Here is a 57,671-nt window from a genome sequence, read left to right on the forward strand (position 1 = left end):
AGTGACTCTGCCCCGGAAGGCCTTGTCTCTCAAGCAAGGCGCGAATATTAAATAGGTTTAGGACCTAGGTCAACTCTTTTTTAAGAAATATTAAAAAAGATGATCTAAAACGCCTTTTGTTGGTTACAGACACTACGCATCATCTGACAACCATGACAGATTTATGGCTATGCCTAACCACGTGTGATGAGTTAGGGCCTAGAACATAGTCTACCAAATTTCGCTTATTGTGAGCTGCCATCACAATCAAGTCAGCATCAACATCTTTACTGATCCTAATAATTGTCTCCCAAGGTGAGCCATCAGCAACGATTCTCTGGACATGAATACCTTCTGGGACATGTTCAGCAACAAATTTTTTCAACTGTTCCTTTAAGGCTTGATGCGCTTTTGTACTGAAGTCTTTCGGAAAGAAAGATCCAACCATTGGCATACTGACCTCGGGCAACACCGTTAATATATGCAAAGAGGCTCCATAGGTGCGGCACAGATCAATGGCGACAGGCAACGCCTTGCGCCATGAACATTCTTCATTCAATACCACTGGCAATAATATTTTTGTATACATCGAAAACACCTCTTATTAAGCCTTCGTGAATTGAACATCAGATGAGCGTCGACGATGCTGCAAGAGATATATCATTAAAAACAAAGCAAAGCCCGGTATCCATATCCATTCCTTAGCCCAACGATCTACTGGCGCACTGATTTCGAGAATTTCTTGGTCAAAGTCAAAACCAATGTCAGCGGCAAGACTACCAAAATCAACCAAATCAACAATCGCCCTTTCTCCTTCGATCATCAATTGCAGCCCTAGATTATTCATTCTCTCCTCAGATGTTGCTCCAGAAGGAACTGGCACTAAGTAATAGGTAATTAATGGGTCTCCAAACTCATTTTCACCTTCAACTTGAACGCGCAAATTACTTCCTGATTCGACACTCATCAGCGCTTGTGCAAACTCAGCTGGGGGCACTTGCTGGTATGGATCATGTATCTTATCCATCCAATAACCAGGCCTGAACAGAGTGAATGCAACCAGCAATAAAAGAACTGTCTCATACCAACGATTGCGCGTTAACATATAACCCTGCGTTGCTGCAGCAAAAATCAGCATTGCAATAGTCGAGACAATAAAAATAAAAATCCCTTGCATGAATGTCACATCAATCAACAATAGATCGGTGTTAAATATAAACAGGAAGGGTAAAGCGGCTGTTCGCATACTATAGTAAAAGGCTTGAAAACCTGTTCTTAATGGATCTCCTCCGGAGACGGCTGCCGCTGCGAACGAAGCAAGTCCTACAGGTGGTGTGACATCAGCCATAATCCCAAAGTAAAACACAAAAAGATGCACAGCAATTAAGGGGACTATTAAGCCATTTTGCTGCCCAAGTAGCACAACAACAGGCGCCATTAATGCAGAAACGACAATATAGTTAGCCGTTGTAGGCAATCCCATACCCAAAATTAAGCTCAACAAGGCTGTCAATAAGAGGATCAACATCAAATTACCCATTGCCAGCAGCTCAACCACATCGGCTAAAACCAATCCTACACCAGTCTGTGATACCGCCCCCACAATGATTCCAGCGGCCGCTGTCGCAATCCCGATACCAATCATGTTTCTGGCACCTGCGACAAGGCCAATCCAAAGATCATTCACACCTTCTTTTAAATCGGCAGAAAGCTGACTGCGTTGTCTGAAAATAGCAATTAAAGGGCGTTGCGTTAGCATGATAAAAATCATAAACACAGTAGCCCAAAATGCTGATAAACCTGGGGATAGGCGTTCAACCATTAAACACCAAACGAGAACAACCACAGGAAGTATATAGTGCAATCCCACCATCACAGTTGGGCGTGTTTGCGGTAGCTTAACCACATCAGAGTTCGGGTCATCTAGCTCTAACTCAGGGTATCCCGCCCCGATTTTTAACAGTAGGACATAGACAACAGCTAAGACAACAGAAACGACCCAAGGAGTTTTATCTCCAAGTATCGGCTTTAGCCAGCCAAGCCCATAATAAACGCCAAAGGACAGAATCATTAGCAAGATCAATCCCGTCATGAACCCTAATATTTTATTCAACAAAGGTCGAACTGGGTTACTTGAAGGTAACCCCTTCATATTGGCCTTCAAAGCCTCTAAATGCACAATGTAAATCAAGGCAATATACGATATTAACGCTGGTAAAAAAGCATGTTTAATCACTTCAACATAAGAAATGCCTACATACTCAACCATTAAAAATGCTGCAGCCCCCATCACAGGAGGCATAATCTGCCCATTGACAGAAGATGAAACCTCAACAGCTCCAGCCTTTTCAGAACTAAACCCTACCCGTTTCATCATTGGGATGGTAAATGTTCCGGTCGTCACCGTGTTGGCAATAGAGGATCCCGATATTAATCCTGTCATGCCCGAAGCCACAACCGCCGCCTTTGCTGGCCCCCCGCGATAGTGCCCTAATAAAGAGAAAGCAACTTTAATAAAATAATTACCTGCACCAGCTTTATCTAGTAACGCTCCAAACAGCACAAACAGAAACACAAAGCTTGTCGATACGCCTAAAGCAATACCAAAAACCCCTTGTGCGGTTAACCATTGATGATTGATCAATCCGTTTAGACTTACTCCCCGATGAGCAAGGATACCCGGCATATGAGGCCCAAAGAGGCTATATAAAATAAAGCAGGATGCCACAATCACAAGTGGTGGCCCTAAGGCTCGACGGGTCGCTTCGAGCAACAGGCATAATCCTATTACACCTATAATGACATCTTGTGAAATAGGTGCACCTGGACGCCCAGACAACTCGTTGTAAAATAAAAATATATAGCCAGCACCAAAGGCCGCTATGCCACCTACGATCCAATCCAAGGCTGGAATACGGTTACGTGGTGAGTTTTTGAAAGCAGGATAGGCCATAAAGGCAAGCAACAGTGCAAAGGCCAAGTGTATAGAACGAGCCTCTGTCGCATTAAAAACACCAAACCCAACCATAAATGGCAAGGGTGATGCAATCCAAAGCTGAAATAGTGACCATGCCGCCGCTAAACTAACTAGCAATTTACCCGGAAGACCATCAGGTGACCTAGAGCCTGTGTCAGTTGAGGCAACGAGTTCATCTAGATCAACCGTTTCAGCCGATGAAGGTTTTTTATCATGTGTCATAGACGTATCCTGATGTCATTATGCTGAACACTGAATGTGCCGTGTAAGCACTCTTTAAACTTACTGATCATGCGCCCGCCTTTAGAACAGCAATACTTCTTTAGACTAGCGGCTTACGCCATAAATACAAATAACCGCCACATCTAACTGCAACTACACTCACGAAAGAGTATTGCTTATCTGAGGAGCAAGATTTCTTAGGTTCTCGCTAAACAAAAAATGCGCGACATCAGCGCGCATTTTTAGTAACTACAAGTTTAACTAAGCTTAATTACTCTTGGATCCAACCACGCTCCATGTAGTAACGCTTAGCACCTTCATGCAGTGGTGCAGTTAAGCCATCGGATACCATGCTTTCCTCGTCCAAATTAGCAAATGCTGGGTGCAAGCGCTTGAAACGGTCGAAATTCTCAAACACTGCTTTAACTGTGTGATAGACAACTTCATCGTCTACTCCCGCATGGCTAACGAACGTCGCAGCCACACCAAAGGTTTCTACATCGTTATCATTGCCACGATACAACCCACCTGGAATCACAGAACGCGTATAGTACGGGAACTCTTCAATCAGGCCGTCGATCTCAGCACCAGTCACTGGAATTAAACGAGAATCAACAGTTGTCGTTGCTTCTTGTATTGATCCGTTTGGATGCCCCACCACATAGATCATTGCATCGATGTTATTATCAGACAAAGCTGAAGCCTGCTCTGCTGCATCCAACTGTGATGCCAGAGCAAAGTCATTCACTGTCCATCCCATACGCGCCATCACTAAGTCCATGGTGTTGCGCTGTCCTGAACCCGGGTTACCAATATTAACTCGCTTGCCTTTGAGATCAGCAAACTCACTAATACCTGAATCAGCGCGTGCAATCACAGTCAGTGGTTCACCATGCATGGTGAACACAGAGCGCATCTCACCCCATGCACCGCCTTCTTCAAAGTTTGCTTCGCCATTATAGGCTCTATAGTGAACATCAGACTGGACAACACCCATGTCTAGTTCACCACTTTTCATGCCATTTACGTTAGCAACTGAACCACCAGTAGAAGGTGCATTACAACGCACGCCATGCTCATCACTATTACGGTTAACCATTCGACATACCGACTGACCAACGACGTAATAAACGCCAGTCTGTCCGCCTGTGCCAATGGTAATGAACTTCTGATCAGCAACCACTTGTGTTGAGAAAGTCGTTGCAGCCAGAACTGCCCCTGTCAACGCAGCTGCTGAAAATGTAAGACGCTTCATAAATACACCCCTTAAGGATTATAATTTTATTACTAACCTAAGACATTTAGTTGTTAATAAACAACTCTATAAATTTTAAAACAGAGCAACAAAAACAACCAAATGTACTTAATTTTTACACTAAAGTTTAACCTTAACCGATTCGGCGTTAGATGAGAAGCTTGATGATCAATGGTCAGCCTACTCAATCAACCCCACTTCTTTATAATAGCGCTCCGCTCCTGAGTGGAAGGGGGCGCTTAAAGCTTCATTTACCATAGCCTCTTTTGTCAAAATCGCAAATGCCGGATGCAAACGACGAAAAACTGTAAGGCTCTCAAATACTGATTTAACCATCGAGTAAATCACCTCGTCACTCACGTTTGTCGTGGTCACTAGGGTCGCTGCTACACCAAAGCTGAGCACATCCAGGTCATTGCCACGATAGAGCCCACCAGGAATATAGGCCTGCCTGTAATATGAATGACGTCTCACCAGATCATCGACATCAGCATCCTGAACATCAACCAGCTTTGCATCACAGATTGTTGTCGCCTCTTGTACCGAACCACTAGGGTGCCCCACTACATAGACCATTGCATCAATTTTCCCATCACATAGCGCACTCGCTTGTTCAGCAGCACCAAGCTCAAACATCTCTGCAAAACTATTCTCATCCCAGCCCTTAAGTAACATCAGCCTTTCCATCGTCGCTCGTTGACCCGACCCCTTATTACCAATATTGACTCGCTTACCCACTAAATCATTTAAAGAGTGGATTTGAGCATCTTCACGGACGAGAAGTGTAAAGAGTTCAGGGTGCAGGGAAAAAACAGATCTGAGCTCATAATGCGGACCTGCTGCTGAAAATACATCCGTTCCTTCGAACGCATGGTATTGCCAATCAGACTGCACAATCGCTAAATCAAACTCACCCGTTCTAAGACCTGAAAGGTTATAGACCGAACCGCCCGTTGTTCGAACGGCGCAACGAACCCCATGTTCCACACGATCCCGATTAACTAAACGGCAAATAGCACCGCCTGCAGGATAATAAACCCCCGTTACTCCACCCGTACCGATGGTGACAAATGATTCTGCGGATACGGTTAGTGAAAGAGCACAACACAGCATTAGCACGCCTATAAATCTAGACAAAACACGATACATCATTCACTTCACCTCAATCATTTTAAAATCAAAGCCTTCACCTGCGGATTCACTCTGTATCTGCTAGACTTCAGGTTAGTTATAGTCGTAACTTGATGATAAATACAGGTGCTTTATGTATGATTTGCCCTCTCTTGAGCCTATCCGCAGTTATAAATCCATTGCGGTTCTAACCAGCGGTGGCGATTCTCCAGGCATGAACCCGGCCATTCGAGGTGTTGTAAGAACAGCTTTACATCATGGCATTAAGGTCTACGGAGTGCAGCGCGGCTACAGCGGTCTGATCAACGGTGATATTCACCTCCTTTCTAGCAAAGGCGTCTCCAACATTGTTCAAAAAGGCGGTACTTTTTTAAAAAGTGCTCGTTGTTCAGAGTTTCATCAAGCCAATATCCGCGCAATTGCAGCAAACCATCTTCGCAAGCTGGGCATTGAGGCACTAATTGTTATTGGCGGCGATGGTTCTCTGACAGGGGCACACTTGTTTGAAGAGGAAACGGGATTACCCGTGATTGGAATACCTGGGACAATTGATAACGATATTTTTGGAACCGATGACACCATCGGCTTTGATACTGCCGTTAACACCGCACTGGGTGCCATCGACAAAATACGGGATACCGCTGACTCTCATGAGCGTTATTTTTTAGTTGAAGTCATGGGACGAAGCTCAGGATTTCTGGCGATACATGTTGGTATCGCTGCAGGTGCAGAAATGATAGTTGTACCTGAGTTTGCCGTCGATATAGAAGCTATCTCATTGCAATTAGCAACATCTAAACGTAAGGGTTTGGGATCAAGTGGCATCATTGTAGTTGCCGAAGGTAACTCTCCAGGGCTAACAAATCGTCTAGCTGAGCAATTAACTCATCATGGACATACGCCTTATGTTTCTATCCTAGGTCATATACAAAGAGGCGGGCATCCAAGTGGCCATGACCGAGTACTTGCCTCATGTCTAGGCGCCAAAGCCCTAGAATATCTACTCGCCGGTTATAGCGATATGATGGTTGGCATTAATCAAGGCCAAGTCGTTAATGTTCCTCTCGATAACTTGACCCGATATCGCAAAGGCCTGGATCCGGAACTCTTGAAAATAGCCTTACAGTTACACAAATAACCCCCCTTAACCGCGATGATCGGCCACAAAGGGGTTATGCTGCCTTTCTGCACCCAGCGTTGACATTGGACCATGACCTGGAATAAATCTTACATCATCTCCAAGCGCAAATAGTTTTTCTTTAATTGAGCGAATCAGATCTTGATGATTACCTCGAGGGAAGTCTGTTCGTCCAATCGAGCCTTGAAAAATAACATCACCGACTTGCGCCAATTTTTCGTCTGCATTGTAAAAAACAACATGGCCCGGCGTATGGCCTGGACAATGCAACACATCAAGTACAACTCCGCCAAAAGTTACTTGATCTCCGTCATTTAGCCATCGATTAGGCGTGAAGCTGTTCACTTTTGGAAAGCCAAACATAGCCGACTGTTGATCCAATCCCTCAATCCAAAACTGATCGTCTTTATGGGGTCCTTCAATTGGCACATTTTTGAGACTGGCCAATTCAGCAGTCCCACCCGCATGATCAATATGCGCATGGGTTAAGAGTATTTTTTCAAGAATCAGCTTTTCACTATCAAGCAGGTTTACGATTTTATGTACATCACCGCCTGGATCTACTACTACAGCTTTGAGCGTTTTTTCACACCACATAACAGTACAATTTTGCTGAAAGGGAGTAACCGGAACTATTTTATATTTCATCACCGCTAACCATTCTCGCGCTCTGCTCTAAAGGTTAGATTATTGCCGATCGAGACATTGATTAAAACAGGGCTACAGCAAACTGGACAGTCTTCTGTGTATTCTTGTTCATTTTCAGAGCAATCCACAATAAAACTAATCGACTCACTGCAGTAAGGACATAAAAGATCAATCGTTTCTAAAGGATTCATAGGGTACCTCGCTCATAATCATCGCAATCCTACTAACAGCCTAGCTTATTTTTATGCTTTTGCTCCCTTTTACAGCTGAAGTTTAGCTATTGCATTCAGACTGAAAATAAGCGTAGACTAAAAATGATCATCTTGGTCGGGGTGCCCTTTGTGGGCTGAGATTACACCCGTTGAACCTGATCCGGCTTATACCGGCGTAGGAATATCGAGACATGCTTATTACAGCACCTATAGTCTTCACGGCACCCCTGTCAGGTCTTTATCCTACAGGAGAGCTACATTGACAACTCAAACGTTTCCCATTGCACTCACGATTGCGGGTTCAGATAGCGGTGGTGGTGCGGGCATTCAAGCCGACCTTAAAACCTTTTCGGCCCTCAGTGTCTATGGTGCCTCTGTCATTACAGCCATTACTGCACAGAACACCTGTGAAGTGCGTTCGATTCACTCGGTGCCCATTGAAATCATTAAAGATCAAATTCGGTGCGTACTTGAGGACTTATCCGTCAATGCCATCAAAGTAGGCATGATTGGTGATGAAGCCACCATAACAGCTGTTGCACAATGCTTGTCGGAAGCGACACATATTCCTATAGTTCTTGATCCTGTCATGGTCTCGAAAACCGGGAAAATGCTGCTAGTCTCTGACGCAACTCAAGCACTCATCAGTCAACTCATTCCTAAAGCAACATTGATCACTCCCAATCTACCTGAAGCTGCCGTTCTCTGTAGAGAAGATGAAGCCCAGTCTCTTGATGCCATGTATAAAACACTGGATCAGCTCATGAATCTGGGCTCCAAAGCCGTATTACTTAAAGGCGGGCACCTCGCATCTTCTGATCGCTGTTATGACCTTCTGGCGACGCCATCATGCATACATCGTTTTGAATCTACACGCATTAAAACACAAAACACTCACGGAACTGGCTGCTCAATGGCATCCGCCATTACTGCAAATATTGCTAAGGGGTACTCGCTTGAGCAGGCCGTAGAGGAAGCTAAAAATTGGTTAACTCAGGCAATCGAGCACTCAGACCGATTAAACGTTGGACGAGGTTTTGGGCCAATTCATCATTTTCATGATTTCTGGCTGTAAAGAGTCGCTTCAACCCAGTCATTCACCCACATACTAACAAGGATAAGGACTTTTTCTATGCTCAATCCCAATGCACGCCTTAATCAAACAGCGCAAGTTGATACGCACTCTGTTCAACCTTTTCCAAACTCACGTAAGGTCTATATCAAAGGGGGCCGACCCGATATTTTGGTCCCTATGCGCGAGATTACTCTGGCTGATACACCAACAGAGCAAGGGGTCGAAAAAAATCCGCCCTTGTATGTTTATGACACTTCAGGACCTTATACAGACCCTGAGGCAAACATCGATGTGCGCAAGGGATTAGTACCACTGCGCGATGCTTGGATTCAAGAACGAGAGGATACAGAGCAACTTTCTCAACTCAGCTCTGAATATGGCCGCACACGTGAAGCCGACTTGCGTTTGGATGAGCTCAGATTCGAACTGAAAAGAAAACCTAGGCGCGCAAAAGCTGGCAAAAATGTGACCCAGTTGCACTATGCTCGCAAAGGCATCATCACTCCTGAAATGGAATTTATTGCCATACGCGAAAATATGCGCGTTGCTAAAGCACATGCCGAAGAACCCTTACTGTCCTTACAGCACCCCGGCCACAGCTTTGGTGCCAAACTACCCGAAAACATCACACCAGAATTTGTCAGGCAAGAAGTTGCTGCAGGAAGAGCCATTATCCCTTGCAACATCAATCACCCTGAGTTAGAGCCCATGATCATTGGTCGAAACTTTCTGGTGAAGATCAATGGCAATATAGGCAACTCCGCTCTTAGCTCCTCAATTGAAGAGGAAGTTGAAAAGATGACATGGGGAACACGTTGGGGGGCCGATACGATTATGGACTTATCAACAGGCAAAAACATCCACGAGACACGTGAATGGATCATTCGTAACTCACCCGTTCCAATCGGAACTGTTCCCATTTATCAAGCCTTGGAAAAAGTAAATGGTGTGGCGGAAGATTTAAACTGGGAAGTATTCAAAGACACGCTCATTGAACAGGCCGAGCAAGGTGTCGATTACTTTACCATTCATGCGGGTGTGTTACTAAGATATGTCCCTCTCACGGCTAAGCGCATGACAGGCATCGTGTCTAGAGGTGGCTCCATCATGGCTAAATGGTGTCTTGCTCATCACGAAGAAAACTTCTTATACACACATTTCGAAGAGATATGTGAAATCTGTAAAGCCTATGATGTTGCCTTTTCTCTGGGTGATGGGCTCCGACCTGGCTCAGTGTATGATGCCAATGATGCCGCGCAATTTGCAGAGTTGGAAACCTTAGGAGAGCTCACCAAGATTGCGTGGAAGCATGATGTTCAAGTCATGATCGAAGGGCCTGGACATGTCCCCATGCACATGATTAAAGAAAATATGGATAAGCAACTAGAAAGCTGCCATGAGGCTCCCTTTTACACCTTAGGGCCCTTAACAACCGATATTGCACCTGGATATGATCATATTACCTCAGGCATAGGTGCTGCTATGATTGGCTGGTATGGCTGTGCAATGCTCTGCTATGTCACCCCGAAAGAGCACTTAGGCCTTCCTAACAAAGATGACGTTAAAACAGGCATTATTACCTATAAGATTGCCGCTCATGCAGCTGATTTAGCGAAAGGTCATCCTGGTGCCCAGATCAGAGATAACGCCATGTCAAAGGCACGCTTTGAGTTCCGCTGGGAGGATCAATTTAATATAGGGTTAGATCCCGATACCGCCCGAGCCTTTCATGATGAAACGCTACCCAAGGAGTCTGCGAAGGTTGCTCATTTTTGTTCGATGTGTGGGCCAAAGTTCTGTTCGATGAAGATATCACAAGAGATTCGAGCCTTGGACGATAAGCAAGTCGCCATGATGCAAGATTCTGTCAAACAGGGTATGCAAGAGAAATCAGAGGAATTCAAAGGAACGGGTTCACAGTTGTATCACAAGGCCTAATATGAACATAAGGTTAGAGGCTCAAGCATGAGCCTCTAACCTTCACGAACGCAATTGCGTCCGGAAGCTTTTGCTTGATACAGTGCTTGGTCTGCTTTTTTCAATAATGCTTCAGCGTCATCTGTGACATCAACAACCTGATGCACAAAGCCAATACTGACAGTCATTTGAATTGAAATGCTAAAATCATTTTCTAAATAAATCGCCGTTTGGCTACATTCTTCCCGTATCGACTCAGCTATTCTCCAAACGTCAGGATGAGCGATCTCGGGTAAGATCAAGGTAAACTCCTCTCCGCCGAATCTCGCCGCCAACTCACCTGTACGCTGCGTATAGCCTTTAATAATCTGAGCGATGACTTTTAAGCAGTGATCCCCGACTTGGTGTCCGTATTGATCGTTCAGTCCTTTAAAATGATCAATGTCTATCATCAACAAAGCAAGGGCATGCTGGTGTCGCATCGCTCTATTCATTTCTTCATGCAATATTTCATCCAAATATCGACGATTGGCTAAGCCCGTCAACCCATCTATACGAGATAGATTTTCCAATTCTTGATTGGCTTTTTGCATACGGAAGACCAGTCCCGAATAATCCTCAATAGACTCTCGAATCGTATCCAACTCTTTAAAAAAGAGTGGTTTTAACATAATGGTTTTGTTGCCCTGTTGCTCAATTGCTTTCAAGCCAGCAACTAATGACTGTATCGGTCTTAGTAAGGTGTTTTTGAAGACGAAAAATAGGAATAAGAACAGAAGAACAACGACACTCATGAAAAAAACCGAATACTGTGTAATGCGCTCTATGTCTGTACCAATATCCGTCGCTAAGGTTTGAGCTTTTAAAGCGGCATCTGAATTCAAATAGGTAGAAACACGCTCTAATCTGGCCTTTGTATCAATCAACATCCAGTCCAACTGCCGATTCAAATCGGAGATAAATAGAATACGTTGCTCAATCTCTGCAAATGACGAAAGAGCTGTTAATTGGCCAAATGTGCTTGGCAACTGACCTTCACGTATCTCACGCTGAGGCAGTGCTGATAGCAAGCCACGAACTTTAATGACGTTTGGATCCGTAAATTCGTTAAGTGCTTGAATAGCTTCACGCTGTAAAGTGCGTTGTAATTGACGAATACTCGCGATTTCACGAATATCATGTAGGATATTACTGGCCTCTGAAGCCAAAAAGGGATCATTTTCAAACAAAAAGCTATGAATTAATACTTGAGACTCTAATCGATAGTTCCGCTCTAAATTTCCATTTTGTACCCAATAAATCAAATCGATGTAGGAGCGTATCTGTTCAATCTTTAGTAGATTATTTTGAGTATGAACAAGCTCTGGTAAAAGCTCTTGGCTGGTTTCTTGAGTTTTTGCCGTAATGCCTCGTAATAACCCTAACGAAAAGCCAACGCTCACTAAAAACATAACCACAAAAACCAGTGAGACAACTAATACTGTCACAGAGAGTTTGGGTCGAATAATCGGCCGTTTTGATGGCATATCAGTAAATACTGAAAGGGATATACTTGCGGTTTATTTGATCATATTGACCATTGAATCGTATTTTTTTTAGCCCCTCGTTCACCGCCAATAGCAGCTCAGGATGCCCTTTTCGTATGGCTATGTGCGCATAGTCCACCAGTAGATCATTGACTAAAGGCTCTGAAATGAAATCAAAATTTTCGCCTTCAGGTGACTGTAAAAAGTGGAGCTGACTAATACTATTCGATAATACAAGATCAACATCTCCCTTAATTAAGGCATCCATTGCCTCATCATGACTATTTAAGAGGTAAACATTTTCTTCAGGGTAGTTCGCCAATAAATACTGAGACTGCAGGGTATCCTTACCCGTAGCTATACGCAGCTGCTTTAAATCATCATAGTGCTTCTTCGAATGTTGTTTTGGATCGCCAACAAAAACTGAATGAGCTCTGTAATAGTAGTCTGAAAAGTCCGCTAATTTCTCGCGCTCGGGGGTCTTTCCCATACTGGCAATGATTAATTGATAGTCACCCGCCACTAAGCCTTCGAGTATTTCGGACCACTCGACCAAAATCATTTCACACTCAACATTCATAGCAGCACATAATGCATGAGTGATATCTATATCAAAACCAACCACTTGGCCTGAATCATCCACATAACTAAAGGGTGGGTAATTTCCTTCAATTGCCACTCTTAAAGGGGCTGCAACAAGCGACACAGATACAAACAATAGCATTAACAAAAAAAAGACTTTTCCTTTTATTTTTCTCATGTATGTCGCACCTCTATGCGCGCTATTGTGTCAGTCGAAGATTATCATAAACGCATTTCAATGCCACGCGCTTGCATGTACCGCTTGGCCTCAGGAATCGTATACTCATTAAAATGAAAAATCGAGGCCGCCAGCACAGCATCCGCTTTTCCGAGTAGAACACCATCAACTAAATGATCTAAATTCCCTACGCCACCTGAGGCAATTACAGGAACATGAACAGCTTCACTGATCGCACGAGTGACGCCTAGGTCGAACCCTGACTTCATGCCATCTTGATCCATGGATGTCAGTAATATTTCACCTGCACCTAAGTTAACCATATTTTGTGCCCAAGCCACCGCATCCAATCCTGTCGGCTTGCGTCCACCATGAGTAAAAATCTCCCAACGATCGTCTTCACCCGGCAAAGAGACTTTTTTGGCATCAATCGCGACTACAATGCACTGAGAACCAAATCGTGATGCAGCCTCAGCAACAAACTCAGGGTTAAACACAGCCGCTGTATTAATCGATACCTTGTCTGCACCTGCGTTGAGCATTCGACGGATATCTTCACAGGTGCGAATGCCGCCGCCCACGGTTAGAGGGATAAACACCTCTGATGCCATACGCTCAACCGTGTGGACGGTTGTTTCACGGCCCTCATGACTCGCTGTGATATCAAGGAAGGTGATCTCATCAGCACCTTGCTGCTCATAGCGTCGTGCAATTTCTACCGGATCGCCAGCATCACGGATGTCTAAAAACTTAACGCCCTTAACAACACGCCCATTTTCAACATCTAAACAAGGGATAATTCGCTTTGCCAGACCCATACCTGCTCCTTAAGCACCACAGAGTTGATCGCTAAGCGCTTGTGCCTGCGCCACGTCCAACGTACCTTCATATATAGCACGCCCTGTAATAGCGCCAAGAATGCCTTGATCCGCCACCGCTGCTAAACGACGTATGTCTTCAATATCTGTGACACCACCCGATGCTATGACAGGAATCCCAGCATACTGCGCCAGGGCAACTGTTGCCTCGACATTAACGCCTTGCATCATGCCATCACGACTAATATCGGTATACACTATTGAGGAAACACCGTCATCCTTAAACTGTTTAGCCAGATCGGTGGCTTTAACCGTCGAGATTTCGGCCCAACCATCGGTCGCGACAAACCCGTCTTGGGCATCTAATCCAACAATGATGTGGCCAGGAAAGGCTTTACACATTTCAGTGACAAAGCTAGGCTCTTTGACGGCTTTCGTTCCAATGATGACATAGCTGACACCGGCCTTCAGATACGACTCGATAATCTCAGCATTGCGAATACCCCCACCAATCTGAATAGGTAAATCAGGAAAGGCGCGCGCGATTTCATTGACGATCTCACCATTAATCGGCTCTCCGGCAAACGCGCCATTCAGATCAACCAGATGAAGACGGCGACACCCTGCTTCAACCCATTTTGCGGCCATTTCCACTGGGTTGTCAGAAAATACTGTCGAATCATCCATGCGCCCTTGACGTAAGCGCACACATTTTCCGTCTTTTAGATCAATCGCAGGTATTATTAACATGTCGTTATCCAATAAAAGCTAAGAGTAAGGGTCTGACAGCTCACTAGGCTATCAAGGTTGCCCTTGCCAATTCAAAAAATTCTTCAGTAGCTGTAAGCCTGCTTGCTGGCTTTTTTCAGGATGGAACTGCACTGCAAAGACATTTTTGTGCGCCAAAGCCACATCAAACGGAACACCGTATTCGCAGGTTGCCGCCACTCGCTCAGGTTGTGCTAACTTCACATAATAACTGTGCACAAAGTAAAAGCGGCTGCGATCGTCAATTCCCTGCCAAAGGGGGTGGTCTATTGTTTGAGCCACTTGATTCCAGCCCATGTGAGGCACTTTAAGAGGCGTGTTATCTTGGTCTAACAAATTGTCACCAAAGAAATTCACACGCCCCGGAAACTCACCTAAGCAATCAACCCCACCGTTCTCTTCAGAAAAGTCCATCAATGCCTGAAAACCAACACAAATCCCTAAAAAGGGTTTGCCAGATCTGATCGCTTCCGCCACTTCGGCATCGACGCCCAAGCGACGAATTTCAGCCATACAGTCACGAATAGCGCCGACACCTGGAAGTAACACACGATCGGCATCCCTGACCTGCTGAGGATCAGCGGTTACTCGGACTTCAACACCCGGCTGAACATGCTCAAGCGCTTTAGCAACCGAATGCAAATTGCCCATGCCATAATCTATGACCGCGATACTGCTCATGCTTACAGACACCCTTTGGTTGATGGCATCATGCCGATCGCCCTGGGATCTTCTTCCAGCGCCATTCTGAGTGCTCGGCCAAACGCTTTGAAGATGGTTTCTGCCTGATGGTGGCTATTTTTACCTTTCAGGTTATCAATATGCAGTGTTACTTGGGCATGATTGACAAAACCATGGAAAAACTCACTGAATAGATCGACATCCAAGCTACCGATACGTCCTCGCGTAAATTCAACGTTCATGTCCAATCCAGGGCGTCCAGAAAAGTCGATGACAACACGGGATAAAGCTTCATCAAGGGGGACATAGGCATGACCGTAACGACGAATACCGGTTTTATCACCAACGGCCTGCTTGAACGCTTGCCCCAGTGTAATGCCGATATCTTCGACAGTATGGTGATCATCAATATGCAAATCGCCTACTGCATGAATATTCAGGTCGATCAATCCATGACGCGCGATTTGATCCATCATATGATCTAGAAATGGAACGCCTGTATCCGATTCGAATTTACCGGTACCGTCCAGGTTGATACTGACCGTAATCTGGGTTTCCAGTGTATTACGTGTGACACTGGCTGTACGCTGCGCCATGAGTTTCTCCGCAAACTATTTAACATTTCCTGCTATTATACAGGCATCTTAGTAACAACGGCAGATCATCTGGTCATTAGTCGTTGAGTAATCGTCTATAGAACTTCAAGAAACTCTAAACAAACGGGCAGGGAACTCCAATGAGACTCATTTCTAAAATTGTTCTTGGTGTATTAGCGCTCATCATCACATTGATCGCTCTTGCACTTTTTTACGTGACGTCTGTTTTTAACCCGAACGATTTTAAGCCTGATATCAAGCAATTAGCGTTTGATAAAGCAGGGATTGAACTCACTATAGAGAGTGATATTGAATGGTCATTGTACCCTTGGCTTGGAATACAGCTGAATGAGTTGACTGTAAAGTATCCCGACAAGCCAACCTTAGCCTCAATCGATAAAGCACAGGCTTCACTCGACTTGATCGCATTACTGTCCAAACGTATTGAAGTGGATGCAATTTTACTTGATGGACTTCGTATCTCTTTGCACACAGATAGCGATGGTATCTCGAATTGGCACGCTGTTACTCCTGAATCCGAGGCGCCTAGTACCGTCGATGCACCCGCATCGGGCCGATCAGATGTTAAACTTGAGCATTTGTTAATTCGAAGCTTCACGTTAAAAAACGCTGGTGTACGCTATGAAAATGAACTCGACAACACCCTGACTGAGCTCACTCACATTCAATTCAAAACCGATGTTATTTCATACAATACACCCACTAGTATTGATTTCGAAACTGGCATTCAATTCTTTAAAGAACGGGAACGACTCTTTAATGGCCAGAGTCAATTCAAAGGGCAGGTGACCTTATCTCCAAATCTAAATGAGATTGAGATTTCGCCTTTTTCAGTCACACTAGACTCGCGCGACCAGCCAAATCTATCGACACCACTTCGTTTGGTCCTAACAGGGCAATTAAAGCTCAATCGAGCTTTGGAGCAACTACAGCTTTCAAACTTAATCGCTAATCTGGAAAATTTGACACTACGTGGACAGTTCGATGTTAACAACTTTAGTGAGTTTGAGGTTTTAGGAAAAATTAACTCAGACCCCTTTGACCTTAAACGCTTTCTAAGTGCGATAGGTATCAATGAACCTCAAACCGCCGACCCTCAAGCGTTACGTTCTGTTCGCCTTGATAGCCAATTAAAAGGAACGCCGGCTAGCTGGCATCTATCACCACTGAATATCGATATCGACAGTAGTGCGTGGACCGGACTGGCGTCCTTTGATACAGCAACTGCACAACCTCACGTGGAGCTATCGACACTTAAGCTGAATCTGAATGACTACCTGCCAGCTCAAACGGATCAGAGCACTCAACCGAGCACAATGAGTGTCGAAACAAACGAGCCATCTAGGGTCTTTAACCCAGATGATCTAAGAGCGCTTAACCTGAGCGCCATTATTGGGGTTACAGAGTTGAAGTACGATCAATTTCTACTCCACAACCTCCATTTTAATATGCAAGCACAAGACGGTAACATTGACGTTAAACAGCTTGATGTAGATGTGTTTGAAGGACGTATCCGCAATCAGGTGAGCATCAATGTTAACCAAACGCCAGCAACCATCGCGCTCAAAAATAGCGTTTCGGAGCTTAACTTAGAAAAAGTGCTTTTGACTCTGGCAAATTCTAACACCTTGACTGGAGCTTTAAGTGCTTCTGCAAATCTCACTGCTCGCGGCCATACGACACAACAATGGCTGAACAGCTTATCTGGGACAGCGGATGTTCGCTTAGTCGACGGTGTCATTCAAGGCATTGATATGGCGCAAACCCTGTGCCAGGGCATTCAATCAGCACTTGCCCTTGGCATTAATCCAGTTCAGGTTGATCGGTCTACTCCGTTTGCGAACATGGGTGGGACATTTGATCTAAACCAAGGTGTTGTATCGAATAACGATTTACGCGCGTCTATGGACGCGATGCAACTCACTGGAGCAGGTACCGTTAATTTACCCCAGCAATTATTGGATTATCGACTGGGCTTTAAGGTAACGGACAACTTGTTTAAACAAACCTGCTCCGTCAATAATCGTTTAGAAGGCCTTGAGTTGCCTATTCTGTGTTCAGGTCGCTTCGACACTCCACCAACAGAAATGTGCAAGCCCGACACTCGTGTTTTCACGCAACTCTTAAGACAGGAACTGCAACGTAAAGTTGAAGAAAAGCTGGGAGGCCAAGTCGAAGAGAAGCTGATCGAGCGCCTTGGAGGGGATGAAGGGACACGTAATTTAATACGAGGATTAATCCGTTAAATGTTATCGTCTGAAGCTTTTAGCCAAACCGTGCTCAACTGGTTCGATGAACACGGCCGCCATGACTTGCCTTGGCAAACGAACAAGTCACCCTATTTTACCTGGGTGTCTGAAATTATGTTGCAGCAAACGCAAGTCAGTACTGTCATTCCTTATTTTCTTCACTTCACGGATACTTTTCCTGACGTACATGCACTGGCCAGCGCACCTCTGGATCAGGTTTTACATCTGTGGACAGGGTTGGGCTATTATGCACGGGCCCGTAATCTGCACAAAACAGCACAAATCATTAGTCATGAACTCGGTGGTGCCTTCCCAAATACACTTGAAGAGATGGAAGCGTTACCGGGTATCGGACGCTCAACTGCCGGAGCGATCCTTTCCATATCAATGGGCGTACGCGCCTCTATTTTAGATGGAAATGTAAAACGCGTATTGGCGCGTTTTTATGCCATCGACGAATGGCCTGGCGCTCCCAAAGTGCAAGCAGCTCTGTGGACTTACGCCGAACATAACACACCAACGCATCGAGTCGGTGACTACACTCAAGCCATGATGGATCTGGGTGCAACTCTATGCCGACGGACAAAGCCCGCCTGTCTTTTGTGCCCAATCCAATCCCATTGCCAAGCCTATGCTTTAGGTCTAACTCATGTGTTACCTAAAGCCCGCCCTAAAAAGCATAAGCCGCTGAAAACCACCATTATGCTAATACATTTTAATGAACCGCGTGAAGTATGGTTGGAAAAACGTCCAGCTAAGGGTATTTGGGGTGGACTCTGGAGCTTGCCAGAAACAGAAGAACTACCCGACACTGTACTTAAATGTTTGCCCGTCATTAAGCATAGCTTTAGCCATTATGATTTAGAAATCACCCCAGCGCTTGTCAAAAAACCGGAATGTTTTCAAGTGGAAGAAGCCAAGGGTCTTTGGTACAACCTAGATCAGCCCCAACAGTCTCTTGGTTTGGCTGCTCCCGTGAAAAAGCTACTCGCTAGCCTTAAGTAGCAGGCTCCGTACTTTAACCAAGAGAATGCTTTAAACTGGAAAAAATTTAAAACCTGTATACTCAGCTTTTGCTTCTGTAATATAAACCAATCATTCGAGTTGGAGAACACCATGAGTCGCCATGTTTTTTGTTGTAAGTATCAAAAGGAAATGGAAGGGTTGGATCGCGCACCTTTCCCAGGCCCGGTAGGTCAGCGTATCTTTGACAGTGTATCAAAGCAGGCTTGGCAAGAATGGACAGCCCATCAAACCATGCTAATTAATGAAAAACACTTAAACATGATGGATGCGCAAAACCGTAAATACCTGCAAGAGCAGATGGACAAGTTCTTAACTGGAGATGATTACGAGAAAGCAGAAGGCTACGTCCCGCCTAGCGAAGCATCGTCTGACAAAGACTAGCAGAGACATGTGATCGCTAGGGTTAGATTCGCGCTGTCATTCATTACCTCAACAGCGCGAACCAAAACCGACTATTCTTGAACGGGCTGACGACGTTTTTCTTCCGCCCGACGCATCCAGAACCACGCTAAGAACGCCACGATTGAAACGGCCAAAATAATCAAGGTCGCTAAGGCATTGATCTTAGGTGAAACCCCTAAGCGAACAGATGAAAATACAACCATCGGCAGTGTTGTCGCACCAGGTCCTGATACAAAGCTCGCAATTACCAAATCATCCAATGACAAAGTAAACGCCAACAGCCAACCAGAGATCAGGGCAGGGGCAATCATCGGCAAGGTAATCAGGAAGAAGGTTTTGAAAGGCGTTGCACCTAAATCCATCGCCGCTTCTTCGATTGACAAATCTAACTCCCGCAAACGTGATGACACGACAACGGCTACATACGCACTACAGAAGGTTGTATGTGCAATCCAAATCGTCGCCATGCCTCGGTCTGCAGGCCATCCGACTAATTGGGCCATATGCACGAAAAGCAACAAGAGCGATAGCCCCGTGATCACTTCGGGCATAACCAAAGGAGCCGTAATCATGCTCGACAGCATCGTACGGCCACGAAAGCGACTAAAGCGTGTCATTACAAAGGCCGCGAGCGTACCCAAACACACCGCCATAGACGCCGAATAAAACGCGATGCGTAAACTCATCCATACGGCTGAAAGGAGTTGTTGGTCACGAAATAACTCAGCATACCAATGGGTCGAAAATCCAGCCCAAACCGTTACCAATCGTGATGAGTTAAATGAATAAATCACCAAAATGATCATCGGCACATATAAAAACAACAAGCCAAGGATCAGCATTAGCGTCGAAAAACGAATTTTTAGGAGCTTAGCCATTCTTTTCCAACTCCTTTGACTGATATCGGTGGAACAGCGTAATTGGGACGATCAACAAAAGTAACATCACGATCGCTAAAGCTGATGCCACAGGCCAGTCGCGGTTATTGAAAAATTCTTCCCACAAAACCTTACCAATCATAAGTGTATCCGGGCCACCCAACAGCTCAGGAATCACGAACTCACCAACCGCTGGAATAAACACCAGCATAGAACCTGCGATAATGCCGCCTTTAGAAAGAGGCAAGGTAATTCTCCAGAAGGTATTCAATGTTCGCGAGCCTAAATCGGACGCGGCTTCGAGCAGACTGGTATCGAGCTTTACCAAGTTCGCATACAAAGGCAAAATCATGAAAGGCAGGTAGGCATAGACAATACCGAGCACTACCGCGAAATTGGTATTCATCATTCGCAGGGGCTCTTTAATCACACCTAACCAAAGTAAAAAATTATTCAGAAGCCCCTGATTACCCAGAATGCCCATCCAAGCATACACACGAATTAAAAAAGAGGTCCAAGACGGCAACATAATGAGCAAAAGCAGCACAAGTTGCAGCTGAAGTGGCGCCCTAGCAATGGCATACGCCATTGGATAGCCAATCAATAAACAAACCAAAGTTGAAATGAACGCAATTTTCACCGAGCCCCAATAGGCAGCAACGTACAAGCTATCAGACGCCAAAAAAAGGTAATTGCCAAAATTTAATACAACATTCAGGGTTTCATTTACATAGCTGAACACGGGTTGATAGGGCGGTACTGCAATGAGCGCAGATGAAAAACTAATCTTTAGCACCAGCGCAAAAGGCAATAAGAAGAAAAGTAGGAGCCAAATAAATGGAATACCAAAGACCACTGTTCTTCCGCTGGGAAGCCTAGACCGCAGCTTACTTAATAATTCAGGCATACATCCTCCGCGGAATCATCACTGCCATAGCACCATAGGGCTATCTGCTTCCCAATACACATAGACCGGATCATCCCAAGTTGGCCGCTCACCTCGTCTTTCGGTATTCGCCATAGAGGCCTGCACCAACTTACCTGAAGGCAGTTTGACGTAATAAACCGATATTCCACCCAAGTAGGCAATATCATGAACAATGCCCTGAGCACAATTCTTAGTTGTATCCTCCGGCGCATCTGCACTGACAAGTGTTTTTTCAGGGCGTAAAGCCACCAGTGCTTGCATGGTTTCAGCAGGCGTCGTAACACCTCGATCAATAAACACAGGGGCTGGGAAGTCATCGCAAGAAAGGGTTAAACTGTCGGATTCATCCTCAAGGATAGACCCTTCAAAAATATTCACACTGCCAATAAACTCCGCAATCATACGGCTGTTGGGACTCTCGTAAATATCCACAGGCGAACCGACCTGCGCAATCCAACCCTCAGACATAATCGCAATACGATTGGCCATGGTCATAGCTTCTTCTTGGTCATGAGTAACGAGAACACAAGTCACTCCAACCTTCTCAAGAATATCAACAACTTCTAACTGCATTTCTGTACGCAGCTTTTTATCCAGAGCTCCCATGGGCTCATCTAGCAATAATAACTTTGGACGCTTTGCGAGGGATCTCGCTAAAGCCACTCGCTGACGTTGACCACCCGATAACTGAGCAGGTTTACGTCGAGCATACTTTTCCATTTTCACAAGCTTCAGCATTTCATGGACACGCTGCTGAATCTCGCTTTTTGGCATTTTGTCTTGTTTCAAACCAAAGGCTATGTTTTGTTCCACTGTCATATGCGGAAACAAGGCATAGGACTGAAACATCATATTGATTGGACGCTCATAGGGAGGTAGATGCGTGATATCACGACCGTCCAGTATCAATTTGCCGTCACTTGGTTTTTCAAAACCCGCTAACATCCGCAACAAAGTTGACTTACCTGATCCTGACCCACCCAACAGTGCAAAAATTTCGCCTTTTTTAATGTCAATGCTGACATTGTCTACGGCCAATACATCATCAAAATACTTACTGATGCCTTGAATCTGTAGCAATACTTCAGACTCAGTATTTTCCGCCATGGCTTTTTTTAAGGCTCCCACTGCTCCAAGCATTGGACGCTACTCCCTAATCAGAGAAAAACAGAAAACGTCCGCTGGCGGGTATCCACCAGCGGACGTCAGTTGATTAACGGCCAGATTTAACTCGATTCCAGCTGCGTGTAATCACACGCTGCGTATCCAGTGGACGTTCCTTGGCAACAAATAACTTTTTCATGACTTCATCAGATGGATAAATGGCATCATCCCCAAGAACCTCTGGATCAACAAACTCATCAGCAGCTTTGTTAGGGTTGGCGTACATCACATAGTTTGTAATGTCAGCAACAATTTCGGGCTCAAGAATGAAGTTAATGAACGCATGAGCATTGTCATAGTTTGGTGCACCTTTTGGAATCACCATCATGTCAAACCACAAAGCTGCACCTTCTTTGGGGATAGTGTATTTGATAGATACACCGTTATCAGCTTCATCAGCACGATCTGCTGCCTGTAAAAGGTCCCCTGAATACCCCGCTGCGACACAAATATCGCCGTTAGCAAGATCAGAAATGTATCGTGAAGAGTGGAAGTAGGTAATATGTGGCTGTACAGCACTGATTACATCCGCGCCTTTATTGATATCAGCCGCATCATTGCTGGTTGGGTCAAGACCTAAATAAGCCATTGCCGCCGAAATCATCTCATCGCCAGAGTCCAACATAGTGATGCCACAACCACCCGCTGCCAACTTAGCTGTCACCTCTGGATCAAACATCAATGCCCAAGAATCTGTGGGGGCATCCTCACCTAAAATAGCTTCGATACGGTCAACGTTATAACCAAAGCCATTGGTGCCCCACATATAGGGAATCGAGTAAGTGCTGCCAGGATCAACTGCTTCGAGCTGTGCCATCAGATCTGGATTCAGATTGTCTTTGTTTGTTAGTTTCGAATGATCAATCGCCTGAATCGCTTCCGCTTTTATATACTTAGTGACGTAATGGTTAGACGGCATCGCCAAATCGTAACCTGACCGACCGGATAACAACTTACTTTCTAAGACCTCGTTGCTATCATAGACATCATAAATAACTTTAATGCCAGTAGCGGCTTCAAACTTTTGAATAGTGTCTTCGGCAATATAATCTGACCAGTTATACACACGGACTTCTTTGGCCTGAACCGCTGTTGCACCCATGGCAAGGGCTACGGATGCTGCTAACACACTGAGTTTGTATTGTTTAATCATGTCTTAACCTCAAATTCGAAAGTGGCGGCAAAAATGGCGGGGCATTTTCATCACTTTTATGTGTTTTTAAAATAGTTTTTTACATCTTTTTCAAAAAAACTCCGTTACTCACCTATTAAACACTTAACAACAAAAATTCACGCTCCCAAGAGCTAATGACTTGTTTGAAATTTTCATGTTCAACACGTTTCACCGCGATATATCCCTGCACAAAATGACTGCCTAAATACTCTTCAACAATTTTGCAGTTTTCCATGCGCTCAAGCGCGGCTTCAATGGTAATGGGTAGGCGTAAGTTTCTGCGCTCGTAAGCTCTTCCTTGTACGGGTGCCGATGGGTTGGTTTTCTTAATCATACCCAAATACCCGCAGAGCAAGCTGGCAGCAATCGCCAAATAGGCATTGGCATCCGCGCCCGGCAAACGATTTTCAACTCGACGGTTTTGAGCATCAGAATCAGGAACACGAAGCCCACAAGTACGATTTTCTAAACCCCATTCAACATTCACAGGTGCCGAAGTATCCGGTAAAAATCGACGGAAAGAGTTTACATTCGGTGCTAAGAGGGGCAACACTTCCGGTATGTACTTCTGCAAACCGCCAATATGATGCAAAAACAACTGGCTCATGCTGCCATCTTCATTCGAAAAAACGGATTTGCCCGTCTTTAAATCCACGACACTTTGATGCAGATGCATGGCACTGCCAGGCTCATTTGAGATAGGTTTCGCCATGAAGGTTGCTGCAACATTATGCTTTAAAGCCGCTTCACGCATAGTGCGCTTGAATACAAAAACATGATCTGCAATTGCTAAAGGGTCGCCGTGACGGAAGTTAATTTCCATCTGGGCCGTTCCTTCTTCATGAATCAGCGTGTCAATTTCAAGCCCCTGCGCCTCACACCAGTCGTACATATCCTCAAACAGAGGATCAAACTCGTTGGCAGCATCAATCGAAAACGACTGACGACCCGTTTCTTGGCGACCTGAACGTCCAATTGGTGGCTGTAAAGGTAAATCGGGATCTTCACAACGCTTGGTTAAATAGAACTCCATTTCTGGCGAAACAATCGGCTTCCAACCCTGCTCTTCATAGAGTCGAAGTACTCGTTTCAGGAGATTGCGAGGTGAAAGATCTATCGGATTACCGACTCGGTCATAGCAATCATGAATGACCTGTGCCGTGGGCTCTTGCGCCCAAGGAATCAAAAAAATTGCGTCTGGATCAGGGTGACAGATCATATCGATATCGGCGGGATCCAAGAGCGAGTAATACACATCATCATCGACATAATCACCTGTTACGGTTTGTAACAGGATACTTTCAGGCAAGCGCATACCTTTTTCCGCAATAAATTTGGAAACAGGCGCAATTTTACCTCTCGCAATACCGTTAATATCGCTGACAACACATTCAATTTCAGTAATATTGTGTTCTTGTAGCCAGCTTTCTAGGTCTTTCATAACGAACCTGTGTTATTGAGTTAATGTCTCAGTTTGTACGGGATATTTGGCGAGCCCGACATGCATCGCCAAATGCTTTAAATATAGCGCGATAGAAGGGAAAGTCACCCACCTGATCTTTTTCTGGATGCCATTGCCATTCTGGATGCCACTGTACCGCTAACGCAAAGGTTTTCGCATTATCAACGGAAAATGCTTCAATTAAACCATCTTCAGCTTTCGCTTCGATACTCAACCCAGGTGCCAACTGGTCGACACCCTGGCCATGTAAAGAGTTGACTTGAACCTGACCAGACTCAGGCCAAATCGAAGCCAGTAAACCACCTTTTACGATTTCAATCGAGTGTGCTAATGCATTGTACTGCTGGTCAATGCTAGCCTGTTTATCCTCACGATGATCCAGGTACTCTTCAAGATCATGCACTTTTTGATGAAGCGAGCCTCCTAATGCAACATTCATCTCCTGAAAGCCACGACAAATCCCCAAAACAGGCACCCCGGCATCAATTGCTGCACGAATTAATGGCAAGGTCGTCGCATCGCGTTTGGGATCATGTTCGGAATCGGCAGCGCTTGGTCCTCCTTGATAATGGTGGGGTTCAATATTCGAAGGTGAACCCGTTAATAAAAGACCATCTAATAGCTCTACGATCTGCCCTATAGGTAAATCATCACCTAAGGCTGGAATGACCATAGGCATTCCGCCCGCTCCTTGGGCAACCGATTGCACATATTTTTCACCGACAATAAAGAACGGATGTTTTCCAGGCAACCATTGACTACAGGCATTCACCCCGATCAAAGGGCGTTTCGCGATACTCGTGCTCATTTTAAACAACCTGACTTTTCAGCTATATGACAAACCATAAATCACTTATCTAATTATCTTACGTTTTAACGCTCCTGTAAGCGCTTATCAAGCCTTTACAAGGGTTATACGCAAGTTTTTTCTCACTTGCCTTAACAAGGGGCAAGAAAAGTATGCAAGCCCTAAAAGCGGGCATTTCAACGACTTATTGACAGAAGTCTAATTATAGAATTTACTCCATATGAACTCTGTTAAGTCATCGATTCATACCAGAGAAAAAACAACAGCAAAAAAGGTTACCCTTATGGGCTCAGATTTAGAAAACGCCAAAGCCTTTGTGCAGGCGCATCCTGAACTTCAATTTGTCGATTTGCTGATTGCCGATATGAACGGCATTGTTCGTGGCAAACGCGTTGACCCCAGTGCTATTGAAAAAGTATTCGAGAAAGGCGTCGCACTGCCTGCCTCAATTTTCGCACTCAACATTCAAGGCACCACCGTAGAAGAAACGGGCCTAGGACTGGAAATAGGGGAGGCTGACCGTATTTGCTTACCGATTCCAGACACGCTCAACATGGAACCTTGGCAAAAGCGTCCGACCGCGCAACTGTTAATGACCATGTATGAGCTGGATCGGCAGACGCCTTTCTTTGCCGACCCCCGTGTAGTTCTGCAACGTGTGGTTAAACGTTTTGAAGAGTTAGAAATAACACCAGTTACCGCCTTCGAATTGGAGTTCTACCTAATTGATCAGGAAAACCTGTCAGGCCGACCGCAACCCCCTAAGTCACCTACCTCCGGTAAGCGTCCTGCCAGTGTACAAGTTTATTCTATTGATGATTTAGATGAATATGCTGATTTTCTTGCGGATGTTCTAGATGCCGCGCACGAGCAATCCATTCCTGCCGATGCACTTGTCGCCGAGTCAGCTCCAGGGCAGTTTGAGGTCAACTTACATCACGTGGACGATCCAGTTAAAGCCTGTGATCATGCGACACTGCTGAAACGCTTAGTGAAGAATATGGCATACGACCATGAAATGGACACCACGTTCATGGCCAAGCCCTATCATGACCAATCAGGTAGCGGCATGCATGTACATGTCAGCCTTGTTGATAAAGATGGGAAGAATATCTTTGCCGGTGATCCAGAGCAGCCCAACGATATGTTGCGCTGGGCAATTGGAGGCCTACTGGCAACAATGAATGATGCCATGGCAGTCTTGTGTCCTAATATTAACTCCTATCGCCGTTTTAGCCCAGAATACTATGTGGCCAGTGCGCCGACCTGGGGCGTGGATAACCGGACAGCCGCATTGCGCTTGCCAGGTGGCGATCCGGACGCACTGCGTATCGAGCATCGAATCGCAGGTGCCGATGCCAATCCCTACTTGCTCATGGCTGCTGTTTTATCAGGGATACATTTTGGCATTACCCATAAAATCGAGCCGCCACCGATGACCGTTGGCAATGCGCATGAACAGCATGAGCCTTCCTTGGTCAACAATCTACGTGATGCACTACGCGAGTTTGAAGACTCTCCGGTCATGCTTGAGTATCTTGGCTATAAGTTCATGCAAATCTTTGTTGCCTGCAAAGAAAATGAGCTTACCGAGTTCGAGCACACCATCTCTGATCTCGAATACCTTTGGTATTTACACACGGTTTAATACGCAAAAAGGGTTTAAGCTCAGGTACACTTGAGCTTAAACCAGACTATCTTGGGAAGTTTTATGTCCAGCTTTCAAGAACACACCTCTTCATGGTACGCGGCCTCTCGCAACCTTCATCGAACCTGGCCCAAGCTTGAAGGTCGCCATGACACTCAAATTTGCATCATGGGTGGCGGTTATACGGGCATCAATACGGCAATTGAATTAGCTGAACGAGGCTTTAAGGTCATATTGCTAGAAGCCAACCACATTGGCTGGGGAGCGTCTGGTCGTAATGGCGGAGAGTTGATTCGTGGCATCGGTCATAATCTTGACCAGTTCACCAATCGGCTTGGACAAGAAGGGGTCTTAGCCCTAAAAAAAATGGGATTTGAGGCCCTAGAAATCGTCAAAACTCGCATTAACCACTACCAAATTGAATGTGATTTACACCTAGGCTACGCCGACTTAGCCACCCATAATCGACATTTGCCTGATCTTGATAGCGAGCTAGATGAGTTAACGCAGCTCGGATACCCTCATCCTGTTAAACGTCTTAACGCACAGGAGCTAAAAAGTGAAGTTGTTAACTCTGCCTTTTACAAAGGTGCACTGCTCGATGAAGGCAGCGGACACCTGCACCCGCTCAATTTACTGCTAGGTGAAGCCTTAATTGCAGAGCAATTGGGTGTGCAGATGTATGAGCAATCGGAAGTACTGCGTATTGAAAAGGGCGAACGCCCCACTGTCATTACCTCTGAGGGCGTTGTGACCTGTGATCAACTCATATTAGGCGCCAACGCCTACCTCAATTCAGAACTCGACCACTGGCTTGGCGGCAAGATACTGCCTGCGGGTAGCTATTTAATAGCGACGGAGCCGCTTGATCCCGCCTTGTGCGAATCCTTGATGCCAAAACGCCGAGCGGTTGCGGATATGCGCACGGAATTGGACTATTATCGCATCAGTGCCGATCATCGTCTGATCTTTGGGGGTCTGTGTACCTATACCGGAAAAGATCCAAAGAATATCGCTGACGCACTCAAGCCCAACATTCAAACAGTATTTCCTCAGCTAAAACCACTGAAAATTGCCTATGAATGGGGAGGGATGATCGGTATCGGAGCCAATCGCCTACCGCAAATTGGCCAATTGCCCGACTGCCCGTCGATTTTCTATGCTCAAGCTTATGCTGGGCACGGCGTCAATGCGACACATTTAGCAGCAAAGCTGCTAGCCGAAAAAATATCGGGACAAGGTGAGCGCTTTGATTGGTTCGCGCACGTGCCTCATATGACCTTTCCGGGAGGACGCAGATTTAGGGCTCCGCTACTCGCAGCAGGCATGCTTTGGCATAAACTGAAAGATGCTTTTTAATACCAATAACTTAGGGGCTCAATTGAGCCCCTAAACTTGAACCTGTCAACTTTCTCTTTTATGAAAGTTCGATCCAAGTGGCTTTTAACTCCGTGTATTTATCGAAAGCATGTAAGGATTTATCCCGCCCATTACCGGATTGCTTAAAGCCACCAAAGGGTGCGGTCATATCACCACCGTCATAGTGATTGATCCAAACACTTCCGGCTCGAAGAGCCTTAGCCGTTTTGTGAGCTTTATTAATATCGGATGTCCATACAGCGGCCGCAAGCCCAAAAATCGTATCGTTGGCAATACGCACAGCTTCTTCTGGGGTATTAAAGCTAATGACAGATAACACCGGACCAAAAATTTCTTCAGCGGCGATTTTCATCTCATTGTGGACATTATCAAACACCGTGGGTTCTACGTAAAAACCACCCGTTTCCGAAAATGCCTGCTTTCCTCCTTGCGCAAGCGTAGCACCTTCCTGCTGACCAGACTCAATGTAAGACAGTATACGCTGTAGCTGATCTTGATCCACAATTGCACCACAACGGGTTTGAGGATCAAGCGGGTGACCTGGCTGCCAACGCTTTAACGCAGCGATGACTCGGCTGACAAACTCATCTTTAATACTGGCCTCAACCAATAGACGCGAGCCCGCTGTGCAAACCTCACCTTGGTTATAGGCAATTGCGGACGCCGCTTCAGCTGCCGCCTTATCTAAATCAGGAGCATCGGCAAAGACAATATTTGGACTTTTACCGCCAGCCTCTAACCATACGCGCTTCATGTTTGATTGACCGGCATAAATCATCAATTGCTTTGCAACACCTGTTGAGCCAGTAAAGACTAAACAATCCACATCCATGTGCAGCGCCAACGCCTTACCCACAGTGTGACCATAACCTGGCAAAACATTGAAGACCCCTTCAGGAATCCCTGCTTCAGTGGCCAAAGCGGCCAAACGCAGGGCGCTTAAGGGGGATTTCTCTGAAGGCTTTAAGATTACGGAATTGCCCGTTGCCAAGGCGGGTGCGAGTTTCCACGCAGCCATAATTAATGGGAAATTCCAGGGCACGATCGCTGCAACAACCCCTATAGGCTCACGGGTAATCATACCAATTTGATTGTGAGCCGTGGGTGCCAGCTCGTCATACACCTTATCGATGGCTTCTGCTGTCCAACTAATCGCCCGCGCGGTCGCTGGGATGTCACCTCTCAACGCATGGTTGATTGGCTTACCCATATCCAAGGTTTCCAAAAGCGCCAGCTCATTGCGATGTTCAAGCACCAGTTCGGCAAATTTAAGCAATACTTGCTTGCGTTTAGCCGGCGCCATCCGACTCCATACGCCTGACTCAAAGGTTTGACGAGCCACGCTCACAGCCAAATCCGCATCGTCTTGATCGCAGCTAGCGACTTTAGCCAGTAGACGCCCATCTATTGGACTAAAACAGTCAAATGTCTTACCACTCACCGCAGGTTGATAGCGGCCTTTAATAAATGCCTGGCCTTGAATCGTGAGCGTCAGTGCCATTTCTTGCCATTGTTCACGCGTTTCAGGAGTTGACATATGTACCTCAATTATCCTCAATCGTTGATTCTGATCATCAAAGCAAGAAAGGATAAAAAAATTCGGCTTTCTTGTTTGATTTCTCTGACATAGACTTAAGAATACGTTTATCAAAGTGAGAAAGCTATGACTCAGTTTGTACCTGCACAGTCCTATTATGCGGCATCAGCGAACCTTGCTCCAGAGCGCCCAGCGCTAGAGGGTCTTCACGAAACAGACGTTTGTGTCATCGGTGGAGGGTACACCGGGTTATCCACAGCACTGTTTCTAGCGGAAGCAGGGTTTAACGTCATTTTACTGGAAGCCATGACGGTTGGCTTTGGAGCTTCTGGACGTAATGGCGGTCAAATCGTCAACAGCTATAGCCGTGACCTAGACTCGATTGAGAAACAAACCTCCGCACCGCATTTGAAGCATTTAGCGGAGATGGCATTTGAAGGTGCGCAAATTATCCGCCAGCGTGTTAAAGCCTACGACATCCAATGTGACTTAAAGGACGGTGGAGTTTTTGCGGCCATTACAGCCAAGCAACTCAAACATCTGGAAAGCCAACAACAACTCTGGCGGCGCTTTGGTTACGATCAACTCGAATTACTCGATACTCGACAAATCAAAGAGGTCGTTAATACAGATCGTTATGTTGGCGGTGCCCTTGATCATACAGGCGGCCACATCCATCCCTTGAATCTTGCCTTGGGCGAAGCGGCCGCCTTTGAACAGCTTGGCGGCAAGATATTCGAACACTCACTCGTCACCTCGTTCAATCAAGGCGAAACGGCAGAAGTAGTGACCGCCAAAGGCTCTGTCAAAGCTAAATTTGTGGTGGTCGCTGGCAATGCGTATCTTGGCAATCTGTTACCGCAGTTAGCGGCTAAATCCATGCCCTGTGGCACCCAAGTGATTGCAACTGAGCCCCTTGATGAAGCGCTCGCACACAGCCTAATTCCAAAAGATCACTGTATCGAAGATTGTAATTATCTACTGGATTATTTCCGTCTCTCTGGTGATAAACGCATGCTATACGGTGGTGGGGTCATTTATGGAGCGAGAGATCCTGCTGACATTAAGAACATTATTCGTCCAAAAATGCTTAAAACCTTTCCTCAACTCGCTAACGTAAAAATTGAGTTTACTTGGACAGGTAACTTTTTACTCACCCTGTCTAGACTGCCTCAAATGGGGCGCATCGGTCATAATATCTATTATTCTCAAGGCTGCTCGGGCCATGGCGTCACATTCACTCACGTCGCGGGGAAAGCACTTGCGATGGCAATTCAAGGTCAGGCTGAACGTTTCGATGCCTTCGCAAACTTGCCACACTATCCATTCCCAGGAGGTCGTTCTTTCCGTATTCCTTTTACCGCCATGGGGGCTGCTTACTATACTTTAAGAGATAAATTGGGCATTTAAGAGAGGGAAGCGAACATGCGAAATGTTACCGTTGCCGCCACGCAAATGAGTTGTGATTGGCATGTACAAGACAATATCGATAAAGCCGAGCAGTTGGTTCGTGCCGCGCATGCCAAGGGAGCACAAATCATTTTGCTGCAAGAGCTTTTTGAGCGGTGTTATTTCTGTCAGAAGCAACGTTATGAGTATTTAACCTTTGCCACGCCCCTAGAAGACAATCCGGCTGTCGCTCACTTTCAAGCTTTAGCAGCAGAACTGAACGTGGTGCTGCCCATCAGCTTTTACGAACGCCACAACAATGCTTTTTACAATAGCATTGCCATCATTGATGCCGATGGGCGTAACTTAGGCCTATATCGAAAAAGCCACATACCCGATGGCCCGGGCTATTCGGAGAAGTTCTACTTCACGCCAGGTGACACTGGCTTCAAAGTATGGAAGACCGCTTATGCCAATATTGGCGTGGGTATTTGCTGGGACCAATGGTACCCCGAATGTGCACGCGCCATGGCATTAATGGGTGCCGAGTTACTCTTTTATCCTACGGCAATCGGGAGCGAGCCGCAGGATGACAGTTTGGATTCCCGCGATCATTGGCAACGAGTGCAGTGCGGCCATGCCGGTGCCAACCTGACACCACTGATTGCCAGCAACCGTATTGGCCGCGAGACCGAAGGCGATTCGGCTATTACGTTTTATGGATCTTCGTTTATTGCGGACGAAACCGGTGCCAAGGTCGCCGAACTCGACCGTACTGAAACAGGTATTATCACCCACACATTTGATCTAGATGCATTGGCGCATAAGCGTCACTCTTGGGGTGTTTTTCGTGATAGACGGACGGATTTATTTTCGCCAATTCTGACCAAAGATGGAGTCACACGTTGATGGGTAACCGCACATTGTCAAGTACACCAAAGCAAGACGGTTTCTTTATGCCTGCCGAATGGACACCTCATGAGCAAACGTGGCTCATATGGCCAGAAAGGCCCGACAATTGGCGCGAGCACGCAAAACCAGCGCAAACCGCATTCGTAACCCTGGTGAAAAGCATCGCCCAGTTTGAACCTGTCTCCTTAGGCGTCAGCGCTCAGGCCTACGAAAACGTCTATTCACTGCTCAAAGATGAAGCGAATGTTCGAATTATCGAGCTCTCCAGCGATGATGCATGGGTTAGAGACACAGGCCCTACGTTTATTCGTAACCTTGCTGGCGAATTGAGAGGAGTCGATTGGATTTTTAACGCTTGGGGGGGCCTAAATGGCGGGCTTTACGACTCGTGGGCACTTGATGACCAGGTGGCTCAAAAAATCCTTCAAATCGAAAAATTAGAGCGTTATCGCGCGGATTTCATTCTGGAAGGCGGCGCTATTCATGTCGACGGTGAGGGCACCTTGTTGACTACGGAGACCTGCTTACTGAACCCCAACCGCAATCCTCACCTCAGCCGCAACGAGATAGAAGATAAGTTACGTGAGTATTTAGGCATCGAAAAAGTACTTTGGCTTCCGAAAGGGATTGTTGAAGACGAAACCGATGAACATGTCGATAATATGGCGTGCTTCATTGCACCAACACAAGTACTACTCGCTTGGACTGAGGATAAAAATGATCCTCAATATGCTGCCTCTATCGCTGCATTTGAGTATCTAAGCCAACAAACTGATGCAAAGGGTCGAGCACTGCAGATTCATAAGATACCTGTGCCTGGGCCTCTTTACATGACCGATGAAGAAGCGGCTGGGGTGATGGTGCAAACAGGTTCTCAACCTCGGCAAGGGGGAAATCGCTTAGCGGCCAGTTACGTCAATTTTTTATTCTGCAATGGTGGTATCGTCATGCCTGCGTTTGATGACCCAATGGATAAGATTGCAGCCGATCTACTCAGTAAACTCTGTCCTGAACATAAAATTGTTCAAATTCCTGGCCGAGAGTTATTGCTAGGTGGGGGCAATATACACTGCTTGACCCAACAGCAACCGACTAAAAAATAACCAATTTTGCCTCTAAATCGCTTTTTTTTGATTTTTTTCATCTTTTTTTAAAAAAGGTGTTGACGAGGACCGCCAAATTTTATTTAATACGCGCCTCGGTTAGCCCGGATAGCTCAGTCGGTAGAGCAGAGGATTGAAAATCCTCGTGTCGGTGGTTCGATTCCGCCTCCGGGCACCATTTTCAAACGCAGTGTTGAAGATGGTGCAAATACTAACCAGTCGCTTTATATCTACTAAAAAATCCATTCTTAGAAAACAAAAAAACCTAATCGCTTAAAGATCTGAACCAAGATATTATTGTGGATAAAACCATTTCAATCTGACTTAGTTCTTGTTGCTCTACTACTCTCTTTACCTCTACAGTTCAGACATTAACGAACGCAGTTTCGTCCAGCCTGTTTAGCCTCATACATTTTTAAATCTGCGGCTTTAATCGCCTCATCCAACCCATCAGACGTTTTACACAAACTCACGCCAAAGCTCGCCGTTAGGGGTATATGCTGCCCTTGATAACTAAAATCCGTATCGACTACTGCCTCTCTAACTTTTTCAGCGACGTGCAGCGCATCTATAATTCCGCATAAAGGCAACAGAAATAAAAACTCTTCACCGCCACTGCGGCAGGCAATATCTTGTTGACGCAAATGCTCGATGAACAACTGAGCCACATGTTTTAACGCCAGATCACCACACTCATGCCCATAGGTATCATTCAACTTCTTGAAATGATCAAGATCACACATGACGACGGCTAAGGGCAAAAAGTTCTCGGGATTTTGCTTAAGATATTTTGGGAGGCTGATCGTAATAAAACGACGATTTACCAGACGTGTTAAAATATCCGTATTGGCTTGTTTTTCTCGGCTCCGCTGCACTTGAGACATCGCGATGTGGCTACGCTCTCTAAAAAAGTCATTAATCAAACTCACGATAATGACCAGCAACAAAGACACTAAGAAACGACTTCTCTCTGCCGGTGCATACTGAGCTTCGACAAAGCCAGGTACATAGAGCATGGCCGATAACAATATTAACAACAGGATGTTCATGACAAGGGCTTTTCGAACGCCTAATAGCCCAAACAGAATAGCAGGGAACGGGAATACCCAATATAGCGCTGTGTTCTCATGACCTCCTTGATAGACCAGAGCTAGCACAAAAACGCCGACTAAAATGCTTTCAAGTTCACACGCCTCATTCAAACGCTGTGTTAAATGATAAAAAAGCGCATTTCCATAAAAAACGGCACTACAGCCAAATAAAATCAGAAGCAGCAGATGATTGTGATTAAAAAGATGCAAAATGCCATAAACCAGCATAACACTGCCAGTAATGTAACTGACAAATAACAAAATAGAGCGCTTTCGAGCATCATCTATAGAGTTAGCGAGCTTATGGCTTTCGATTTCAAATTCTTTTCGCAAAAGTTGGCACCCTGCCTGCTATTTTTATTAGTACATTATCCATTTGAGATCCTCTTGTCAGTCATTCAACTAAAGAGGGCAATCACGATTACAAAGATTATAAACGTATTTCCAATAAAATCAGATACTATTTAACAGGCGTTTCATTTTAGGCCTACCCAACAAATAGCTTCAGGATAGATAACCATGAGTGATTTAGACTACCTAGAAATTGAACCCCCAATTCCGGCAAGGCATTGTGTGATATGGCTGCATGGTTTAGGCGCCAATGGTCACGATTTTGAACCCATACTGCCAGAGCTAGACTTACCCAGTAATCATAGCATCCGCTTTATCTTCCCGCATGCGCCCAATATTGCAGTCACCATTAATGGCGGGATAATCATGCCTGCATGGTACGATATTCTCGATATTAATATCGAACGGAAGGTCGACACTGAGCAACTAAAAGGATCAGCTCAAGCCGTAGAGACCTTAATTGAGCGAGAGATACAACGTGGCATTCCAAGTCACAATATTCTTCTCGCTGGCTTTTCACAAGGTGGAGCGGTTGTTTACCACGCGGCTTTAAATACCACGCGACCTCTGGCTGGACTTCTAGCCCTTTCGACTTACTTTGCAACCCCCAAGCTCACCGACTTTACCTGCCAGGATCGTTCTTTACCTGTATTAATTCAACACGGCCTTTACGACGATATTGTTCCTGAAACCCTAGGACAACAAGCAAAAGCTTTGCTAACCGATCAAGGTTTCACCGTCGAGTATGAAACCTTTCCTATGGAACATTCATTGTGCTTAGAGCAAGTTAAGCAAATTGGTCGTTGGCTGACTGCACGTTTATCCTAGCCCTTAACACCGTTGACCACGAATAGGCGGGGGTCAACGGTCACGACTGACCCCTAGTATCTCACTAATAAAACCAAACATTATTTCAAATATTACAAAAAAACCTTTCGAGTAAAATTTTCTATTCACTTTAGTGTCTTTTAATGTCTCCTAAGAGTAGATCTTTTCAGAGGATCGCTCCCAATAACTTGATTCATTTGAAAAAAATAAGAATAGGAGCGTTACAATGAACCTTAAGTCTGGGCTATTAGCACTTGCTGTTTCAACCGCATTACTCTCACCGCTAGCACTTGCAGATAAAGCCCCAATTGTTGGCTTGATTACCAAAACCAACACCAACCCTTTCTTTGTTAAAATGCGTGAAGGTGCTCAACAACGGGCTGACGAAACCGGTGTTGAATTACGCACCTTCTCTGGACGTTTCGATGGTGATAACGAATCTCAGGTTCAAGCCATTGAAAACCTGATTGCCGCAGGCGCTAAAGGCATCTTAATTGCACCGAGCGATCCTGTCGCTGTTGTTCCAGCCATCGATCGTGCACGAGCAGCAGGCCTTTTGGTCATTGCACTGGACACGCCACTAAGTCCTGCCGATGCTGCAGATGCAACCTTCGCAACCGATAATTACAAAGCGGGTGTACTGATAGGACAGTGGGCCGCTCAAACACTTGGTGATCAAGCTGCCGATGCACGAATTGCCATGTTAAACCTCAATAGCAGCATGATTACGGTTGATGTCGCGCGTAATCAAGGTTTTATGGAAGGCTTTGGCATTGATGTGAATGACCCTAATCGAATCGGCGACGAAAAAGATCCGCGCATTGCTGGCCAGGATGTTACCAGTGGTGCTGAAGAAGGCGGACGCCGTGCCATGGAAAATTTACTCCAGCGTGACCCAAGCATCAATGTGGTTTACACCATTAATGAGCCCGCCGCAGCGGGTGCCTATGAAGCCTTGCGGGCCGTAGGTCGTGAGAAGGAGGTCTTAATCGTGTCAGTTGACGGTGGCTGTCCTGGAGTGGAAAACGTGCGTGATAGCGTCATTGGTGCCACCTCTATGCAGTTTCCGTTACAGATGGCGTCAATGGGGGTTGATGCTGTTCTTGAGTTTGCAAAAACCGGACAAAAGCCACAGGCATCTGAAGGACTGGACTTCGTTAACACGGGCGTGGAGCTGATTACCGACCAGCCACAAGAAGGGCTGGATTCGAAAAACTCAGCTGAAGGCCTTGAGCTTTGCTGGGGCTAAGCCAACCCTGTATCAGGGTAGAGAGCAATGTCTCTCTACCCCTAGTAAGTGTGAGTGGAGTCCGTCATGTCAGAAAGTCAAATACTCTCAACGCAGCAGCCTGCCGACCATGAGCGCATCGCTGATGCAGCATCTGGTGCAGTTGCCGAATTCAATTTACCGCAAGCAACCCTCGCTGAAAAAGCGCATCGTTTCTTTCACAGCAATCCAACGGCTGCACCCTCTATTGTGCTACTCCTAGCCATAGGTGCCTTTACCCTTATTGTGGGTGACCGATTCTTACAGCCGTTTAATATGTCCTTGATCCTACAACAGGTCACCATTATTGGTATCCTAGGTATCGCTCAAACCTTGATCATACTGACGGCAGGCATCGACTTATCTGTGGGCGCCATCATGGTGTTAACCTCAGTGGTTATGGGTCGCATGGCCGTAGAAGTTGGCCTACCGCCCTCTGCAGCCTTAGGTTTAGGGCTGTTAACGGGAGCCCTGTGTGGGTTCATTAACGGGCAGTTAGTCACGCGCTTTAAGCTGCCCCCCTTCATCGTTACCCTTGGAACTTGGAATATTTTCTTTGCCTTGAACCTTTGGTACTCCAAAAGTGAAACCATTCGCGCACAAGCAATCGATAATGCGGCTCCTTTGCTCCACTGGACAGGGCGGACTCTGGAATTTTTCGGAGCCAAACTAACCTACGGCTCTTTATTGATGCTAGCGCTGTTTTTCATCATTTGGTATGCCCTCAATTGGACCGCCTGGGGCAAACATGTCTACGCCACTGGCGATGATCCAGCGGCAGCACGATTAGCCGGCATACGAACAGATCGAGTTCTCCTGTCTGTGTACGTGGTCGCTGGTGTTATCTGCGCAATCGGTGCTTGGGCCCTCATAGGACGCATTGGTTCGGTCAGCCCACAAGCAGGTATGACGGCCAACCTCGACAGCATTACGGCTGTGGTGATTGGCGGCTGTAGCTTATTTGGTGGTCGAGGTGCTATTTTCGGAACCCTCATTGGCGCGTTAATCGTCGGGGTGTTTAGAAATGGATTGGCCTTAGCCGGTGTCGATGTGCTCTGGCAAGAATTCACCATCGGCTTATTGATTATTGTTGCCGTCGGCATGGATCAATGGATCAGGAAGGTATAAGTATGTCGAATCTCAGCGCTCAACAACCTGTATTACAAGCAACTCAATTGATCAAGCGTTATGGTCACGTTACCGCCCTAGACGGCGCTGATTTTGATCTCTATCCAGGCGAAATTCTGGCCGTGATCGGTGACAACGGTGCTGGCAAATCATCCTTGATCAAAGCACTATCAGGTGCATTGGTTCCAGATGCTGGTGAAATCCGTCTTGATGGAGAAAGAGTCGAGTTTAAAAGCCCTATGGATGCCCGCAATGCAGGCATTGAAACAGTGTATCAAAACCTGGCTGTTTCGCCCTCGCTCAACATTGCTGACAATCTGTTCCTCGGACGTGAAAAGCGTCGCCCTGGTATTCTAGGAAGCGTTTTCCGTATGCTGGATCGTAAAGCCATGAATAACGAAGCACGGACTAAGCTTAGCGAACTGGGCTTGCTGACAATACAAAACATTAATCAAGCGGTGGAAACGCTTTCTGGAGGACAACGACAAGGCGTCGCCGTTGCGCGCTCAGCCGCATTTGCCCGCCATGTGGTGATTATGGATGAGCCGACTGCCGCATTGGGGGTCAAAGAATCTCGCAAAGTACTCAATCTAATTAAAGAAGTAAGGGACCGTGGTCTATCTGTGGTCTTGATTAGCCACAACATGCCGCATGTGTTTGAAGTGGCCGATCGCATACATATTCATCGCCTTGGCAAACGCATCGCGATTATTAAGCCCAGCACCCATAGTATGTCAGATGCCGTGGCCATCATGACCGGAGCACTCAACCCCGAGGATCATCCCTCTTGTACCGCCAATACCTAGGCTGTTTTTACGAAGTAATCGCCGTACTCAAACAAGCATGGGGATCACTACCAGGTCTCAGCCGCATCGATATTAGCGGCATTAACCCAACGCGCGGGAATTAACACCTCCCGCGAGTTGAGTGTTTTTCCCTGAAGTAAATTATAGCCCATTTGTACGGCAAGCTCCGCCATCTTGGCTGGGGATTGCGTTGCCGTTCCCAGCAACAGACTGTCGTCGGCTTGTAAACGACTGATAAAGCTCGGTGCACCGTCGACACTGGCAATCACAAAATCATTTTTTCCCGCTTGCTGACCCGCCATTTCGGCTCCAAGGGCTGCAGGATCATTAATACTAAATACTCCTTGAATATCAGGATAGCGGGTCAGAACATGTGTCATGGTTTCCAATCCGCCTTCACGACTGCCGCCGGTGTTTAAGTCAGATGAAATCAAGCGAATAGCTGGGTACTGCGCTAAGGCCTGTTGACACCCCTCGACACGCTCTATAATCGACGAGACAGGTGGGCCGTTGAGTATCACCACCTCTCCTTGAAAGTTGAGATGCTGCGCTAACTGATCACAGGCAAGATGCCCTGCTTGATAATTGTGTGTCGTCACCGTCGCGTCCGCCCCCAAGGCTTTAACATCGACGGCAAGTACTGGGATGCCTAGAGACTTCGCTCGATCGATAACCCCTTCGAATGCATCAAACACCGCAGCTGACAATAAAATCATATCAACAGACTGCTCAATAAAGGACTCTATTTGCTGTGTCTGACGCTCAACATCATATGCGCTGGAATAGAGCAATGTTTCAACCTGATCACTCTCAACCAATGCCTGTGCTTGCCTCTTAGCTCCTTGAGCCAACGCGGCAAAGTAGGGATTACCAAGATCCGACACCGAAATGCCCAAACGTAGATTGGCAGGCCTATCCATTGTTTCTGCCAGCCCAGAAGAGGCTATAGACAGCAGTAATACACTTAGGACAAAAGGACAGTGCTTAGTATTCAGTCGGCTCATGAGGCTCCTTAAGATCACAGACAATTAATTTTGTGATTGCCGCCGCTAACGACTCACGAGAATAAGGCTTCGCAATAAACGCAACCTCCTCCGTTAAACCATAGCGTTGCTGTAATAAAAATGGGTGTAAGCCCGACGTAAGTAAAACAGGAAGCTCAGGATAGGTATGGGCTAAGTGTTGCTGCAACGCAAGGCCATTCCATTGGCTACCCAGATTGATATCTGAAAAGACCAATGCCATATTTTGCTCAGACTGGAGTACGGACAGCGCTTGTTCAGCGCCAGTTACGTGGACAACGCCATAGCCAAGACCTTCGAGCAGGTCTTGTGACATTTGGCCCACCTGCGGATCATCTTCAACCAAGAGTATCCTCTGACCTTGCCCCAATGTTAAAGGGCTTGCAGAGTCTGGAGTAGTCGATAAATTTGGCAAGGCCGTTTCACAAGGCAAAAGAATATCCACCTCTGTTCCTTGTCCAACATGGCTACGAATCTGGATATCACCTTGAGACTGCTTCACAAAGCCATACACCATGCTTAATCCTAAACCACTGCCTTCACCTATCTCCTTGGTCGTAAAGAAGGGCTCAAAGACACGTCGAATCAGGGCGTCAGGGATACCACACCCCGTATCACGAACACAAATACGGATGACGGCCTGTCGCTCAGCATTAAGCATGTACTGCGGCTCATAGGTGGTTTGAAAGCAAAGTTGTCCGCACCCTTGCATGGCCGCACTGCTATTAATCGACAAATTAAGCAACGCATTTTCTAGCTGGCTGGGATCAACTGACACGAGAGCCGGATCGGCATCCAAGGCCAACTCCAGGGTAATGCCATCGCCAACACTGTATTCAATTAGATCGAGCATACCTTCAATCAGCGCATTCACATCAACAACTTCGGGCTGCAGATACTGTTTACGAGAAAAGGCCAATAGGCGTTGTGTCAAATGACGCCCACGATCAGCCGCTGCTAAAGCACGGTGGGCATAAACAGCCGCTTGGCTGTCCGTCGATAGGTGGTCACCCAACAATTGAAGATTACCAAACATGGCTGCGAGCAGGTTATTAAAGTCATGAGCAACCCCTCCCGTCAATTGTCCGAGAACCTCCATTTTTTGTGATTGGCGTAACTGGGCCTCGATGGCTTTGCGCTCAGTTAGATCGGAGTAGAGAGTCACAAACCCACCTTCTGGCATGGGGTTGCTTCTAAACTCAACCACACGCCCTCCCGGAAAATTGCGTTCAAAACGTTGGATGCTTTGTTGACGCAACTGATTCACTTCGTCTCGATTCAGCATAATCCCATTCAGCGCCCAACCTTCTTGAGCCTCGACAGATAAGCGTGCATAAATCTCTTCAATTGACATCCCCTTATGCAGTTCTTCTTCTGGTAACTCAAGCATAGCGGCGTATTGAGGATTCCAAGCGATTAAGCGGTTGTGCTGATCAAAAACACTTAAACCATCATTGATATGGTTGAAAATCGTTTCCAATAGGTGTGACTGCTCCTGAAGATCCTGGCGCATTGTATCAATGGCCACAGCATTTTCTCGAAACACCTCAAAAGCACGTGCCAGCTCACCCATTTCATCACGGCGCTCAATGGCAGGGGTCGGCAGCAGCGTGTCGCCTTTAGCAAGACGCGACATAACAGCAGTGACGCGCCCTAGGCTTTCGGTTAGCTCACGCACAATCCAAATACCAGCAAGTGCGGCGGTAAAGCATAGCAATGCAATCATTAAAATCCCGGTTTTACCCGAGTTCACAGCCAACCCCATTCGTTGGCTTTGCTGCGTGATCTGTTGCTGAACTTGATCAACAAACTCTTTAACTTGAATACTTAGCTGGTTAGAAATGGCGCGTGTTGAAGCTAGTAGAAAGGCCCGACGCTGTTGCAACTCAACCTGTTCGACTCTTTGTCTAAACAGATTTGAATCGGCAATGCCCAGTGCCTTTAGCTCAGAGAGTAGGGTGGAAAGCGGACGAGTCACGTCATCTTGCCTTAACGCAAAAAACTGCTCTGAAAAGGTCGTTGCCAAGGCTTCAATCGCTTGCACATCCTCAAGATAGAGTGCTTGGTTCAACTGGTCAAAGAGCACGAATAAGGTGATAGAAAGTGGCTCAACAGGCTCGGATTCGCCGAGTTTCTCCAGTTCGTAGCGCAGTTGATTCAGACTGTATTCGTATTGGCGAACATCCTCTCGTAAGAGTAAATGGGCTCGGGTTAAACCCATTAACTCTGTGATTGTCAGTTCAAGTTGATTTAATAAGGGCTGTAAATTGGGCGCCGCCTCTTCTAACTGAGGAATTTGTGTGGATAACTCCAACACTTGGTTAATTTTTTCTTCCAGTGAACGATTGAGCTCACTCAGCATAGAAGGGCTACTGGTGTTGGCCACATAGGGTGCGACAGCGGCCAAATTCGCGGTGCGCTCTGCCAAGGCCAAAGACTGTAGAATGTTTGGTAATGCCTGTTGTTCAAACTCTTTAAGCGCCGTATCTGTGTTACTCAGCCCCGTCCAACCGACCAATGCCAGTAACGTTGAAGAGCTCGCCAAGATCACAAAGGCGATCATGAGACGAGAACGCACGCCTAAACCTTGAAAAGGAGAGTCAAGTCGCCAAAATTTCAGTGACTTTAACATTGTGTCACACTGGCGCAAAACATATAGCCAATTCCACGCTCTGTTTTAATATAAGAAGGCTGTCGTGGATTAGGCTCAATTTTTCTTCGCAAACGCAGTATGAGCACATCGATCGTTCGATCAAACACATCACTATTGAAACCGCGTGTAGCCTCCAACAGTTGGTCCCGACTAAACGCCCTTTGTGGTGAACGCAAAAATACTTCCAATAACGCGTATTCGCCTTGAGTCAGCTGCTCTTGCTGACCATCGGGTCGAAAGAGTTGTCGGCTAGTCAAGTCCAACACCCAATGCTCAAAGCCTAAGCGCTCATGACTGTGCAAATCTTCTCGACGCGCCATCGGTGCACTCAGCTCTAACGTGCGACGCAACATCGCGCGCACTCTAGCGATCAGTTCACGATTATTAAAAGGCTTCATCAGAAAATCATCTGCAGCTAACTCTAGGCCCAGAATACGATCTGTTTCATCGCCCTTGCCTGTTAGCATCATGATGGGAATACTCGATTTGGATCGAACCTCTTTAGCCAATTGAATACCATCTTCACCACGCAAACGTAGATCAAGAATGATAAGAGAACAGGGGCTGTCCACTAAAGCTTGTCGCATTTCATGGCCATTGGCCGCTTGCAGCACGCTGTAGCCATTCTCTTCCAGTAAGGACTGCAGCAATTCACGCATTGGGGCTTCGTCATCTACGACTAAAATTCGCTGTCGTAATGGATCACTCATGGTGTGTCCTCTTATTTTTTATTTCTGTAATAGCACATTCAAGGCAAAAAAGTATTTCAATTGTTACAAACATCTGTGTTTATATTCATTTTCTATTTACCTGAACCTGTTTTAATGATTGATTATTTGTCCCAGATCCTAGACTGCGCTTGTTAACCTCCGATGTGCAACAAGCTGTCAGCAGAGCGTCGCTAATAATAATGAATGATCATACGCAGAGGAGCGCTTAATGTTAAAAGTGATTGCGTTTGGAGAGGCTTTAATCGACATGCTCTCTACCAGCACCGATTCCGGAAACTTCGCAGGCCATGAAGCCTTTATAAAATTTCCTGGTGGGGCACCCGCAAACGTTGCCGCAGCCGTGGCCAAGCTAGGAGGTAAAAGTTATTTTGCCGGGAAAGTAGGGCACGATATGTTCGGTGACTTTTTAGTCAAAACCTTGGCTGACTGTGGCGTTAACACCGATTACATGTTGCAAACGCATGAAGCCAAAACAGCGCTCGCATTTGTCTCTCTAGATGCTCAGGGTGAGCGCAGTTTTGAATTCTATCGTTCCCCCTCCGCTGATTTGTTTTTTCGAGCGACCGATTTTGCCGACTCATGGTTTACGGATGCGGGTATTTTCCATTTTTGCTCAAACACCTTGACCCATGCCGATATTCGCCAAGCCACGTATGCTGGCATTCAAAAAGCTCAGCAAGCGGGCTATCTCGTCAGCTTTGATGTCAATCTTCGACATAACCTTTGGCCAGAAGGTGAAGATACGCACAGCGCCGTCATGAAGTGTTTGGCTCATACAGATGTTATCAAACTCTGTGCAGAAGAATTAAATTTTCTGCGCGGACAGCAAAGTGAAACGCTCTTTATCAGCGAGCTTTTAGCCTCAGGCCCAAGTCTGGTGCTCATCACCGATGGCGGCCAGCCCCTTCAATACTTCACAACCTTTTCTCAAGGAGAGATCGCTCCGCCTAAAGTGAGCATGGTCGACAGTACAGCGGCAGGCGATGCCTTCATGGGTGGTTTTTTATATTCGCTCGCTAAAGCGAACATCAACCGTAGTGAGTTTTTAAAACTGACTAAAACCCCCAATGAATTCAACCCTATGCTTAATTTTGCCAATGCCTGTGGTGCGTTTACTGTCACTCAAAAGGGGGCCATTAACAGCCTGCCCATCCTTTCTGATATTGACCCTTTATTGTCATAAACACTGTTTAAACTCTCATACTGCGTTCAATCTGCCGAAGGGTGCTTGAACGCTAGCCCTACTACTTATGTATAAAGCAGACTACGGACGTAAGAAGGGCTGTTAATTCTGCCAAAATGGGTTAATATCCTAAAAAAAATGGGTAAAGGAGTACTGCTTCATTCATCACATTTGGTAAACCGACGTTTTGAACATACTCTACCTAAAGTTCAGCTCTTCAGCTTTTTCTTCACTTCGGCTTGTTTCAAACAAGAGGCTCATTTCATGAGCCAAAATAATTCACCAACCAAGCACGCAGAGCAACCCTCAACACACAAAGACCTCAAATACTCAACTCGTTTGGTATTAATTTTTGGTCTAATCAGTATTTTTGCCTTTGGCCTTTCAGCGGCTTTCTCATTTCGATCTGCAGAAAAGCAACTTGAACAAGAGGTGCAAAAAAGCCTCGAACAGAAGCATCGCTCAATCGCCAGCACCTTGAATAATCGCTTAGATTTACTGAATGCCTACCTAAAAGGCACGACATCGAATTTAGCAATTCTGTCAGAAAGCGCTGATAATCACACCTTCGAATCCATGATCGACAACATGGCTCATTTATTCCAAGATTCAGAGACAGGCAGTGTCTTGGATATTTTCTTTTTGGTCAGTACAGAAAAGGAAGTCTTATTAAATGCAAGCCATCCAAACTATCGTCTCGAAACCTTCATAGATCAGCTCAAATCACCCATTCATCATACTCACCAGTGGCACTTGATCCCAAATGATGAATTTTCCGTCATTATCAAAGCCGCCCCTATTTTTGATCCACTTACTATCGACTTGAAAGGCTATATATATGTAGGATTGGCCTTGCATGCTAACCACCCCCTCATGCTATACCTGCTCGAACAAACTCAAACTAAACATCTGAGTTTAAGAACTCAGCAAGGCTATCTACTCAGCAGCCCTATGGATAAAGCCGATACATTTTATGCATTTGAAACACTCACCGTAGGTCATCATACTCATGCAAATGACTCCTGCTATCTTTTTCACGATCAACTTCACTTAAAAAACTTAGATGCTGATATATGGCTTGATATTGCGGTAGACAAAAGTCATTTTCAGGTCGCTGATCGCGAGTACTGGGAATCATTTATGCTGCTATCGGGTGGTTTTATTTTCTTGTTAACCATGACTGGCTGGCTCTTTCAAACCAATAATCAACGTGCAATCAACTATCTTATTGCCTACATAGAGCGTATCCAAAGAGGAGGGCATGGACTTACGTTCAAATCCACGGGAATCTACGAGTACAATAAAATAGGGGCTGCTATTCGCAATATGTTTGCCGATCTCCACATAGCCGCAACCGTATTTGAGTCCTCCGAAGGCATGATCGTAACGGATCGACACAAAAAAATCCTGAGGGTCAATCAGGCCTTTGTTCAAATCACCGGATTTGAGGCTGCCGAAGTCATTGGTCAATCTATTGAAGTGATTTACCCACACCATGTTTATAGCTCGGTTTATGATCAACTCAACGAAGCTATGAACGAAGGCAAAGCTTGGCAAGGCGAAATCTGGAGCACGCGAAAACAGGGAGAAGAGTATCTGCTTTGGATTAACGTCTCCTCTGTCGAAAACAAGGTTGATCATAGTGTTTTAAATTTTGTGGTTACGCTGAGTGATATTACCCAGCGTAAAGAATCTGAAAATAGAATTAAGCAATTGGCATTTTACGACCAGCTAACGCACTTACCCAATCGTCAATTGTTGATGGATAGAGTGAAACAAGCGCTGCTGAACAGTCAACGTAAGCACAGTATTGGGGCTTTACTCTACATAGATTTAGATGATTTTAAGACCTTAAATGATACCCGCGGACATCATGCTGGCGATCAACTATTGAAAATGGTGTCTGAGCGTTTAATCAACTGCGTGCGCAAAACCGATACGGTATCTCGTATTGGCGGTGATGAGTTTATCATTTTGCTCGAAGAGCTGGGCAATTGCCGAGATACAGCCTCAAATATGGCAGACTTAGTCAGTCAGAAGATCCTCAGTAAGTTGTCCCAGCCTTTCTGGTTTGATGGCATTGAACACTTTAATACACTCAGTATTGGCATCACACTGTTTGATCAAGATAACGCAGGCATTGACGATGTATTCGCGCAAGCCGATTTAGCCATGTATCAAGCAAAAGCGGCTGGACGCAACACCCATCGTTTTTTTAATCCCGATATGCAAGCACGTGTCCACGAGCACGCTAGTTTGGCCAATGACATTAGACAGGGTATTCAGCGTGGCGAATTTACCCTCGCGTATCAAATTCAAGTCAATCATCTTGGAAGAATGCTGGGTGCCGAAGCCCTGTTGCGATGGCAACATCCTGAGCGAGGAAACGTATCGCCTGTAGACTTTATCCCCGTCGCAGAAAAAACAGGGCTTATTCTTCCACTGGGTGAATGGGTACTGCATACCGCCTGCCAACAACTCGCTGAATGGCAACTCAGTCCCACAACTGAACATCTCACACTGGCAATCAATATCAGTGCCAAACAGCTCCATCAGCCAGAGTTTGTCAGCCAAGTAGTTGGTATTGTTGAACAATACCAAATTAATCCAAAGCGCATGAAGCTCGAAATAACCGAGAGTATGCTCTTGGTCGATATTGAAGACACGGTGGATAAAATGGTTCAGCTGCAAGCTCTTGGCATTAGCTTTTCACTGGATGATTTTGGCACTGGCTATTCATCACTCATGTATTTAAAACGCCTGCCGATTGATCAGCTGAAAATCGATAAGTCCTTTGTAAAGGACATGTTAACGAACCTGCAAGACTCAGATATTGCCAGAACCGTGGTATCCTTAGCGAATAGCATGAGCTTATCGGTCATTGCAGAGGGCGTTGAAACCGACGACCAACGGTCATTGCTAGCCAGCTACGGTTGCCTGGCGTACCAAGGCTATTTATTTGGGAAACCTGTCAGCGCAGATCAATTAATTAAGAGCGCATAACGCATGATGAACATCGTTCTCTTTGAACCTGAAATTCCACCCAATACTGGCAATATTATCCGCTTATGTGCCAACACTGGCTGCCAACTGCATTTGATTCAACCACTTGGTTTCTCGATGGAAGAAAAATCCTTACGTCGAGCAGGTTTGGACTATCATGAGTTTGCAAAGATCCAACTTTGGGATAGTTACGAGCATTTCATTCAAGGTGCTCAGCCCAAGCGCATCTTTGCTTTATCCACTAAAGGCACACACAATTATACCGAAACTCACTTTGAGCCAGATGATTTTTTTATTTTCGGTCCAGAAACGCGTGGACTACCGACGCAGATTTTAGATCAATTTTCGCACGAAAACCTTCTGCGTCTTCCAATGTTAGCGGGTAGCCGTAGTATGAACCTATCCAATTGTGTCGCAATTGTGGTATTCGAAGCTTGGAGACAGCTAGACTTTGTTGGCGGACGATAAGGAAGATATTCGTGAAGTAATGAGAGGATTAGACTAGACGCCTTCAAAATGGTGCAGATGGGGAGACTCGAACTCCCACGCCGGTGAAGGCACTAGCACCTGAAGCTAGCGTGTCTACCAATTCCACCACATCTGCAAATATTTTGACTTTTGACCCGTGTTTGCACCCTTTGTGTTTCTGGTGCAGATGGGGAGACTCGAACTCCCACGCCGATGAAGGCACTAGCACCTGAAGCTAGCGTGTCTACCAATTCCACCACATCTGCGTCAAAAGTCGGGCGAATTATATCCGCCCGACCCAGTCTTGGGAAGACCCGACTGGATAATATTTATGCGCTCAGTCTACCTATCCGCGTGCTAAACACTCACTAAACTGTCCAGCAAGGTCTCTTAAATAATCAACATACGCCGTTGCCGAGGGTGTGATGTCTCTTGCTAAGGGGTCTAGAACACCATGACCAACATCGAGACCTCGAGTGATTGACGTTACCACTGCGCTGGTAAACTGTGGCTCACTAAACACACAGACCACTTGACCGTCTTGAAGTTGATTACGAATAGCGGTCAAATGCCGAGCGCCTGGCTGACGAGCAGGATCAACCGTGAAATAGCCCAACTGGTTTAACTGATAGTGCTGCACAAAATGCCCATAGGCATCATGAAAGACATAAAACCCTTTATCTTTAACAGGTGCTAGCGTCGCGCTCAACTCTGCATCTAACTGGCGAACATCCGCAGAAAAGCGTTCTAGGTTCGCCTTTAAAGCCGCTTCGTGATCAGGCATGATCGGCACGAGAGCATTGACCATCGTTTGTGCTATTTCGATTGCATTCACTGGATCTAACCAAATATGTGCATCGTGATCATGGTCGTGATCTTCTTCATGCTTAGCATGATCGTGGTCATGGTCGTGATGCTCTTCATGCTTGGCATGATTGTGGTCATGGTCGTGATGCTCTTCGTGCTTAGCATGGTCGTGATCGTGGTCGTGATCCTCTTCATGCTTGGCATGATCGTGGTCGTGATGGTCTTCGTGCTTGGCATGATCATCATGCTCATCTGCATGATAAAGCTCGACAATCTGAGCCGATGTTCTTTCTAAGGGGCGTGTTAAGAATTGCTCCATGTCAGGCCCTATCCAAAAAAACACATCCGCTTGCGTCAAAACTTGCATATCGGATGGCTTCAACGAATAAGTATGAGGAGATGCGTTTGAAGGAATAAGCTGGACTGGCTCAACAATTCCATCGGTAACAGCCGTTGCTATTAAATGTATTGGCTTGATGCTTGATACAATAGACTGAGCTGAAACAGATGCTGAAAAAAACAATGCGGCAGCTAAGGGTAAAATACGGACGCAGGGAAATAGTTTTGGCATGATAGTATTTGATCCCAATTAAACTGTTTTGAAGTTATACTATAACATTGTTAATCGGAACTTAGGTGACCATGTCTAAAAAAAATCCGACATTTATTTGCCACCATGATCATCAGCACTGCATTGACGATGCGCTGACATCGGCAAAACGAATTTGTAAAGACCAGCAACAACGTCTGACTCCCATCCGAGAACTGGTCTTACGTATGATTTGGTCAAGCCATAAGCCACTAGGTGCCTATGATCTTTTACCTGCGCTGGCCAATGCTGGCTTTAATTCAGCCCCGCCAACTGTTTACCGCGCATTAGAGTTTTTACAAGAGCTTGGACTGGTTCACCGTTTAGCATCATTGAATGCGTTTATTGGCTGTACACATCCAGACAATGCACATTCTGGACATTTTTTTATTTGCAAACAATGTAAACAAGCCCATGAGATCACTTCACCTGAATTAAGTTTAACTCTACAAAAACATGCTCAACAACTCGGGTTTTCAATTGAGCAAGAAACAGTTGAAGTAATGGGAACCTGTCCAGAGTGCCGATTAGCCAATCAAAAAAGTGAAGCGCATCATGCAAAACCATCCTGATCTTGTTAAGCTTGAGCAGGTAAGTGTTCGCTTTGGACGCCAAGAGACACTTAAAAATATCTCCTTATCCTTGCACGATAACTGTATTACCACGCTCATTGGGCCTAACGGAGCGGGAAAAACAACTCTCGTTAGGGTCGTGCTCGGCCTCATTAAGCCTACATCTGGCAGTCTCTGGTGCACACCTGGATTGAAAGTGGGCTATATGCCGCAAAAGCTACAAATTGATAAAACAATGCCGCTGACCGTTAAACGTTTTTTAACACTCGGTGCTCAAAATGCATCGGCGGCTTTATTGGAAAAAACCCTAGATCAGGTCGGCGCACAGCATCTCTTGATGCACTCATTTCATGATCTATCCGGGGGCGAGACTCAACGAGTGATGCTAGCACGTGCATTATTACGTGATCCCAAATTACTGGTATTGGATGAACCCGTGCAAGGAGTGGACGTGAATGGCCAAACCGAGCTTTATGCACTCATTACAGCCATCAGAGAACAACGTAAATGCGGTATCTTAATGATCTCACACGACTTGCATTTAGTTATGTCATCGACGGATCACGTCATCTGTTTAAATCAGCACGTATGCTGCTCGGGCCACCCTGCGCGAGTCAGCAATGACCCTTCATTTATTGAGCTATTTGGTCGCTCACAAGCCAATGCATTTGCTCTGTATAATCACCAGCATGATCATTGCCACGATACTCACGGTGAAGTGATTGTTGACCATCCCTCATTAGCCGAAAAAGAGGTGATAACGCGTGCCTGATTTCTTATTACTTGCCCTATTAGGTGGGCTTGGTGTCGCGGCGATTACAGGCCCCTTAGGTGCGTTTGTCGTGTGGCGACGCATGGCCTATTTCGGTGATACCTTGGCGCACTCTGCATTGATGGGTGTCGCCTTAGGATTTCTGTTCAGCATCAATCTAAATCTAGCCGTTATGGTCTGCTGTGTGTTGCTATCTGTTCTGCTCGTGGCCTTACAAAAACAGCACTGGGTGGCAACAGACACCTTGCTTGGCATCATGGCACACAGCACTCTGTCGATAGGCTTAGTTGCCGTCTCTCTTCTTGATCATATCCGTATTGATTTAATGGAGTACTTATTTGGTGATTTGTTAGCCATTGCACCTACGGATCTGCTCTGGGTTTATGGTGGAGGGAGTGTGGTCCTTATACTCTTATGGCGATTATGGAATCCATTATTGGCGATCACGATCAATGAAGAGCTCGCCAGAGTCGAAGGCGTCCCAGTCACACGAGTTCGGCTTATGTTGATGTTAATGATCGCTATCGTGATTGCTGTCGCAATGAAACTGGTGGGTATTTTATTAATCACCTCTTTATTGATCATTCCCGCCGCAGCCGCTCGTAAGTTATCCACAACCCCCGAACAAATGGCCTGCATTGCCTCCCTTTTAGGAATGCTGTCGGTCACAGGTGGGATATGGGCTTCGTGGACATTTGATACCCCAGCTGGCCCTTCAGTTGTGGTCACATCCTTACTTGTCTTTTTAATTTTATACGCCTTACCTGCTCGCCGCTCGTATTCATGAAAACGCCGTACCCTTATTGGCCAGACAAAGTGCTAAACATACAAGTTTGGCAACTTGCCTGGCCAATGATGTTGTCAAATATGACCGTTCCTTTACTCGGGTTAGCAGACACCGCCATTCTTGGACACCTACCAGACCCTCGCTACTTAGCCGCTATTGCCGTTGCTGGAGTCTTGTTTTCGACCCTTTTTTGGGCCTTCGGTTTTTTGCGTATGGGCACCACAGGCTTAGTTGCACAGGCCGTTGGTCGTGACGATGGCTCATCAAACCGTACGCTATTGGCTCAATCGCTCACCTTGGCCTTAGCCATTGCGGGCGCAATTCTGCTTCTGCAATCCCCATTGATCCAGCTTGCCTTGACACTTGCCGCCGCCAGCCCCGATGTGACAGACGAAGCTTGGGCCTATGCCAATATTCGTATTTGGGGAGCGCCTGCTGTCTTGTGCAATTATGTTTTATTAGGCTGGTTTGTTGGCAATCAAAACACACGAATTCCGTTACTTTTGTTAACACTGACCAACCTCATTAATATTTTATTAAACCTCCTCTTTGTCTTAGGCTTTTCAATGAGGGCAGAGGGCGTGGCACTCGGTACCATCATTGCCGAATATTTTAGCTTGCTGCTTGGCTTGTTTTTCTGCCGTCGGCATCTGCGCTTAATGCCTGGCCATTTTATCCTAGCAAAACTTCGTCACTTAGCGGAATACACGCAATTACTTAAGATTAACCGCTATTTATTTATTCGGACGCTGAGTCTGTTACTGTGTTTTGCATTTTTTACCGCTCAGGGCTCTCGGCAAGGTGCAGATGTACTCGCCGCTAATGCCGTCTTACTTACCTTTCTCATGCTGATTTCAAATGCATTAGACGGATTTGCGCATGCGACTGAAGCCCTTTCTGGGCGTATTTTAGGTGAGCGAAATAAAGTCCGATTTTTCCAATTGGTTACAGCAACTGCGTTGTGGTCATTGGTGAGTGCGCTACTGCTGACGCTGACGTTTAGCATTTTCGGCACCCCAATTATTCATTTACTGACCAATATTACGAGCGTGCGTGAGCTTGCCAGCCTGTATCTGCCTTGGCTGATCATCTTACCACTGGTAGGTGTTTGGGGGTTTTTACTGGATGGGATTTTTATTGGTACATCTCAAGCCAAAGCCATGCAAAACACCATGCTGGTCTCTGTGTTCTTTGTATTTTTTCCCGTTTGGTGGCTAACCCAAAGCTATGGCAATCATGGCTTATGGTCAGCGTTCGTAAGTCTATTTATCGCTCGAGCCCTAACTGGACTTTGGGTCTACCGCCAATTATGCCGAAACAATCGCTGGGGGTTTTAAGGAAGGCAGATGGATGGAAAGGCTCAAAAAAGGGAGTGAAATCTACATCACCCCCAACAAAACTTAGGCCTCTTTCAAAAAATCGTTAATGGCGATTATTACCCTCATCAGCCGCCTTTTTCGGTTTTGTAAAGAACTTAATCGGCTGAGCCTTTACTTCCGGCTCTGGCGCTATGCTCGCTTGCGTTTTTTTGTCACCATTCACTCGAGTGTTCAGCTCAGAGGGTTCAGGACGCCCATCCAAGCGAAGCGAATCTGAAAAGCCACACTCTATGCACTCTCGATGCTCGCGTTCTTCATCTCGGTACATCCGAACACAATCCATTTTCCCACAACGCGGGCACACAGCTCCTGCAATAAATCGCTTTACCTGACTCATGTAAGTTACCTTGTAATACCGTTATGGCGAAGGAGGGCATCGACACTTGGCTCCCGTCCTCTAAACGCGACGAATAGATTCATCGGTTCGTCAGAGCCGCCTTTCTCCAATACCTGTGTTCTAAAATCAGATCCCGCCTGACTGCTGAAAATACCTTCTTCTTCAAAGCGAGAAAAGGCGTCGGCAGATAAAACTTCAGCCCATTTATAACTGTAATAGCCTGCGGCATAGCCGCCCGAGAAAATGTGGCCAAAACTGTGTTGAAAGCGATTCTCAGCCGGTGGCAACAAAACAGACACCTGTGCTCGAACCTCATCCAACAGAGTTTGTACCTCTGTAGTACCTGGTTGATATTCATAGTGTAAGCGGAAATCAAATAATGAGAACTCTAATTGACGTACCATCATCATACCCGCCTGAAAATGCTTAGCCGCTAACATTTTGTCTAACAACTCTTGCGGTAATGCATCTCCCGTTTCGTAATGCCCTGACATCAACGCTAACCCTTCAGGCTCCCAACACCAATTTTCCATAAATTGACTGGGTAGCTCGACAGCATCCCATGCCACACCATGAATACCACTAATATCAGAGTATTCCATTTTTGTGAGCATATGATGCAATCCATGACCGAACTCATGAAAGAGGGTGGTCACTTCATCATGTGTCAGCAGCGCAGGTTTATCGCCTACAGGCGGTGTAAAATTACAGACAAGATACGCAACCGGGAGCTGTATCGAACCATCTGAACGACGACGGCGACCCCGGCAATCCCCCATCCAAGCACCTCCACGTTTATTAGCTCGTGCAAAAGGATCAAGATAACAGTAAGCAATGACCTCGCCCTGACGTGACACTTCAAAAAAACGAACATCCTTATGCCAAACCTCTGAGTTGGGTTGTTCCGTTAGCGTCACGCCAAATAAACGATGCACTATATCAAACAGTCCAGATAGAACCTTTGGTAAAGGGAAGTAAGGTTTCAGCATTTGCTGAGACACCTGATAACGCTGCTGCTTAAGTTTCTCGGCATAAAAGCTGATATCCCAAGGCATGAGCTCCGTGCAACCATCGAGTTCCTGTGCAAAGGCTTTTAACTCGGCTAAGTCTTGCTCCGCCACAGGTTTGCTTCGAGTAGCGAGATCTTCTAAAAACTGGATGACTTGCGCGGGAGAGTCCGCCATTTTGGTGGCTAAGGAGTAATCAGCATACGAGGCAAAGCCTAATAAAGAGGCGAGCTCATGACGAAGTGTCAGAATGTCATTAATAATCGCGGTATTATCCCACTGGCCCGCTTTAGGCCCTTGATCCGAAGCACGGGTCGAATAGGCGCGATAGAGGATTTCACGCAATTTCGCATCTTCAGCATAGGTCATCACCGCATAATATGCAGGGAAATCTAGGGTGATCACATAGCCTTGTAAATCTCGACTGCTCGCTGCCGATTTTGCTGCCGCAATCGCATCGTCTGGTAACCCAGCTAAGGACTCTATGTCGTCTGTGGCATAATACCAGCCTTGTGTCGCATCAAGCACATTCTCAGAGAACTTGTTGGTCAGCTCAGACAGGCGCTTTTGAATCTCAGCGTAACGCGCTTTGTCATCTCCCTCTAATGCAATGCCTGACAACTTGAAATCGCGGAGCGCATTATCAATAACACGTTTTTGAACGACATCGAGTGTTTGATAAACCTCACTTTCGGCTAAGCGTGCGTAGGCATTGAATAATGCCTTGTTTTGCCCCATTTCAGTCCAGTATTCAGAAAGCTTAGGTAAGCAGCGATTGTAGACTTCTCTTAACTCTTCAGAATTCATCACGCTATTTAAATGAGATGCAACCGACCAAGCATTCGATAGACGGTCTCCAGCTTCATCCAACGCCATCACCAATGATTGCCAATCATGCGCTTGTGTCATCGCCGTAATATCTTCGATCAACGACCTGTTCTCGGCCAAAAAATGATCAACCGCTGGCTCAATATGTGACGCTTGAATGCTAGAGAAAGGCGGCAACTGATGCTGCTCTAATAACGGATTACTCATAACTCTGGATACTCCAATTCGATGATCGCAAGAAGTGCGCATACACGATTTACTATACAATGAGGCAGGCTTTCTCGCTTTTCAACTCATTAAGGGTTTTTATTATGTCTATACGTACCTATCAGGGTATTACGCCCAAGATTGGAAAAAAAGTATTTATTGACGCAACGGCCGTGATCATTGGTGACGTATCGATTGGCGATGACTCATCGATTTGGCCATTAGTGGTTATTCGCGGAGATATGCATCATATAAAAATTGGCGCAAAAACCAGTATTCAAGATGGGTCTGTATTGCATATCACGCATGCTGGGCCTTTCAATCCCGACGGTTATCCATTAATTATCGGAGATGAAGTGACCGTCGGGCATCAAGCCATGCTTCATGGCTGCACCCTTGGCAATCGTATCTTGGTTGGCATGGGCAGTATGATCATGGACGGCGCGGTTGTAGAGGATGAGGTGGTGATCGGAGCGGGCAGTCTAGTACCTCCTGGTAAACGCCTCGAATCCGGTTATTTATACGTGGGTCGTCCTGTGAAGCAAATCCGAGCACTCAGCGATCAAGAAAAGGCCTTTTTTTCCTACGGCGCCCAGAATTATTCGCGTCTAAAAGATACCTATCTAGACGAACAGGAGCCTCGTTGATCTGGTGCTGGTTAAAACACTAAACGCCATGCAATCGGTAAGAAAGGCGGCGTAAACACCGCCGTCAGCTCCATCCCTGAGGATGAAAACGCACTGACGGCAGACTACTCAGAAACGTGCTTGAATATTAAACTATACCTCTTCAGCTTCTGGTAACCAGCGCAACAAGGTTTGAGCTAAGTCATTTGCATTTAAAGGTTTGGTTAAATAATCACTCATTCCCGCAGCTAAACACTGTTCTTTATCCTCAAGAAAAGCCCCTGCTGTTAAGGCGATAATCGGTACCGGATTGAATCCCATCTCAGCCTCCCAAGACCGGATACCTTGAGTCGCACCAATACCATCTAATACAGGCATCTGAACATCCATTAATACTGCATTAAAAGGCTGCGTTGCCGTCACAACTTTTTCAATCGCGATTTGCCCGTTATCCGCCACACTAATATCAAGCCCTAGCTTTTTAAGCAGTGTAGTCGCAACCAGTTGATTCGTTTTGTTGTCTTCAACGAGTAAAATTCGACCTTCCAACCGAATACCCGCAGGGTTGATCCCTTTATGACTCATGTTAGCCTTTAATGGCGCTTGCTCAGGTTGATCATTTAGAAGTGTTTCTTCAAAAACTTCCAGCTTTACCCTAAACCAGAAACGAGATCCTTTATTCTCTTCACTTTGGATACCGACTTCGCCATCCATCAGTTGAGCCAAACTTTTTACAATCGATAACCCCAGACCCGTACCACCAAACTGACGCGTACTAGAGTCATCCACTTGACTAAAAGGCCGAAACAATAAATTTTGTTTTTCCTCAGGAATCCCCATACCCGTATCGGCCACTGAAAACTCAACGACCGCCCAATTGTTTTCTCGACTGATCTCAGTCGCTTCAATCATCACATCACCGCTAAGCGTAAACTTTATGGCGTTATTCGTTAAATTCGACAACATTTGCTGCAAACGATTTGCATCGCCTTGATAGCGACGATCTGCGGGACCTTTCCAAGCCGTAAACATGTTGAGACCTTTTGCATTGGCGTTACTAATAAATAACGCATAGATGCTTTGCAGTATATCTTCGGGCGCTAATACATTTTTATGGAGTGTTTGATTACCTGACTCTACTTTCGAGAGATCTAGAATATCATTTAACAACACAAGCAGTGACTGCCCCGAATGCAAGATAGTTCGGGCGTAATGATTCACTTCATCATTCGTTGCCGGTTTGTCTAACAAGAGTTGCGCCATTCCCAAAACACCATTCATTGGTGTTCTAAGCTCATGACTCATGGTTGCTAAAAAACGACTTTTCGCTTGATTAGCCGCTTCAGCGGCTTCCAGGGCATGACTTAATTCCGCCGTACGTTGCTCCACTATTTCTTCTAAATGTTCGCGATTTCGAGCCAACTCATTGGATCTATTTTCTACAA

50 protein-coding genes, 3 tRNA genes and 1 riboswitch (1 of these 54 running past the window's edge) are annotated in these 57,671 nt (G+C 46.0%); of the genes, 24 read left to right on the forward strand and 29 right to left on the reverse strand.

Going from position 1 to position 57,671, the window contains the following annotated elements; translation table 11 throughout:
- Positions 1–139 precede the first annotated feature (139 nt).
- The 4 genes from DN062_RS09180 to DN062_RS09195 all read right to left on the reverse strand — a co-directional run bounded on the left by DN062_RS09180 (position 140) and on the right by DN062_RS09195 (position 5,585).
- Positions 140–568 (reverse strand): universal stress protein, encoded by a 429-nt coding sequence (locus tag DN062_RS09180; RefSeq protein WP_112159045.1) that lies wholly within the window; start codon positions 566–568, stop codon positions 140–142.
- Between the two features lie 15 nt (positions 569–583).
- Positions 584–3,178: a TRAP transporter permease gene (locus DN062_RS09185; RefSeq protein ID WP_112159046.1), complete on the reverse strand. Its 2,595-nt coding sequence runs from the start codon at positions 3,176–3,178 to the stop codon at positions 584–586.
- Positions 3,179–3,449: 271 nt separating this feature from the next.
- Positions 3,450–4,433 carry a TAXI family TRAP transporter solute-binding subunit gene (locus tag DN062_RS09190; RefSeq protein ID WP_112159047.1) on the reverse strand — a complete coding sequence of 328 codons (984 nt, stop codon included), beginning with the start codon at positions 4,431–4,433 and terminating at the stop codon, positions 3,450–3,452.
- A 180-nt stretch (positions 4,434–4,613) separates the two neighbouring features.
- Positions 4,614–5,585 carry a TAXI family TRAP transporter solute-binding subunit gene (locus DN062_RS09195; RefSeq protein ID WP_338039973.1) on the reverse strand — a complete coding sequence of 324 codons (972 nt, stop codon included), beginning with the start codon at positions 5,583–5,585 and terminating at the stop codon, positions 4,614–4,616.
- A 112-nt stretch (positions 5,586–5,697) separates the two neighbouring features.
- On the opposite strand from DN062_RS09195, the gene pfkA reads away from it, so the two are divergent.
- Positions 5,698–6,702 carry a 6-phosphofructokinase gene (pfkA, locus tag DN062_RS09200; protein ID WP_193483885.1) on the forward strand — a complete coding sequence of 335 codons (1,005 nt, stop codon included), beginning with the start codon at positions 5,698–5,700 and terminating at the stop codon, positions 6,700–6,702.
- Between the two features lie 6 nt (positions 6,703–6,708).
- Here the strand turns inward: pfkA and DN062_RS09205 are convergent, their stop codons facing one another.
- Entirely contained in the window at positions 6,709–7,350 is a 642-nt protein-coding gene (locus DN062_RS09205) for an MBL fold metallo-hydrolase (protein ID WP_112159048.1), read from the reverse strand.
- A gap of 5 nt (positions 7,351–7,355) precedes the next feature.
- Positions 7,356–7,541: a CPXCG motif-containing cysteine-rich protein gene (locus DN062_RS09210; RefSeq protein WP_112159049.1), complete on the reverse strand. Its 186-nt coding sequence runs from the start codon at positions 7,539–7,541 to the stop codon at positions 7,356–7,358.
- Between the two features lie 127 nt (positions 7,542–7,668).
- A riboswitch (TPP riboswitch) is annotated at positions 7,669–7,762 on the forward strand.
- 59 nt (positions 7,763–7,821) lie between these two features.
- On the opposite strand from DN062_RS09210, the gene thiD reads away from it, so the two are divergent.
- Complete coding sequence (gene thiD / locus DN062_RS09215; RefSeq protein ID WP_112159050.1) at positions 7,822–8,637, forward strand: bifunctional hydroxymethylpyrimidine kinase/phosphomethylpyrimidine kinase; 816 nt, start codon at positions 7,822–7,824, stop codon at positions 8,635–8,637.
- 57 nt (positions 8,638–8,694) lie between these two features.
- A complete protein-coding gene (thiC, locus tag DN062_RS09220) occupies positions 8,695–10,575 on the forward strand; it encodes a phosphomethylpyrimidine synthase ThiC (RefSeq protein ID WP_112159051.1) in 1,881 nt (626 codons plus the stop codon).
- A 35-nt stretch (positions 10,576–10,610) separates the two neighbouring features.
- On the opposite strand, the gene DN062_RS09225 is transcribed toward thiC, so the two are convergent.
- The 6 genes from DN062_RS09225 to hisB are packed head-to-tail and all read right to left on the reverse strand — an operon-like array spanning position 10,611 to position 15,703.
- On the reverse strand, positions 10,611–12,080 hold the full coding sequence (locus DN062_RS09225; protein ID WP_112159052.1) for a sensor domain-containing diguanylate cyclase: 1,470 nt from the start codon (positions 12,078–12,080) through the stop codon (positions 10,611–10,613).
- Between the two features lies 1 nt (position 12,081).
- Positions 12,082–12,840 (reverse strand): transporter substrate-binding domain-containing protein, encoded by a 759-nt coding sequence (locus DN062_RS09230; protein ID WP_112159053.1) that lies wholly within the window; start codon positions 12,838–12,840, stop codon positions 12,082–12,084.
- 44 nt (positions 12,841–12,884) lie between these two features.
- Positions 12,885–13,658 (reverse strand): imidazole glycerol phosphate synthase subunit HisF, encoded by a 774-nt coding sequence (gene hisF, locus DN062_RS09235; protein WP_112159054.1) that lies wholly within the window; start codon positions 13,656–13,658, stop codon positions 12,885–12,887.
- 9 nt (positions 13,659–13,667) lie between these two features.
- Positions 13,668–14,408: a 1-(5-phosphoribosyl)-5-[(5-phosphoribosylamino)methylideneamino]imidazole-4-carboxamide isomerase gene (hisA, locus tag DN062_RS09240; RefSeq protein WP_112159055.1), complete on the reverse strand. Its 741-nt coding sequence runs from the start codon at positions 14,406–14,408 to the stop codon at positions 13,668–13,670.
- A gap of 51 nt (positions 14,409–14,459) precedes the next feature.
- Positions 14,460–15,107 carry an imidazole glycerol phosphate synthase subunit HisH gene (gene hisH / locus DN062_RS09245; RefSeq protein ID WP_112159056.1) on the reverse strand — a complete coding sequence of 216 codons (648 nt, stop codon included), beginning with the start codon at positions 15,105–15,107 and terminating at the stop codon, positions 14,460–14,462.
- A gap of 2 nt (positions 15,108–15,109) precedes the next feature.
- On the reverse strand, positions 15,110–15,703 hold the full coding sequence (gene hisB / locus DN062_RS09250; RefSeq protein WP_036514390.1) for an imidazoleglycerol-phosphate dehydratase HisB: 594 nt from the start codon (positions 15,701–15,703) through the stop codon (positions 15,110–15,112).
- A gap of 140 nt (positions 15,704–15,843) precedes the next feature.
- On the opposite strand from hisB, the gene DN062_RS09255 reads away from it, so the two are divergent.
- The 3 genes from DN062_RS09255 (at position 15,844) to DN062_RS09265 (ending at position 19,380) form a co-directional block, all read left to right on the forward strand.
- Positions 15,844–17,970, forward strand: a complete 2,127-nt coding sequence (locus tag DN062_RS09255) for an AsmA family protein (RefSeq protein WP_112159057.1) — start codon at positions 15,844–15,846, stop codon at positions 17,968–17,970.
- A complete protein-coding gene (mutY, locus tag DN062_RS09260; protein ID WP_112159058.1) occupies positions 17,971–18,978 on the forward strand; it encodes an A/G-specific adenine glycosylase in 1,008 nt (335 codons plus the stop codon).
- A 111-nt stretch (positions 18,979–19,089) separates the two neighbouring features.
- Positions 19,090–19,380, forward strand: a complete 291-nt coding sequence (locus tag DN062_RS09265) for an oxidative damage protection protein (protein WP_112159059.1) — start codon at positions 19,090–19,092, stop codon at positions 19,378–19,380.
- Positions 19,381–19,451: 71 nt separating this feature from the next.
- On the opposite strand, the gene DN062_RS09270 is transcribed toward DN062_RS09265, so the two are convergent.
- From DN062_RS09270 to DN062_RS09295, 6 genes are all read right to left on the reverse strand, one after another.
- A complete protein-coding gene (locus DN062_RS09270; protein ID WP_112159060.1) occupies positions 19,452–20,279 on the reverse strand; it encodes an ABC transporter permease subunit in 828 nt (275 codons plus the stop codon).
- Positions 20,272–21,186 carry an ABC transporter permease subunit gene (locus DN062_RS09275; protein WP_112159061.1) on the reverse strand — a complete coding sequence of 305 codons (915 nt, stop codon included), beginning with the start codon at positions 21,184–21,186 and terminating at the stop codon, positions 20,272–20,274. Before DN062_RS09275 ends, DN062_RS09270 begins: the two co-directional genes overlap by 8 nt.
- 18 nt (positions 21,187–21,204) lie before the next feature.
- Complete coding sequence (gene potA, locus DN062_RS09280; protein WP_193483886.1) at positions 21,205–22,347, reverse strand: polyamine ABC transporter ATP-binding protein; 1,143 nt, start codon at positions 22,345–22,347, stop codon at positions 21,205–21,207.
- Positions 22,348–22,420: 73 nt separating this feature from the next.
- Positions 22,421–23,524, reverse strand: a complete 1,104-nt coding sequence (locus DN062_RS09285; protein WP_112159062.1) for a polyamine ABC transporter substrate-binding protein — start codon at positions 23,522–23,524, stop codon at positions 22,421–22,423.
- A 115-nt stretch (positions 23,525–23,639) separates the two neighbouring features.
- On the reverse strand, positions 23,640–24,986 hold the full coding sequence (locus DN062_RS09290) for a glutamine synthetase family protein (protein WP_112159063.1): 1,347 nt from the start codon (positions 24,984–24,986) through the stop codon (positions 23,640–23,642).
- Between the two features lie 28 nt (positions 24,987–25,014).
- Positions 25,015–25,815: a gamma-glutamyl-gamma-aminobutyrate hydrolase family protein gene (locus DN062_RS09295; RefSeq protein WP_112159064.1), complete on the reverse strand. Its 801-nt coding sequence runs from the start codon at positions 25,813–25,815 to the stop codon at positions 25,015–25,017.
- Between the two features lie 283 nt (positions 25,816–26,098).
- Here DN062_RS09295 and DN062_RS09300 point away from each other — a divergent pair, with 283 nt between their 5' ends.
- Entirely contained in the window at positions 26,099–27,463 is a 1,365-nt protein-coding gene (locus DN062_RS09300) for a glutamine synthetase family protein (protein ID WP_112159065.1), read from the forward strand.
- 63 nt (positions 27,464–27,526) lie between these two features.
- Positions 27,527–28,822: an NAD(P)/FAD-dependent oxidoreductase gene (locus tag DN062_RS09305; RefSeq protein WP_112159066.1), complete on the forward strand. Its 1,296-nt coding sequence runs from the start codon at positions 27,527–27,529 to the stop codon at positions 28,820–28,822.
- Between the two features lie 58 nt (positions 28,823–28,880).
- Here the strand turns inward: DN062_RS09305 and DN062_RS09310 are convergent, their stop codons facing one another.
- A complete protein-coding gene (locus tag DN062_RS09310; RefSeq protein WP_112159067.1) occupies positions 28,881–30,380 on the reverse strand; it encodes an aldehyde dehydrogenase in 1,500 nt (499 codons plus the stop codon).
- 126 nt (positions 30,381–30,506) lie between these two features.
- On the opposite strand from DN062_RS09310, the gene DN062_RS09315 reads away from it, so the two are divergent.
- The 4 genes from DN062_RS09315 to DN062_RS09330 all read left to right on the forward strand — a co-directional run bounded on the left by DN062_RS09315 (position 30,507) and on the right by DN062_RS09330 (position 33,962).
- A complete protein-coding gene (locus DN062_RS09315; RefSeq protein ID WP_112159068.1) occupies positions 30,507–31,790 on the forward strand; it encodes an NAD(P)/FAD-dependent oxidoreductase in 1,284 nt (427 codons plus the stop codon).
- Between the two features lie 15 nt (positions 31,791–31,805).
- Complete coding sequence (gene aguB / locus DN062_RS09320) at positions 31,806–32,678, forward strand: N-carbamoylputrescine amidase (protein ID WP_112159069.1); 873 nt, start codon at positions 31,806–31,808, stop codon at positions 32,676–32,678.
- On the forward strand, positions 32,678–33,784 hold the full coding sequence (aguA, locus tag DN062_RS09325) for an agmatine deiminase (protein ID WP_112159070.1): 1,107 nt from the start codon (positions 32,678–32,680) through the stop codon (positions 33,782–33,784). Before aguB ends, aguA begins: the two co-directional genes overlap by 1 nt.
- Before the next feature lie 102 nt (positions 33,785–33,886).
- A tRNA-Phe gene (locus DN062_RS09330) sits at positions 33,887–33,962 on the forward strand.
- 193 nt (positions 33,963–34,155) lie between these two features.
- Here DN062_RS09330 and DN062_RS09335 read toward each other — a convergent pair.
- Positions 34,156–35,208 (reverse strand): GGDEF domain-containing protein, encoded by a 1,053-nt coding sequence (locus DN062_RS09335; RefSeq protein WP_112159071.1) that lies wholly within the window; start codon positions 35,206–35,208, stop codon positions 34,156–34,158.
- Positions 35,209–35,394: 186 nt separating this feature from the next.
- Here DN062_RS09335 and DN062_RS09340 point away from each other — a divergent pair, with 186 nt between their 5' ends.
- The 4 genes from DN062_RS09340 (at position 35,395) to DN062_RS09355 (ending at position 39,255) form a co-directional block, all read left to right on the forward strand.
- Complete coding sequence (locus tag DN062_RS09340; protein ID WP_112159072.1) at positions 35,395–36,054, forward strand: alpha/beta hydrolase; 660 nt, start codon at positions 35,395–35,397, stop codon at positions 36,052–36,054.
- Between the two features lie 226 nt (positions 36,055–36,280).
- Positions 36,281–37,303, forward strand: coding sequence for a sugar ABC transporter substrate-binding protein (locus DN062_RS09345; protein WP_112159073.1), 1,023 nt, complete (start codon positions 36,281–36,283; stop codon positions 37,301–37,303).
- Positions 37,304–37,369: 66 nt separating this feature from the next.
- A complete protein-coding gene (locus DN062_RS09350; protein ID WP_112159074.1) occupies positions 37,370–38,449 on the forward strand; it encodes an ABC transporter permease in 1,080 nt (359 codons plus the stop codon).
- 2 nt (positions 38,450–38,451) lie between these two features.
- Positions 38,452–39,255, forward strand: a complete 804-nt coding sequence (locus tag DN062_RS09355; protein ID WP_112159075.1) for an ATP-binding cassette domain-containing protein — start codon at positions 38,452–38,454, stop codon at positions 39,253–39,255.
- Positions 39,256–39,302: 47 nt separating this feature from the next.
- Here the strand turns inward: DN062_RS09355 and DN062_RS09360 are convergent, their stop codons facing one another.
- The 3 genes from DN062_RS09360 to DN062_RS09370 are packed head-to-tail and all read right to left on the reverse strand — an operon-like array spanning position 39,303 to position 43,640.
- Entirely contained in the window at positions 39,303–40,259 is a 957-nt protein-coding gene (locus DN062_RS09360) for a substrate-binding domain-containing protein (RefSeq protein ID WP_112159076.1), read from the reverse strand.
- On the reverse strand, positions 40,240–42,855 hold the full coding sequence (locus tag DN062_RS09365; protein WP_162301281.1) for a PAS-domain containing protein: 2,616 nt from the start codon (positions 42,853–42,855) through the stop codon (positions 40,240–40,242). Before DN062_RS09365 ends, DN062_RS09360 begins: the two co-directional genes overlap by 20 nt.
- Positions 42,856–42,902: 47 nt before the next feature.
- Positions 42,903–43,640, reverse strand: a complete 738-nt coding sequence (locus DN062_RS09370) for a response regulator (protein WP_112159078.1) — start codon at positions 43,638–43,640, stop codon at positions 42,903–42,905.
- Positions 43,641–43,869: 229 nt separating this feature from the next.
- Here DN062_RS09370 and DN062_RS09375 point away from each other — a divergent pair, with 229 nt between their 5' ends.
- The 3 genes from DN062_RS09375 to trmL all read left to right on the forward strand — a co-directional run bounded on the left by DN062_RS09375 (position 43,870) and on the right by trmL (position 48,315).
- A complete protein-coding gene (locus DN062_RS09375) occupies positions 43,870–44,844 on the forward strand; it encodes a carbohydrate kinase family protein (protein ID WP_112159079.1) in 975 nt (324 codons plus the stop codon).
- Positions 44,845–45,108: 264 nt separating this feature from the next.
- The gene (locus DN062_RS09380) at positions 45,109–47,847 is read left to right on the forward strand and encodes an EAL domain-containing protein (RefSeq protein WP_162301282.1); all 2,739 of its coding nucleotides are present in this window, start codon (positions 45,109–45,111) and stop codon (positions 47,845–47,847) included.
- A 3-nt stretch (positions 47,848–47,850) separates the two neighbouring features.
- The gene (gene trmL, locus DN062_RS09385) at positions 47,851–48,315 is read left to right on the forward strand and encodes a tRNA (uridine(34)/cytosine(34)/5-carboxymethylaminomethyluridine(34)-2'-O)-methyltransferase TrmL (RefSeq protein WP_112159081.1); all 465 of its coding nucleotides are present in this window, start codon (positions 47,851–47,853) and stop codon (positions 48,313–48,315) included.
- Positions 48,316–48,364: 49 nt separating this feature from the next.
- On the opposite strand, the gene DN062_RS09390 is transcribed toward trmL, so the two are convergent.
- The 3 genes from DN062_RS09390 to DN062_RS09400 all read right to left on the reverse strand — a co-directional run bounded on the left by DN062_RS09390 (position 48,365) and on the right by DN062_RS09400 (position 49,693).
- A tRNA-Leu gene (locus DN062_RS09390) sits at positions 48,365–48,451 on the reverse strand.
- Between the two features lie 43 nt (positions 48,452–48,494).
- Positions 48,495–48,581: transfer RNA gene (locus DN062_RS09395), tRNA-Leu, on the reverse strand.
- Between the two features lie 80 nt (positions 48,582–48,661).
- Positions 48,662–49,693 (reverse strand): zinc ABC transporter substrate-binding protein, encoded by a 1,032-nt coding sequence (locus tag DN062_RS09400; protein WP_112159082.1) that lies wholly within the window; start codon positions 49,691–49,693, stop codon positions 48,662–48,664.
- A 71-nt stretch (positions 49,694–49,764) separates the two neighbouring features.
- Between DN062_RS09400 and DN062_RS09405 the strand changes: the two genes are divergently transcribed.
- From DN062_RS09405 to DN062_RS09420, 4 genes are read left to right on the forward strand one after another with little or no spacing between them, the layout of a single operon-like run.
- Positions 49,765–50,283, forward strand: a complete 519-nt coding sequence (locus DN062_RS09405; RefSeq protein WP_112159083.1) for a Fur family transcriptional regulator — start codon at positions 49,765–49,767, stop codon at positions 50,281–50,283.
- Positions 50,267–51,055 carry a zinc ABC transporter ATP-binding protein ZnuC gene (gene znuC / locus DN062_RS09410; RefSeq protein WP_112159084.1) on the forward strand — a complete coding sequence of 263 codons (789 nt, stop codon included), beginning with the start codon at positions 50,267–50,269 and terminating at the stop codon, positions 51,053–51,055. The genes DN062_RS09405 and znuC overlap by 17 nt, the downstream gene beginning before the upstream one ends.
- Positions 51,048–51,842 carry a zinc ABC transporter permease subunit ZnuB gene (gene znuB, locus DN062_RS09415; RefSeq protein ID WP_112159085.1) on the forward strand — a complete coding sequence of 265 codons (795 nt, stop codon included), beginning with the start codon at positions 51,048–51,050 and terminating at the stop codon, positions 51,840–51,842. Before znuC ends, znuB begins: the two co-directional genes overlap by 8 nt.
- Positions 51,839–53,179, forward strand: coding sequence for an MATE family efflux transporter (locus tag DN062_RS09420; RefSeq protein WP_112159086.1), 1,341 nt, complete (start codon positions 51,839–51,841; stop codon positions 53,177–53,179). Before znuB ends, DN062_RS09420 begins: the two co-directional genes overlap by 4 nt.
- Positions 53,180–53,264: 85 nt before the next feature.
- Here DN062_RS09420 and DN062_RS09425 read toward each other — a convergent pair whose 3' ends face one another.
- A complete protein-coding gene (locus DN062_RS09425) occupies positions 53,265–53,558 on the reverse strand; it encodes a YheV family putative zinc ribbon protein (RefSeq protein WP_112159087.1) in 294 nt (97 codons plus the stop codon).
- A gap of 5 nt (positions 53,559–53,563) precedes the next feature.
- Positions 53,564–55,600: an oligopeptidase A gene (gene prlC / locus DN062_RS09430; protein ID WP_112159088.1), complete on the reverse strand. Its 2,037-nt coding sequence runs from the start codon at positions 55,598–55,600 to the stop codon at positions 53,564–53,566.
- Between the two features lie 104 nt (positions 55,601–55,704).
- Between prlC and DN062_RS09435 the strand changes: the two genes are divergently transcribed.
- Positions 55,705–56,247, forward strand: a complete 543-nt coding sequence (locus tag DN062_RS09435; RefSeq protein ID WP_112159089.1) for a gamma carbonic anhydrase family protein — start codon at positions 55,705–55,707, stop codon at positions 56,245–56,247.
- A 132-nt stretch (positions 56,248–56,379) separates the two neighbouring features.
- On the opposite strand, the gene DN062_RS09440 is transcribed toward DN062_RS09435, so the two are convergent.
- A protein-coding gene (locus DN062_RS09440) for an ATP-binding protein (protein WP_112159090.1) crosses the window boundary here: on the reverse strand, positions 56,380–57,671 show its 3' portion. The gene runs 784 nt beyond the window's last position; the window shows 1,292 of its 2,076 coding nt (coding positions 785–2,076); its start codon lies off the right edge, out of view; its stop codon occupies positions 56,380–56,382.

It is taken from the genome of Nitrincola tibetensis, from assembly GCF_003284585.1.
Classification (GTDB): Bacteria; Pseudomonadota; Gammaproteobacteria; order Pseudomonadales; family Balneatricaceae; genus Nitrincola; species Nitrincola tibetensis.

Coding starts and splice junctions, on each gene's coding strand:
- DN062_RS09270 (WP_112159060.1), bottom strand. CDS start 20,279: ATGGCTAAGCTCCTAAAAATTCGTTTTTCGACGCTAATGCTGATCCTT.
- DN062_RS09400 (WP_112159082.1), bottom strand. CDS start 49,693: ATGCCAAAACTATTTCCCTGCGTCCGTATTTTACCCTTAGCTGCCGCA.
- aguA (WP_112159070.1), top strand. CDS start 32,678: ATGGGTAACCGCACATTGTCAAGTACACCAAAGCAAGACGGTTTCTTT.
- prlC (WP_112159088.1), bottom strand. CDS start 55,600: ATGAGTAATCCGTTATTAGAGCAGCATCAGTTGCCGCCTTTCTCTAGC.
- DN062_RS09225 (WP_112159052.1), bottom strand. CDS start 12,080: ATGCCATCAAAACGGCCGATTATTCGACCCAAACTCTCTGTGACAGTA.
- thiC (WP_112159051.1), top strand. CDS start 8,695: ATGCTCAATCCCAATGCACGCCTTAATCAAACAGCGCAAGTTGATACG.
- DN062_RS09405 (WP_112159083.1), top strand. CDS start 49,765: ATGTCTAAAAAAAATCCGACATTTATTTGCCACCATGATCATCAGCAC.
- DN062_RS09195 (WP_338039973.1), bottom strand. CDS start 5,585: ATGATGTATCGTGTTTTGTCTAGATTTATAGGCGTGCTAATGCTGTGT.
- DN062_RS09180 (WP_112159045.1), bottom strand. CDS start 568: ATGTATACAAAAATATTATTGCCAGTGGTATTGAATGAAGAATGTTCA.
- DN062_RS09290 (WP_112159063.1), bottom strand. CDS start 24,986: ATGAAAGACCTAGAAAGCTGGCTACAAGAACACAATATTACTGAAATT.
- DN062_RS09265 (WP_112159059.1), top strand. CDS start 19,090: ATGAGTCGCCATGTTTTTTGTTGTAAGTATCAAAAGGAAATGGAAGGG.
- DN062_RS09435 (WP_112159089.1), top strand. CDS start 55,705: ATGTCTATACGTACCTATCAGGGTATTACGCCCAAGATTGGAAAAAAA.
- hisB (WP_036514390.1), bottom strand. CDS start 15,703: ATGGCGCAGCGTACAGCCAGTGTCACACGTAATACACTGGAAACCCAG.
- DN062_RS09285 (WP_112159062.1), bottom strand. CDS start 23,524: ATGATTAAACAATACAAACTCAGTGTGTTAGCAGCATCCGTAGCCCTT.
- DN062_RS09340 (WP_112159072.1), top strand. CDS start 35,395: ATGAGTGATTTAGACTACCTAGAAATTGAACCCCCAATTCCGGCAAGG.
- DN062_RS09190 (WP_112159047.1), bottom strand. CDS start 4,433: ATGAAGCGTCTTACATTTTCAGCAGCTGCGTTGACAGGGGCAGTTCTG.
- DN062_RS09305 (WP_112159066.1), top strand. CDS start 27,527: ATGTCCAGCTTTCAAGAACACACCTCTTCATGGTACGCGGCCTCTCGC.
- DN062_RS09420 (WP_112159086.1), top strand. CDS start 51,839: ATGAAAACGCCGTACCCTTATTGGCCAGACAAAGTGCTAAACATACAA.
- DN062_RS09205 (WP_112159048.1), bottom strand. CDS start 7,350: ATGAAATATAAAATAGTTCCGGTTACTCCCTTTCAGCAAAATTGTACT.
- mutY (WP_112159058.1), top strand. CDS start 17,971: ATGTTATCGTCTGAAGCTTTTAGCCAAACCGTGCTCAACTGGTTCGAT.
- znuC (WP_112159084.1), top strand. CDS start 50,267: ATGCAAAACCATCCTGATCTTGTTAAGCTTGAGCAGGTAAGTGTTCGC.
- DN062_RS09230 (WP_112159053.1), bottom strand. CDS start 12,840: ATGAGAAAAATAAAAGGAAAAGTCTTTTTTTTGTTAATGCTATTGTTT.
- DN062_RS09350 (WP_112159074.1), top strand. CDS start 37,370: ATGTCAGAAAGTCAAATACTCTCAACGCAGCAGCCTGCCGACCATGAG.
- aguB (WP_112159069.1), top strand. CDS start 31,806: ATGCGAAATGTTACCGTTGCCGCCACGCAAATGAGTTGTGATTGGCAT.
- DN062_RS09345 (WP_112159073.1), top strand. CDS start 36,281: ATGAACCTTAAGTCTGGGCTATTAGCACTTGCTGTTTCAACCGCATTA.
- hisH (WP_112159056.1), bottom strand. CDS start 15,107: ATGAGCAGTATCGCGGTCATAGATTATGGCATGGGCAATTTGCATTCG.
- DN062_RS09315 (WP_112159068.1), top strand. CDS start 30,507: ATGACTCAGTTTGTACCTGCACAGTCCTATTATGCGGCATCAGCGAAC.
- potA (WP_193483886.1), bottom strand. CDS start 22,347: ATGCTTGGAGCAGTGGGAGCCTTAAAAAAAGCCATGGCGGAAAATACT.
- DN062_RS09255 (WP_112159057.1), top strand. CDS start 15,844: ATGAGACTCATTTCTAAAATTGTTCTTGGTGTATTAGCGCTCATCATC.
- hisA (WP_112159055.1), bottom strand. CDS start 14,408: ATGTTAATAATACCTGCGATTGATCTAAAAGACGGAAAATGTGTGCGC.
- DN062_RS09210 (WP_112159049.1), bottom strand. CDS start 7,541: ATGAATCCTTTAGAAACGATTGATCTTTTATGTCCTTACTGCAGTGAG.
- DN062_RS09300 (WP_112159065.1), top strand. CDS start 26,099: ATGGGCTCAGATTTAGAAAACGCCAAAGCCTTTGTGCAGGCGCATCCT.
- DN062_RS09310 (WP_112159067.1), bottom strand. CDS start 30,380: ATGTCAACTCCTGAAACGCGTGAACAATGGCAAGAAATGGCACTGACG.
- hisF (WP_112159054.1), bottom strand. CDS start 13,658: ATGGGTCTGGCAAAGCGAATTATCCCTTGTTTAGATGTTGAAAATGGG.
- DN062_RS09275 (WP_112159061.1), bottom strand. CDS start 21,186: ATGCCTGAATTATTAAGTAAGCTGCGGTCTAGGCTTCCCAGCGGAAGA.
- DN062_RS09185 (WP_112159046.1), bottom strand. CDS start 3,178: ATGACACATGATAAAAAACCTTCATCGGCTGAAACGGTTGATCTAGAT.
- DN062_RS09355 (WP_112159075.1), top strand. CDS start 38,452: ATGTCGAATCTCAGCGCTCAACAACCTGTATTACAAGCAACTCAATTG.
- trmL (WP_112159081.1), top strand. CDS start 47,851: ATGATGAACATCGTTCTCTTTGAACCTGAAATTCCACCCAATACTGGC.
- DN062_RS09380 (WP_162301282.1), top strand. CDS start 45,109: ATGAGCCAAAATAATTCACCAACCAAGCACGCAGAGCAACCCTCAACA.
- DN062_RS09375 (WP_112159079.1), top strand. CDS start 43,870: ATGTTAAAAGTGATTGCGTTTGGAGAGGCTTTAATCGACATGCTCTCT.
- DN062_RS09425 (WP_112159087.1), bottom strand. CDS start 53,558: ATGAGTCAGGTAAAGCGATTTATTGCAGGAGCTGTGTGCCCGCGTTGT.
- DN062_RS09360 (WP_112159076.1), bottom strand. CDS start 40,259: ATGAGCCGACTGAATACTAAGCACTGTCCTTTTGTCCTAAGTGTATTA.
- DN062_RS09295 (WP_112159064.1), bottom strand. CDS start 25,815: ATGAGCACGAGTATCGCGAAACGCCCTTTGATCGGGGTGAATGCCTGT.
- DN062_RS09370 (WP_112159078.1), bottom strand. CDS start 43,640: ATGAGTGATCCATTACGACAGCGAATTTTAGTCGTAGATGACGAAGCC.
- pfkA (WP_193483885.1), top strand. CDS start 5,698: ATGTATGATTTGCCCTCTCTTGAGCCTATCCGCAGTTATAAATCCATT.